The sequence below is a fragment of the Salinivibrio sp. VYel1 genome, assembly GCF_009377945.1.
Lineage (GTDB): Bacteria > Pseudomonadota > Gammaproteobacteria > Enterobacterales > Vibrionaceae > Salinivibrio > Salinivibrio siamensis.
Window position 1 is genome coordinate 1 of sequence record NZ_RSAM01000001.1, and the last position, 57,671, is coordinate 57,671.

48 protein-coding genes (1 of these 48 running past the window's edge) are annotated in these 57,671 nt (G+C 49.7%); 15 read left to right on the forward strand and 33 right to left on the reverse strand.

The window, feature by feature from the left end; translation table 11 throughout:
* Positions 1–98: 98 nt before the first annotated feature.
* From EHW58_RS00005 to EHW58_RS00025, 5 genes are all read right to left on the reverse strand, one after another.
* Complete coding sequence (locus tag EHW58_RS00005) at positions 99–7,727, reverse strand: VCBS domain-containing protein (RefSeq protein WP_194163190.1); 7,629 nt, start codon at positions 7,725–7,727, stop codon at positions 99–101.
* 254 nt (positions 7,728–7,981) lie between these two features.
* The gene (locus EHW58_RS00010) at positions 7,982–9,853 is read right to left on the reverse strand and encodes a PhoX family phosphatase (protein WP_370517120.1); all 1,872 of its coding nucleotides are present in this window, start codon (positions 9,851–9,853) and stop codon (positions 7,982–7,984) included.
* A 187-nt stretch (positions 9,854–10,040) separates the two neighbouring features.
* Positions 10,041–10,892 carry an Mbeg1-like protein gene (locus EHW58_RS00015; protein WP_077607039.1) on the reverse strand — a complete coding sequence of 284 codons (852 nt, stop codon included), beginning with the start codon at positions 10,890–10,892 and terminating at the stop codon, positions 10,041–10,043.
* Positions 10,893–11,011: 119 nt separating this feature from the next.
* Positions 11,012–11,512, reverse strand: a complete 501-nt coding sequence (locus tag EHW58_RS00020) for a hypothetical protein (RefSeq protein WP_046075991.1) — start codon at positions 11,510–11,512, stop codon at positions 11,012–11,014.
* A 97-nt stretch (positions 11,513–11,609) separates the two neighbouring features.
* On the reverse strand, positions 11,610–12,344 hold the full coding sequence (locus EHW58_RS00025) for an ABC transporter substrate-binding protein (RefSeq protein WP_227486441.1): 735 nt from the start codon (positions 12,342–12,344) through the stop codon (positions 11,610–11,612).
* 191 nt (positions 12,345–12,535) lie between these two features.
* Between EHW58_RS00025 and EHW58_RS00030 the strand changes: the two genes are divergently transcribed.
* Complete coding sequence (locus tag EHW58_RS00030) at positions 12,536–13,171, forward strand: TetR/AcrR family transcriptional regulator (RefSeq protein ID WP_152793861.1); 636 nt, start codon at positions 12,536–12,538, stop codon at positions 13,169–13,171.
* 34 nt (positions 13,172–13,205) lie between these two features.
* Here the strand turns inward: EHW58_RS00030 and EHW58_RS00035 are convergent, their stop codons facing one another.
* From EHW58_RS00035 to EHW58_RS00080, 10 genes are all read right to left on the reverse strand, one after another.
* A complete protein-coding gene (locus tag EHW58_RS00035; protein ID WP_046075989.1) occupies positions 13,206–13,925 on the reverse strand; it encodes a YebC/PmpR family DNA-binding transcriptional regulator in 720 nt (239 codons plus the stop codon).
* Positions 13,926–14,087: 162 nt separating this feature from the next.
* Positions 14,088–15,617 carry a bifunctional GNAT family N-acetyltransferase/carbon-nitrogen hydrolase family protein gene (locus tag EHW58_RS00040; RefSeq protein WP_152793863.1) on the reverse strand — a complete coding sequence of 510 codons (1,530 nt, stop codon included), beginning with the start codon at positions 15,615–15,617 and terminating at the stop codon, positions 14,088–14,090.
* A 32-nt stretch (positions 15,618–15,649) separates the two neighbouring features.
* Positions 15,650–16,912, reverse strand: a complete 1,263-nt coding sequence (locus EHW58_RS15965) for a GGDEF domain-containing protein (RefSeq protein ID WP_152793866.1) — start codon at positions 16,910–16,912, stop codon at positions 15,650–15,652.
* 158 nt (positions 16,913–17,070) lie between these two features.
* Entirely contained in the window at positions 17,071–17,703 is a 633-nt protein-coding gene (locus tag EHW58_RS00050) for a LysE family translocator (protein ID WP_152793868.1), read from the reverse strand.
* A 182-nt stretch (positions 17,704–17,885) separates the two neighbouring features.
* Positions 17,886–19,313, reverse strand: coding sequence for an aspartate kinase (locus EHW58_RS00055; RefSeq protein ID WP_046075985.1), 1,428 nt, complete (start codon positions 19,311–19,313; stop codon positions 17,886–17,888).
* 77 nt (positions 19,314–19,390) lie between these two features.
* Complete coding sequence (locus EHW58_RS00060; protein ID WP_046075984.1) at positions 19,391–19,780, reverse strand: ectoine synthase; 390 nt, start codon at positions 19,778–19,780, stop codon at positions 19,391–19,393.
* A 50-nt stretch (positions 19,781–19,830) separates the two neighbouring features.
* On the reverse strand, positions 19,831–21,108 hold the full coding sequence (gene ectB, locus EHW58_RS00065) for a diaminobutyrate--2-oxoglutarate transaminase (protein ID WP_077666906.1): 1,278 nt from the start codon (positions 21,106–21,108) through the stop codon (positions 19,831–19,833).
* Between the two features lie 11 nt (positions 21,109–21,119).
* Entirely contained in the window at positions 21,120–21,677 is a 558-nt protein-coding gene (gene ectA / locus EHW58_RS00070; RefSeq protein ID WP_077668604.1) for a diaminobutyrate acetyltransferase, read from the reverse strand.
* 279 nt (positions 21,678–21,956) lie between these two features.
* Positions 21,957–22,955, reverse strand: coding sequence for a bacteriohemerythrin (locus EHW58_RS00075; RefSeq protein ID WP_152793870.1), 999 nt, complete (start codon positions 22,953–22,955; stop codon positions 21,957–21,959).
* A gap of 185 nt (positions 22,956–23,140) precedes the next feature.
* On the reverse strand, positions 23,141–23,347 hold the full coding sequence (locus EHW58_RS00080) for a cold-shock protein (protein ID WP_025744354.1): 207 nt from the start codon (positions 23,345–23,347) through the stop codon (positions 23,141–23,143).
* Between the two features lie 581 nt (positions 23,348–23,928).
* Here EHW58_RS00080 and EHW58_RS00085 point away from each other — a divergent pair.
* Together EHW58_RS00085 and EHW58_RS00090 are read left to right on the forward strand one after the other, a co-directional pair.
* Positions 23,929–24,879, forward strand: a complete 951-nt coding sequence (locus EHW58_RS00085; protein WP_046075979.1) for a slipin family protein — start codon at positions 23,929–23,931, stop codon at positions 24,877–24,879.
* Positions 24,880–24,894: 15 nt separating this feature from the next.
* Positions 24,895–25,365: an NfeD family protein gene (locus EHW58_RS00090; RefSeq protein WP_370517119.1), complete on the forward strand. Its 471-nt coding sequence runs from the start codon at positions 24,895–24,897 to the stop codon at positions 25,363–25,365.
* A gap of 312 nt (positions 25,366–25,677) precedes the next feature.
* Here the strand turns inward: EHW58_RS00090 and EHW58_RS15620 are convergent, their stop codons facing one another.
* Entirely contained in the window at positions 25,678–25,851 is a 174-nt protein-coding gene (locus EHW58_RS15620; RefSeq protein WP_167369758.1) for a hypothetical protein, read from the reverse strand.
* 263 nt (positions 25,852–26,114) lie between these two features.
* Between EHW58_RS15620 and metC the strand changes: the two genes are divergently transcribed.
* On the forward strand, positions 26,115–27,308 hold the full coding sequence (metC, locus tag EHW58_RS00095) for a cystathionine beta-lyase (protein WP_046075977.1): 1,194 nt from the start codon (positions 26,115–26,117) through the stop codon (positions 27,306–27,308).
* 68 nt (positions 27,309–27,376) lie between these two features.
* Here the strand turns inward: metC and EHW58_RS00100 are convergent, their stop codons facing one another.
* The 5 genes from EHW58_RS00100 to EHW58_RS00120 all read right to left on the reverse strand — a co-directional run bounded on the left by EHW58_RS00100 (position 27,377) and on the right by EHW58_RS00120 (position 33,111).
* Positions 27,377–28,975, reverse strand: coding sequence for a methyl-accepting chemotaxis protein (locus EHW58_RS00100; protein WP_152793874.1), 1,599 nt, complete (start codon positions 28,973–28,975; stop codon positions 27,377–27,379).
* A 238-nt stretch (positions 28,976–29,213) separates the two neighbouring features.
* Positions 29,214–30,452 (reverse strand): glycine betaine/L-proline ABC transporter ATP-binding protein, encoded by a 1,239-nt coding sequence (locus tag EHW58_RS00105; RefSeq protein ID WP_077579277.1) that lies wholly within the window; start codon positions 30,450–30,452, stop codon positions 29,214–29,216.
* Complete coding sequence (locus tag EHW58_RS00110) at positions 30,445–31,341, reverse strand: proline/glycine betaine ABC transporter permease (RefSeq protein WP_046075974.1); 897 nt, start codon at positions 31,339–31,341, stop codon at positions 30,445–30,447. Before EHW58_RS00110 ends, EHW58_RS00105 begins: the two co-directional genes overlap by 8 nt.
* Before the next feature lie 67 nt (positions 31,342–31,408).
* Entirely contained in the window at positions 31,409–32,404 is a 996-nt protein-coding gene (locus tag EHW58_RS00115) for an ABC transporter substrate-binding protein (protein WP_077579279.1), read from the reverse strand.
* A gap of 167 nt (positions 32,405–32,571) precedes the next feature.
* Complete coding sequence (locus EHW58_RS00120; protein WP_152793876.1) at positions 32,572–33,111, reverse strand: isochorismatase family protein; 540 nt, start codon at positions 33,109–33,111, stop codon at positions 32,572–32,574.
* A gap of 159 nt (positions 33,112–33,270) precedes the next feature.
* On the opposite strand from EHW58_RS00120, the gene EHW58_RS00125 reads away from it, so the two are divergent.
* Entirely contained in the window at positions 33,271–34,140 is an 870-nt protein-coding gene (locus EHW58_RS00125; protein WP_152793878.1) for a DMT family transporter, read from the forward strand.
* A 23-nt stretch (positions 34,141–34,163) separates the two neighbouring features.
* On the opposite strand, the gene EHW58_RS00130 is transcribed toward EHW58_RS00125, so the two are convergent.
* Positions 34,164–35,147, reverse strand: a complete 984-nt coding sequence (locus EHW58_RS00130; protein ID WP_052708152.1) for a lipid A deacylase LpxR family protein — start codon at positions 35,145–35,147, stop codon at positions 34,164–34,166.
* A gap of 138 nt (positions 35,148–35,285) precedes the next feature.
* On the opposite strand from EHW58_RS00130, the gene EHW58_RS00135 reads away from it, so the two are divergent.
* The 3 genes from EHW58_RS00135 (at position 35,286) to viaA (ending at position 39,499) form a co-directional block, all read left to right on the forward strand.
* Positions 35,286–36,116: a rhodanese-like domain-containing protein gene (locus EHW58_RS00135; RefSeq protein WP_152793880.1), complete on the forward strand. Its 831-nt coding sequence runs from the start codon at positions 35,286–35,288 to the stop codon at positions 36,114–36,116.
* Between the two features lie 250 nt (positions 36,117–36,366).
* Entirely contained in the window at positions 36,367–38,034 is a 1,668-nt protein-coding gene (locus EHW58_RS00140) for an AAA family ATPase (RefSeq protein WP_227986254.1), read from the forward strand.
* Positions 38,021–39,499 (forward strand): ATPase RavA stimulator ViaA, encoded by a 1,479-nt coding sequence (gene viaA, locus EHW58_RS00145; RefSeq protein WP_152793882.1) that lies wholly within the window; start codon positions 38,021–38,023, stop codon positions 39,497–39,499. Before EHW58_RS00140 ends, viaA begins: the two co-directional genes overlap by 14 nt.
* Here the strand turns inward: viaA and EHW58_RS00150 are convergent.
* The 4 genes from EHW58_RS00150 to EHW58_RS00165 form a co-directional block, all read right to left on the reverse strand.
* A complete protein-coding gene (locus EHW58_RS00150) occupies positions 39,483–40,385 on the reverse strand; it encodes an EamA family transporter (RefSeq protein ID WP_152793884.1) in 903 nt (300 codons plus the stop codon). The two genes, viaA and EHW58_RS00150, sit on opposite strands and share 17 nt — an antisense overlap.
* A gap of 136 nt (positions 40,386–40,521) precedes the next feature.
* On the reverse strand, positions 40,522–41,316 hold the full coding sequence (locus EHW58_RS00155) for an ABC transporter ATP-binding protein (RefSeq protein WP_046075966.1): 795 nt from the start codon (positions 41,314–41,316) through the stop codon (positions 40,522–40,524).
* Positions 41,313–42,224 carry an ABC transporter permease gene (locus tag EHW58_RS00160; protein ID WP_152793885.1) on the reverse strand — a complete coding sequence of 304 codons (912 nt, stop codon included), beginning with the start codon at positions 42,222–42,224 and terminating at the stop codon, positions 41,313–41,315. Before EHW58_RS00160 ends, EHW58_RS00155 begins: the two co-directional genes overlap by 4 nt.
* 24 nt (positions 42,225–42,248) lie before the next feature.
* A complete protein-coding gene (locus EHW58_RS00165) occupies positions 42,249–43,217 on the reverse strand; it encodes an ABC transporter substrate binding protein (protein ID WP_046075964.1) in 969 nt (322 codons plus the stop codon).
* Between the two features lie 506 nt (positions 43,218–43,723).
* Here EHW58_RS00165 and nhaD point away from each other — a divergent pair.
* Entirely contained in the window at positions 43,724–45,154 is a 1,431-nt protein-coding gene (nhaD, locus tag EHW58_RS00170; RefSeq protein ID WP_077668577.1) for a sodium:proton antiporter NhaD, read from the forward strand.
* Between the two features lie 104 nt (positions 45,155–45,258).
* On the opposite strand, the gene EHW58_RS00175 is transcribed toward nhaD, so the two are convergent.
* The 4 genes from EHW58_RS00175 to dctP are packed head-to-tail and all read right to left on the reverse strand — an operon-like array spanning position 45,259 to position 48,678.
* Positions 45,259–45,699, reverse strand: coding sequence for a universal stress protein (locus tag EHW58_RS00175; protein WP_046075962.1), 441 nt, complete (start codon positions 45,697–45,699; stop codon positions 45,259–45,261).
* Positions 45,700–45,720: 21 nt separating this feature from the next.
* The gene (locus EHW58_RS00180) at positions 45,721–47,004 is read right to left on the reverse strand and encodes a TRAP transporter large permease (protein ID WP_077579285.1); all 1,284 of its coding nucleotides are present in this window, start codon (positions 47,002–47,004) and stop codon (positions 45,721–45,723) included.
* Positions 47,005–47,020: 16 nt separating this feature from the next.
* Positions 47,021–47,596 carry a TRAP transporter small permease gene (locus EHW58_RS00185; RefSeq protein ID WP_046075960.1) on the reverse strand — a complete coding sequence of 192 codons (576 nt, stop codon included), beginning with the start codon at positions 47,594–47,596 and terminating at the stop codon, positions 47,021–47,023.
* Positions 47,597–47,652: 56 nt separating this feature from the next.
* A complete protein-coding gene (dctP, locus tag EHW58_RS00190; RefSeq protein WP_227986255.1) occupies positions 47,653–48,678 on the reverse strand; it encodes a TRAP transporter substrate-binding protein DctP in 1,026 nt (341 codons plus the stop codon).
* Positions 48,679–49,268: 590 nt separating this feature from the next.
* Here dctP and ppiC point away from each other — a divergent pair.
* The 3 genes from ppiC to EHW58_RS00205 all read left to right on the forward strand — a co-directional run bounded on the left by ppiC (position 49,269) and on the right by EHW58_RS00205 (position 53,669).
* On the forward strand, positions 49,269–49,550 hold the full coding sequence (gene ppiC, locus EHW58_RS00195) for a peptidylprolyl isomerase PpiC (protein ID WP_046075958.1): 282 nt from the start codon (positions 49,269–49,271) through the stop codon (positions 49,548–49,550).
* 404 nt (positions 49,551–49,954) lie between these two features.
* On the forward strand, positions 49,955–51,331 hold the full coding sequence (locus EHW58_RS00200) for an alpha-amylase family protein (RefSeq protein WP_152793887.1): 1,377 nt from the start codon (positions 49,955–49,957) through the stop codon (positions 51,329–51,331).
* A 178-nt stretch (positions 51,332–51,509) separates the two neighbouring features.
* The gene (locus EHW58_RS00205) at positions 51,510–53,669 is read left to right on the forward strand and encodes a S9 family peptidase (RefSeq protein ID WP_152793889.1); all 2,160 of its coding nucleotides are present in this window, start codon (positions 51,510–51,512) and stop codon (positions 53,667–53,669) included.
* A gap of 108 nt (positions 53,670–53,777) precedes the next feature.
* Here the strand turns inward: EHW58_RS00205 and EHW58_RS00210 are convergent, their stop codons facing one another.
* Entirely contained in the window at positions 53,778–54,545 is a 768-nt protein-coding gene (locus EHW58_RS00210) for a siderophore-interacting protein (protein ID WP_077480470.1), read from the reverse strand.
* Positions 54,546–54,711: 166 nt separating this feature from the next.
* Here EHW58_RS00210 and EHW58_RS00215 point away from each other — a divergent pair, with 166 nt between their 5' ends.
* The 3 genes from EHW58_RS00215 to EHW58_RS00225 all read left to right on the forward strand — a co-directional run bounded on the left by EHW58_RS00215 (position 54,712) and on the right by EHW58_RS00225 (position 56,667).
* Positions 54,712–55,095, forward strand: coding sequence for a cytochrome b562 (locus tag EHW58_RS00215; protein ID WP_152793891.1), 384 nt, complete (start codon positions 54,712–54,714; stop codon positions 55,093–55,095).
* Between the two features lie 37 nt (positions 55,096–55,132).
* Positions 55,133–55,870, forward strand: coding sequence for a biotin/lipoate A/B protein ligase family protein (locus EHW58_RS00220; protein ID WP_370517815.1), 738 nt, complete (start codon positions 55,133–55,135; stop codon positions 55,868–55,870).
* A 65-nt stretch (positions 55,871–55,935) separates the two neighbouring features.
* Positions 55,936–56,667 carry a gamma-glutamyl-gamma-aminobutyrate hydrolase family protein gene (locus tag EHW58_RS00225; protein WP_152793896.1) on the forward strand — a complete coding sequence of 244 codons (732 nt, stop codon included), beginning with the start codon at positions 55,936–55,938 and terminating at the stop codon, positions 56,665–56,667.
* 92 nt (positions 56,668–56,759) lie between these two features.
* On the opposite strand, the gene pcp is transcribed toward EHW58_RS00225, so the two are convergent.
* On the reverse strand, positions 56,760–57,404 hold the full coding sequence (gene pcp / locus EHW58_RS00230; protein WP_152793898.1) for a pyroglutamyl-peptidase I: 645 nt from the start codon (positions 57,402–57,404) through the stop codon (positions 56,760–56,762).
* A gap of 74 nt (positions 57,405–57,478) precedes the next feature.
* A protein-coding gene (msrB, locus tag EHW58_RS00235; RefSeq protein ID WP_152793900.1) for a peptide-methionine (R)-S-oxide reductase MsrB crosses the window boundary here: on the reverse strand, positions 57,479–57,671 show its end. The gene runs 947 nt beyond the window's last position; only the last 193 of its 1,140 coding nucleotides appear in the window; the start codon falls outside the window, past its right edge — the gene reads right to left on this strand; its stop codon occupies positions 57,479–57,481.

The window sequence follows — 57,671 nt, forward strand, 5'->3', positions numbered from 1 at the left end:
ATTAGCCAACGTGAAAGTGATGAACAAAGTCATAAGACTTGGTATGCCTGTTAGCTATCGAGTTGATTGATGGGAGTAACCCCATTGGGATCAGTACGTTAGATGAATGATTTGATCAACAACGCCGTTTCAAAGGTCTGCTGCGCGCTGTCCGTGGCGGGATCATAGTTGTACGTTTGCCCATCTAGGGTGAGCGTGGAAACGTATCCACCGTCGGCGCCGAATAAGGAGACAGTATTACCCTCATCATCCATCAGAACCATGCCACCCGAAACTTGTCCGCTCTTGATGGTTTGTAGCAGTGAGTAAGCGAGTTCATTTTCATCGGTCACCAGCAACACATTGTCACTGCTATTACCTGAGCTACTTGCTGCTATAGGAGTCAGTGGCGATGTCGTAATGCCATCCCCGACCCCGACACTGAAGGACTCATCAATGCCTTGCGCGCTGATATAATTTTGCCATGCACTTTGCAGGCTGGTGTTATTTTCAAAGTCATCATTGGGTATCCCATCCGAGATAAAATAGGAGACGGTTTTATCTGCGGAGGTCCCAGAGGTATCGACAGTATTGATGATCTCGTTTAGCGCGTTATCGTAGCGGGTGGCACCGCCGGCATATAGGCCCTCGATTGCGTCTAATGCGCTGCTGACATCGTTAAGTATCCAACCTGAAGACTGGGCTTCACTCGAAAATGACACAACTTGGATGTTTAGATCGCCAAGCTTATCGTATTCCTCTACCATGGATTTTAGTGCGGCTTTGGTGACTTCCATCCGAGTGGGTGAATCCGGGTCACTCGGATCAACCGGATCGGCCATACTACCCGAAAGGTCAACGGTAAGAATCAGATTAAAGGTCGAGCTACTCTCTGCCGTCGCATATAAGGCACTTTCGATGTTGTCAGAGGTCGGCGTATCATCTTGCACATTGACAGTTAAAGCCGATGAGCGATAAGCGGTGGCCGCTGTTGGATCATAAGTCGTGTAGGTGAAGGCTTCACTCACGTTATCGCCGCTGGTGGCGCTGTTGAGTGTATAGGTATAGTCACCCGCGCGATAACCTTGGTTGTTGTCTTGGTTATAAACAGTCAAGGTGCCACTGGCGGTCGTGAGGGTTAAGACACCGTCACTGCCAAAACTTTGTCCATTAACTTGATCGAGAGCGACATTGGTACCAATCCCGGTGTCATTATCCAAAAGGTTGCCTTGGGTGGAATGACTATTATCGTTGCTCACTAACCCTTGCTCGCTGACTGAAGCGATATCGGCGTTTAACTGGGTATTATTGTCATGGCCGACTGTGAGCTGTGCCTGACTGATATCCCCATCGCTGTCGGTGAGGGTATAAGTGAATACCTCATCATCCAGGGTGCTGGCATCCGTCGCCGACGCGACTAATGATTGGTAAACATAGCTACCGTCAGACTGGATCGTTAATTGCCCTTGCGATGTGGCAATCACAGTACTGCCGTTAACCGCATAGGTGGTACCGTTGAAGCTAACCGCGGTCACCGTGGTGGTATCCGCCCCAAGGGTATCGGCGCCAGCGCCGGCAGTGATCACGTTTCCCCCTGTCGAGGCGGCAGAGGCCACGCTGTCGCTATCATCATGGGCGACAGGCGCGGAGTCGCTCACATCAAAGGTCACGGTTGTCCACTCGCCATTCTCGCTGCTTTGGTACGAGAAGCTATCATAGACTTGACCGCCGCCTGCATGATTCACTGCTGGTGCGGTGTAGGTGAAGCTGCCATCGGCACTGACCGTAATGCTGCCGCCCAGTGCGGTGGCGATGGTGGCAGGGCCGATCACAACTTCACTGTTGCCACTTTCTCCTTGGCTGGCATTGGTGGCAACGCGGGTGACCGTGGCCTGTGTGTCTGTATCGTTGCTAATCAGCCCATTGGCACTGGTAATGCTGGTGGTTTGTCCTTCGGTCAGCGCAAAGCTATCATTTTCTAGATTTAGCGTGGCCGTGGTCGATGTCTGATCCGTGCCGTCGGTACTGATAGCCGTAATGGATAGGGTGACGCCAGTCATATCGGCGGGAGAGGCGAGATTAAGATCACTCAATTGCGCGTCCGTGAGCAGCCAATCGCCGGTGCTTGCTTCTTTTGTCCCCGCTGATAATACCGCATCGTCCGGTAAGCCGCTGATTCGGTAAGTGAGTGTTTCGCCCGATTCATTGGCGGTGCCGGAGATTGTTAAGGGCGAAAGAATGGCACGTGATCCGCCCGCTCCAGGGTCAGTGGCGGAGATTTGTCCTGTGTTATCAATATAAGTCAGTGATTGATCGCCACGGCTGACTGTGAGGGTGGGGGCGGTAGCAACCCCTTCGACGTTGAAGGTGACATCGTGCGTGAGACTCGCATTTTGGGTATCGGTGGCGCGGAAGCTTACTGTCTCTGTCCCACTCCAATCGGCGACCGAAGAAATGGTCGCGATGCCATTCGCATCAATAGAAACGGAGACACCACTAGGCACATTCGCCACATCAAAGCTTAACGTATCGTTGCTATCGATATCCGAAAATACCGTATTCAGATCAATGGTGTAGCTAACAAAATCCTCTTGCAGAGTTTGTGTTGAAACGGCTTGAGTCAATATGGGGGCGTCATTAGTACCGGTAATGGTAATGGCAATGTCCTGTGGTACACCGTTAGTAGCGGTTAGTGTGATAGTGTCGGTAACTTGATCGCCGGCATCTAAATCCTGAACCGAGCTTTGATTGAGCGTGTAAGTCCAATTGCCGTTCACCAGCTCTAGCGAACCGTAAGTGCCTGCCTGTGTGACGTCGGCAAAGCTCGGTGCATCGTCACCGTCGATATCACTGATCGCAATGGTGCCGGTGGCGGTGACAGGCGCATCACCTTCGTTACCTTCGGTCACTGAGCCAACAAACTCTCCGCTGACTTCAGGGTCATCCTCGCTACCGGTAATAGTGATAACAATATCTTGCTGGGTGTTATCGCTTGCGGTGAGGGTGATGGTATCGGTCACCTGATCGCCGGCATCTAAATCCTGCACCGAGCTTTGATTGAGCGTGTAAGTCCAATTGCCGTTCACCAGCTCTAGCGAACCGTAAGTGCCTGCCTGTGTGACGTCGGCAAAACTCGGTGCATCGTCACCGTCGATATCACTGATCGCAATGGTGCCGGTGGCGGTGACAGGCGCATCGCCTACATCACCCTCGGTGACCGAGCCAACAAAGCTTCCAGTGACTTCAGGTGCATCGTCGGTCCCCGTAATGGTGATCACAATATCTTGTTGCGTGTTATCGCTTGCGGTGAGGGTGATGGTGTCGGTCACCTGATCGCCGGCATCCAAGTTCTGTACGGCAGACTGATCGAGGGTGTAAGTCCAGCTTCCATTGACCAGCTCTAGCGAGCCATAGGTACCGGTCTCTGTAGTATTGGCAAAGGTGGGATTATCGTCGCCATCAACGTCACTGATTGAAAGTGTGCCACTTGCAGTCACAGGCGCATCGCCCACATTGCCCTCGGTCACGGAACCGATAAAGCTACCGGTCACTTCTGGCGTATCCTCACTACCAGTAATGGTGATGACAATAGCTTGCTGGGTGCCATCAGAGGCGGTGAGAGTAATGGTGTCGGTCACTTGATCGCCAGCATCTAAATCCTGCACGCTGTCTTGATCAAGCGTATACGTCCAATCACCGTCTACTAGCTCCAACGAGCCGTAAGTGCCTGCCTGTGTGACGTCGGCAAACGTCGGATTGTCGTCGCCATCCACATCACTGATCGCAATGGTACCCGTGGCAGTTACTGCGGTATCGCCCACGTCACCTTCGGTCACTGAGCCGGTAAAGCTACCGGTGACTTCAGGTAAGTCGTCGGTGCCGGTAATGGTGATAACAATATCTTGCTGTGTGTTATCGCTTGCAGTGAGGGTGATGGTGTCGGTCACCTGATCGCCGGCATCCAAGTTCTGTACGGCAGACTGATCGAGGGTGTAAGTCCAATTGCCGTTAACTAGGTCTAGCGAGCCATAAGTCCCCGCTTCAGTGGTATCGGCAAAGGCCGGTGTATCGTCGCCGTCGACATCACTGATCGCAATGGTACCGGTGGCAGTGACCGCATCGCCTTCGTTGCCTTCGGTGACTGAGCCAACAAACTCACCACTCACTTCTGGCGCATCGTCGGTCCCCGTAATCGTGATGACAATATCTTGTTGTGTGTTATCGCTTGCGGTGAGGGTGATGGTGTCCGTCACTTGATCACCGGCATCTAAATCCTGCACGGCAGACTGATCGAGGGTGTAGGTCCAGTTCTCACCGACCAGCTCTAGCGAACCGTAAGTCCCGGTTTCTGTGGTATCGGCAAAGGTTGGCGCGTTGTCACTATCGACATCACTTATCGCAATGGTGCCGGAGGCAGTGACCGCATCGCCTTCGTCACCTTCGGTCACTGAGCCGGTAAAGCTACCGGTGACTTCAGATAAGTCGTCGGTGCCGGTAATGGTGATAACAATATCTTGTTGCGTGTTGTCGCTTGCGGTGAGCGTGATAGTGTCTGTCACCTCATCACCGGCATCCAAGTTCTGCACCGCAGACTGATCAAGGGTGTAGGTCCAAGCACCATCTACTAGCTCCAACGAGCCGTAAGTGCCTGCCTGTGTGACGTCGGCAAAGCTCGGTGCATCGTCACCGTCGATATCACTGATCGCAATGGTGCCGGTGGCGGTGACAGGCGCATCACCTTCGTTACCTTCGGTCACTGAGCCAACAAACTCTCCGCTGACTTCAGGGTCATCCTCGCTACCGGTAATAGTGATAACAATATCTTGCTGGGTGTTATCGCTTGCGGTGAGGGTGATGGTGTCGGTAATTTGATCGCCAGCGTCCAAGTTTTGTACAGCAGATTGATCGAGGGTGTAAGTCCAATTGCCATTGACCAGCTCCAGCGAGCCGTAAGTCCCCGCCTCTGTGGTATCGGCAAAGGTCGGGTTATCGTCACTATCGACATCGCTGATCGCGATGGTGCCCGTCGCAGTCACCGCGGCATCACCTTCGCTGCCTTCGGTGACTGATCCAGTAAAGCTACCGGTGACTTCAGGTAAGTCGTCGGTGCCGGTAATGGTGATAACAATATCTTGTTGGGTGTTATCGCTGGCAGTCAGGGTGATAGTATCTGTGACTTGATCGCCGCCATCTAAATTCTGCACGCTGGCTTGATTTAGGGTGTAAGTCCAATCACCGTTCACCAGCTCTAGCGAACCATAGGTGCCCGCTTCGGTGGTATCCGCAAAAGTCGGCGCATCGTCGCCATCCACATCATTGATTGAAAGTGTGCCACTTGCAGTCACGGCGGCATCACCCACGTCACCTTCGGTCACCGAGCCAACAAACTCTCCGCTGACTTCAGGGTCATCCTCGCTACCGGTAATGGTGATAACAATATCTTGTTGTGTGTTATCGCTTGCGGTGAGCGTGATAGTGTCGGTCACCTCATCACCGGTATCTAAATCCTGCACGGCAGATTGATCGAGGGTGTACGTCCAAGCGCCATCTACTAGCTCCAACGAGCCGTAAGTGCCTGCCTGTGTGACGTCGGCAAAGGTTGGCGCGTCGTCACTATCGACATCACTGATCGAAATGGTGCCGGTTGCAGTGACCGCATCGCCTTCGTTGCCTTCGGTCACTGAACCAGTAAAGCTACCGGTGACTTCAGGTAAGTCGTCGGTGCCGGTAATGGTGATGACAATATCTTGTTGTGTGTTATCGCTTGCGGTGAGCGTGATAGTGTCGGTCACCTCATCACCGGCATCCAAGTTCTGTACGGCAGACTGATCGAGGGTGTAGGTCCAGTTGCCGTTAACTAGGTCTAGCGAGCCATAAGTCCCCGCTTCAGTGGTATCGGCAAAAGCCGGTGTATCGTCGCCGTCGACATCACTGATCGCAATGGTGCCCGTCGCAGTCACCGCGGCATCGCCTTCGTCACCTTCGGTCACTGAGCCAGTAAAGCTACCGGTGACTTCAGGTAAGTCGTCGGTGCCGGTAATGGTGATAACAATATCTTGCTGTGTGTTATCGCTTGCAGTGAGGGTGATGGTGTCGGTCACCTGATCGCCGGCGTTTAAACCTTGAACAAGACTGCTGTTGTTATCCAGCGTATAAGTCCAAGTACCATTCATCAGTGATAACTCACCGTACTGACCGGACACATTGCCATCGGAAAAGCTCGGCGCATTGTTACCATCTGCATCCGAAATACTGAGAGATCCTGTCGTTTCTAAAATGCTGTCTTCGACAACATCGCCAAGGGTTTGGCCGCTAATCACAGGATCATCATTTGTACCTGTGATAGTTATCGCGATCACTTGGCTGCTGCCGTCTGATGCAGTCACAGTGAAGTTATCCGAAACCGCATCGCCCTCGCTAAGAGATTGCACAGCATCGCTATCTGCGGTGTAGGTCCAGTTGCCATTAGTGAAGACGAGCTCACCATACAGGCCGGATTGCGTGCTATCGATCCACGTTGGGCTATCGTCCGGATCGGTGATCGACAAGGTACCGGAAACCGAGTCTCTGGCTATCAAACTTCCATCAGAGCCATCGATTTCCCCCTCCGAGAGCGTGCCTGAGGTATCACCTGTGATGGATGCGGGATCGTCAATACGTTCCACTGCTGAGGTGAAGGTTTGAGAGGTGCTCGCTTCGCCGTCTGAGGCGGTGATTGTAAATGTCAGCGAGGCGATATCTAGTGCATCATTATTGATTGCATTTACGCCTGCCTGAGTGAGAACAACATTATTACCCTGCAACTCGACATAGTTTTGTCCACCGTCAGTCAACGATAGGGTGAGGACATCGTCTTCTATATCCGTCGCCGTTACAGTGCCGACGGTATCGCCGGCCGCGACCGCATCCTCAGTGACCGATATGGCAGAAAATTGCAGCGTCGGAGCATCGTTGACGGGATTCACGGTGACCGTGATATCGGACGGGGTTTCTGCTTGGCCATCGGAAACAATGACTGTGAGATCAAGATCGCCATTGAAATTGGGCGGTGGTGTGATGACGATATTACCAGACTCATCCTCGTCGATTTCGACATCTGGATTGCCACTGTTGATGGAAACAATGGTGAGGGTATCGCCGTCTGGATCGTTGATTTGCTGCAGTATTTGATTGGGCGTCAGCACCAGGGGTTGATCTTCGTCGGTACTGAAGGTGAGCGATTCGGCGCTCGGCGCTTCATTGGTATCTGCGGCAGGGAATACGGCGTCAGCACTTGCCAATCTTAGTGCGGTTAGAGCAAAAAGCTGTTCGTCGGTAATGCCACCATCGGGGTTGGTAATGCCCTCAGTTTGGAAACCCGCAATGATCTCGCCAATACGGCCGTTCGCTTCAATGATTGCCATGGCCGTGATCGCAGAACCTGAAGCCGCCGCACCGGCTGCGGTGGCGGCATCTTCAATCGCATTGGGATCTTCACCGCGTTGGATGGCTTCAATGATTTCAAGCACATCCTCAGGTAAATCTTGTACCAGCGTATCGTCTTCATCTTCGCCGACAAGCAAGGCAGATAAGGCGAGGTTGGTATCGACACCATTCTCAAGGCGCACTGAGGCAGGCTCGTTGCCCACCGCGGTGACGAGCTCTCCCGTTGAAACCGTTTGATTTGCCTCTATCTGACGCACTTGGCCATCAGGTTGAACGGCAGCAACCGTTCCTTGCGTCTCGGTGACTTGTGTCTCTGTCGCCATGCTGTCGGCTCTCCTCGGCAACTGCATCACGCCAACGTTTTGATTTATATTCAATTACGTCACTTTATCAACGCGCTGGACACAGTTTGGTGCACGATCGTTACATATTCCCTCTATAAATATAGTTAATAGTTGGCAGTGGCGTATAAAAATTGAGCGACTCAATTGAGAGGTAAGGAGAGAAAAAGCCCTTGCGTTGGCAAGGGCTGGGCTGTTTTAACAAAGTAAGGCTTAGATCATTGGACGATGAAGGGTTAAGTACCGATTACGCCACCGTCTTCTTTGGTGATCATGATGACCGAAGAGCGAGGAATGGCGTCACCGCCTGCAGGGAAATGGGCGCCTGGGTGTTGTACACCCACAAACATAGTGCGTGAGTCAGGCGTAAAGGTCAGTCCCGTGATCTCACACGATGTTGGCCCGGTAAGGAAGCGACGAATTTCCCCCGTTTGCGTGTCGGCACACAGCATTTGGTTATTGCCCATGCCAGCGAAGTCTCCCTCGTTGGAGTAATCACCGTCGGTTTGAATCCAAAGACGACCGGCACGATCAAAGCCGATACCATCTGGGCTGTTAAACATGTTGTCTCTATTGATGTTATCGGTACCCGCCATTAATCCAGATTGCTTTTCAGGATGGCCGGCCATCACGAAAATGTCCCACTCAAAAGTAGGCTGAGTATGATCGCCTTGGGTCGGTGCCCAGCGAATAATATGGCCATACGGGTTTTTGGTGCGTGGGTTGGCCGCATTTAATGGTTGGCTGTCTTTCACGCCACGGTACTTGTTATTGGTGAGGGTGCAGAAGACATGCTTGTTGTCGGCGTGCACGGCGACCCACTCAGGACGATCCATGGTGGTTGCACCCACTTGCGTCGCGGCTTCGCGGGCAAAAATGAGCACGCTGGCTTGGTCGGGAAAGCCATTTTCTGGGGTCAGGCCATTTTTACCAAAGGTGAGCTCTAACCACTCCCCTTGACCTTTGAGCTCGTCGTCGCTGCCGGTAAATTTGGCGACATATAAGGTACCGTTCTCGAGCAAATCGCGATTAGCGCTACCTTTACTCGGATCGTATTTTCCCTCAGAGACAAATTTATATAGGTGCTCGCCACGTTCATCATCGCCCATATACACGACAACATGCCCATCATCATTGACCGTTAGCGCGGCATTTTCGTGCTTAAAGCGACCCAGTGCACTGCGCTTTTTCGGGGTCGAATTGGGGTCCATAGGGTCAATTTCGACCACCCAGCCGAAGCGGTGGGGCTCATTGGGGTGCTTGGCGACATCAAAGCGCTCGTCGTGCTTGTACCAATCGTATCCCCAATCGGTATCGCTGATGCCATAGCGCTGATAGGTTTTGCCCAAGGTGACGGTTTTTTCGCTAGCAAAATAGCCATTAAAGTTTTCTTCACAGGTCAGATAGGTGCCCCAAGGCGTTTCGCCGTTGGCACAATTGTTAAAAGTGCCGAGGATCATTTTACCCGACGGATCAGCCGCGGTTTTGAGCAGTGAATGGCCGGCGGCGGGACCTGTCATTGCCATTTCTGTATAAGCGGTAATACGACGGTTTAAGCGACCTTGCGGATTGATTGTCCAGCGACCATCGACTTTTTTGAGTTCGACCAAAGAGACGCCATGCGCCGCTTGCGATTTGCGCGCATCATCGGCTGAGATGTTTTCTCCACCGTGCGTAAACAAATACTCATCGTTGATATACTCGTTATTGACCGCGAGCAGGGCGCGATCATTGGCGAGCGGGAAAAATGTCATGCCATCGTTGTTGTCGCCAAACTGCTGAGCTTGCGCATCGGCATTGTTTTGTTGCGAAAAAGCAGGCGCATTAGTAAAGATAGGATCGCCCCAAGACACCAGTACGTCTGCCTTATAGCCAGCAGGTACCTTGACTGTATCAGCGGTTGAGGTCGGGATTGCGTCAAAGCCTATCAGTTCACTTTTGCTCATGCTGCCAGCCACTGCTTTGGCAACAGGGTTAGCGGCAAAAAAAGCGACCGTACTAGCGGCGCCCGCGCCTTGTAAAAAGCGGCGACGACTTACGGCGGCATCAATAAAGCGATTGAATTCGGGTTCTGCGTCCAGCGGACGTTGGTCAATATGCTTGCTCACGACAATTATTCCTTTCTGTTCGTTATCGTATTTATGATTTAGGTGATAGCGATGCGCCAAAAAGTACATCGCAAAGCCGGTCGAAAGTGTGGCGAGGCAATATGAAAACGGGGTGACTGCTGGGTGACAGTCTTGGGACAGTGAAGGAAGCTGGTATCAAGATCACGTATTGGTTGATACAGGCCAATTAGTGTTGGTCAAAGTAATCTTTGCGTCGGATGTATTTATCCATGTAATGATACGCGATGGGGCGTGCGAGCCAGCTAAATAAAACCCTGAGCACGCGAATCAGTGACGACGTGTCGGTATAAATTTTGTTCTCATGTAGCCATAGAAGCCGACCGACATGCCAATACAGAAAAGGAATCCCGGGTAAGAAGGTAATGATGTCGACATCACAACAGATACGATAAGTTTTGGTATGAAAGGGATAATGCCGCTTAAAACGCCACATACCAGCGGCAGGCTGACCAAAGGTGACGATGCGTTTAATAGCACTGCCCATTTGTGGTTGAAGCATCGCCGCGGCAATAACTGCCATCGCGCCGCCTGACGAATGACCAATAAAAGAGACTTTTTTGTTGGCCTGAACCAAAGGCGACAGGGCGGAGCAGAGTTTATCGAGCACCGTATCGCCGTCTAAGGAAGCCATATCCGCCGCTTGTGCGACATCAGCAAACTGGCTCGTGGTCATAGCTTGGTAACGACGCTTGTGCTGTTGCCAGGGTAAACTTTTTTGTGTCAGTAAGTAGTGAAATCCCCAGTGTACGTAACAATAAGTGTTAGCCATGCGAATACGCTTAGGACCACAGGCACAATTTACTAGCCAGTCCCACAAGGTTTGCGAGCCACGAAATACCACCACCACATCGTCATCATCTCGCCAGAGTACACGAATAATACAGCGCCCCCAGCGGTCGTAAATATCACGTCGTCCACTCGGACTGAAGCCGTATTGCGTGTGATTAAAAAAGGTAGGATAAGAGGCGCGGCATAAAATGGCATACCGCTCGTATTGATACCGCTTTAATCGCTTCATGGTGAACCTTGTGTCATCGTCATGGGCCTAGGCTAGCGAATAAACGTGACGAAATAGCGAAAGCAGTGTGGGATGCTCAATCAATAGACAAACTCGGATCTCGGCGCGTGCCTGGATGATTAATAATTGGTGAGAAAAGGCTCGAGGTGTGTATCGTAAGTCAGGGCTTGGATAGGGCCTCGGTGTGTGATCAAAAATTCAGCATTGGTACAGTTCCCGACACCGATAATGACTTGTACCAGCAAACGTAAATCCTTTAACCAACGTTGAGACTGTTCTTGGCTCCAATCGTCACGATACAGACTCATATGATATTCCACCCACCAGTAGGCGCCACGAATAAAGGCTTTCATCACTGATTCGGCAGCCAATATTTGCTCGGCGGTACCAGAGAAATCAAAATCAGGCGAAATGGGCTTGCCTTGTGTAAAAGCCACATAGTTACGGCAATGACGGAATAATGCGAGCTGAAGCCCTGCAGCGGAGTCGTAATGGGTAAGCGCCAAAGTGGTTACAGGGAGGTGTTTAATTGACCGACGGAATAACGCGGCAGTACGCTTTCCGGGCATAAGGTGCTCAATGGCATAAAACAAATCTAAACTGATAAGCTGATTACGCAAAGCAACTCTTCTCTCTCTGATTCAACCGCATCATCCTGCCTGAAATGGCGTGTCGAGTATACAGCACTGTGGACTGAAATGAAGAAATAAACCTCAATCACTCAAGCCCATAACGTGCTTTTAGTTCAGTAATCTTGGCTTGGTTATCGGCTAAAAATTGGTTAAATTCTTTAATCAGTTTTGGATAGTGAATTGTTGAAAGGTGACGAGTTCCTTTCACATGTGGGAGGGTATCATCAAACTTTACCGAGCCTTTTTTGAGGCCCTTTTGGTCAAGATAAAACTGTGCGACGTCAATATTGGCGTAGCCGCCATCAACGCGACCACTGATTACCTTCATTAACAGCGAATCATATTGATAGCTTTCATCGACACGTATTTTTCCGGCGCTGATACGTGATTGATAAGGGTGGGGAGTGAATCCGGCTACCACGCCGAGAAAACGGAATTCATCCAAAGGCCGGCCATAGTGTTGGTCAATAACCATGACGCCATCCGTGTAGCTCACCACAGGATCACTGTATGTCACACTGACCTTTTTTTTAATGTCTGGGCTCCAATCTGGACTGTCTGGATATTTCAGATCGACAGCGCCCTCGACAAAGCGGTGGTAAAGGCGTCTTAGGGGAAGCGCTTTGTAGACGAAACGGTAGTGGTATTCATTGGCAAACATATCCAACAGCTCTCGGTTAAAGCCAGAATAGTTACGGTTAGAGTAGGCTGAATACGGGTAATACTGTGAAAAACTCTGTACGCCAACCACATACGTGGTCTTAGCGCTCACCGGCCATGCAACCGCTAGTGTTAACAGCAACGCCCACACTCTTTTCATCACTTACTTAACCTCTTATCAGTTCTGCCTCTATTCATTGTAGCCATTGCGTTTGAACCTGTCTTTGAGCCTTGTTCTGTTATTTTACAACACCCACTTTCATCCTCTTTTTTCTTCCGACGCTTCCGTGTTGAGAAATCATTCGGTTATCGGTCACATTTTGCCCGAAAAAAATTGAATGAACATTCGGTATGTTTTATTTTTTCATCTGGACTTTCACTTTTGATCAAAAAACGATGAACAAAAACGAAATTGCGTCGCGTGCTATGCGCCAACACATTCTTTCGACAACGCTAGAAATCGTTGGAAATGAGGGGCTTGCTGCATTAACGGCAACAAAATTAGGGAAGAAAGCCGGAATCAGCAAAGGGGCGCTGTATCATCATTTTGACAACCTTGATGCCGTCAAATATGCAGCGGTTGATGAATTAATCTCTATGTTTCTTGCTGTGGCCGAGCCTGCAAATTTTGATGATTTTGAGAGTTATCTCGAAGTGACAGGGGATACCTTGTACCTCACCATGCAATGTGAGCCTTATGCGATGAAAGCGATGTATAGCTTTACAACCCAAGCCTTATTTGATGAACAGTTCAGGGTGGCTATTCAGCGCTTTTCTCAACATGGTTTAACGGAATACACGCGTGCGATTGAGTATTTTTATCAGGGGAAGATTCCGCAGCATCAGATTGATACGGCAATTCGTGTCGTGGATGCCTTTTTCCTTGGTGTGGGTTTGCAAAGTTATGTACTGCAGGGGGATGATAGATTTCGTCAAAACTGGGCGTTATTTTCGCAAATGCTACTCACGCAACTGGGTGAGCGATAAGGCGCCATGATGACATGGCGCTTAGTCATTGTGCTTAGATTAGCTCTGCGTTGTGGTAGACATTTTGGACGTCGTCGCAGTCGTTAAGCATATCGAGGAACTTTTCAAAACGTTCAACATCCTCGCCGCTGACCTGAGTGTCGATTTGAGGCACAAAGGTGATCTCTTCAAGATCAATCGGCGTGTCGCCAAGATAGTCACTTAGCGCATTTTTCACTTTGAAAAACTCTGTGTGAGGGGCAAAAATTGTAATGATACCCTCGTCTGCTTCGATGTCTGACACATCCACATCAGCCATGACCAAGGCTTCAAGCGTGCCTTCCTCATCATCTCCTTTAAACTGGAAAACAGCTTGGTGCTCAAACATATGAGACACCGCACCGGGCGTGCCAATTTTCGCATCGTTTTTCACAAAGCACTGGCGCACGTCCATATAAGTACGGCTGTTATTATCCGTTAAGCAATCAACAATCACCGCGCAGCTGCCAGGCCCAAAGCCTTCATAACGCGCCACTTCATAGTTTTCGCCACCTGTGCCATTGGCTTTATCAAGCGCTTTGTCGATCACATGACCTGGAACCTGATCTTTTTTCGCTTTCTCAATCAAACGACGCAGTGATAGATTGCTCTCAGGATCCGAGCCGCCATTTTTAGCACATACGTAAATCTCTTTACCGTACTTTGAATAAACCTTAATTTTCGCGCCCTGGGTTTTCGCCATTGACGCTTTACGAACTTCAAAACTTCGTCCCATTCGGAATCTCTCTTAATAACGCTTACGCAGAAACGGGTTGATTCTACCAAGAGAGTGATCCTTTACACCAGTAAATGCACTGACCTTGAACAAAGTCAGTGCGATGCGCACAAATCACTCTCGGGGTCTTAATGATTCCCACCTGGATCACTGCGTTTTTGCTTAGCCTTGGCTTAAATGGCTGGCATAGAGCTTGGGCCTGCGGTGTTTCAAATTCGTTACCGAACCTCGTTCATGCAGCATTTTGAGCTTGTCCAAATCGACGTCTGCGAAAATCATCATCTCGGTATTGGCATTGGCTTCCGCGAGTGTCGCATCGTGCGGAAAATAGACATCCGAGGGTGAAAATACCGCAGACTCAGCGTATTGGATGTCCACATTATCTACCCGAGGAAGGTTGCCCACGCTGCCGCCGATCGCGACATAACACTCGTTTTCAATCGCTCGTGCTTGAGCACAAAGGCGCACGCGTAAATAACCGTTCTTGGTATCGGTCCAAAAGGGCACGAATAGGATCTGTACACCTTGCTCAGCAAGAATACGCCCCAACTCAGGAAACTCGGCGTCATAGCAGGTGAGAATACCCACCCGGCCCGCGTCGGTTTCAATGACTTTGACCGTATCCCCGCCATCGATCACCCAGTCACGTTGTTCGTGCGGCGTAATATGGATTTTGTATTGCTCATCAATGCTACCGTCGCGGTGCATTAAATAGGAGACGTTATACAGTTTGCTATTTTCCAACACGGGCATACTGCCAGCGATAATATTGATGTTGTAGGTGACGGCCAATTGCGAAAAACGTTGCTTAATCGCCTGGGTAAACTCACTGAGAAAGCGAATTGCCTCGACGGAGCGCTTATCAGGTGCAAGCCCCATCAATGGTGCACAGAAAAACTCGGGAAAGAGCGCGAAATCTGACTGGTAGTTGGCTAAGGATGAGACAAAGAATTCGGCCTGATTCAAAAGATCATCCACTGAGAGCACATGACGCATCTGCCATTGCACGACCCCGAGGCGGACGATGGTTTTTTCAATATCATGCACGGAGGATGCATCTTCTTCATAGAAGAAGTTATCCCACTCCAACAGTGTGGCATAGCCCGCCGACTTATCGTCTTCGGGCAAATAGCGATTCATCAAACGCTTAACATCAAAGTCATTAGATAGCTGGAAAGAAAGGATCGGGTCGTGAATCTCTTTTCTTCTGACTTTATTAATATAATCCGTCACCGAAACATCATTGTGTTTGTGATAACCAGGTATACGGCCGCCGGCGAGGATCGCTTTTAGGTTCAGCGCCTGACACAGATCTTTTCTCGCTTCGTAAAGTCGACGGCCAAGGCGATGGCCACGATAATCAGGGTGTACAAACACGTCGAGGCCATACAGTGCATCCCCTTTTGAGTCGTGGAATACCACACCGTCATCCGTGATAATGTCGGCATAGGTATGCGGCAGTGAAAAGCGGTTGTAGGATACTTTTAGCGTTAACGCGGCGGCGACGATTTTTCCATTATCTTCAATGCATATCTGGCCATCCGGGAAAGCGGTGACCAGTTGCATGATCGTGCTCTTAGGCCAAGCACCGCCGACATCCGGGAAGACGAGATCCATCAACTCTGCTAAGGGTTGATAGTCGCTGACTTCAATGACACGCAGATTCAGTAGCGTGGCGGTGTTCTCATCCATTACACGTTCTCCTATTACGGGCTGAACGCCTATTATGACAAAGATTGACGCTCGAGATAACGTTTAGGCAGAGAAGGATTATCAGTTTCTTGGCTGATGGGCGACTGGTTGGATGTTGGTGATACACTGGAGGGCGCATCACGATGTTCAGTTAACGCAAATTCTACACGGTTTCGCCCGCGGGCCTTGGCTTCATATAAAGCCGTATCTGCGCACTCAAATAACTGATTCATCGCAACATATTGCATTTGGCGCTTGATGCCGACGCCGATACTCACCGTAAACTGGATGTGATGGCCATGTTCGGTCGTCACCTGGCATGCCTCGATTTGTCGCTTCAGCTGTAGCGCTATTTCTTGTACGCGACGCACAGACTGGCCACTGAGTAGCAAAATAAATTCTTCACCTCCCGTTCTGGCGCAAAACGCCCCTTCTTGTTGGGTGATCCGTTCTAAGTGTTGGCTGAAAGCGACCAATACCTGATCGCCAGCAAGGTGACCATATACATCATTAATACTTTTGAAATTATCCAAATCAGCAAGGATAAGGGCATTCGGCTGGTTAGAAAGGAGACACTGTGCGGATTGCGTCATAAAGGCGCGTCGATTCGGAAGCTGTGTCAGAGTGTCACGGAGCGCAAGTTGACAAAGTGTGTACTCCAGTCGCTCAAAACAAAGGTAAATGAAGGTCATAAACTTGACGAACTCGGCCATTAAGATCAAGTAATACACGGCGATATAACGTTGAGATAGGCCGGTGTTTTCCATCGGTGTGTCAAAGGCGAAGTAGGCACGAAGTCCATAAAGTATCAGTAAGAGGAGGAGCACGGACGCATAGAGAGTAAAACCTATCCGCTTCCTCTCTGGACTCTCAACAATGAGTTTTAAAACCGCAAGGTGCATTGCCACGTAGAACGCACAGTACCAAGTAATACGGAGCGCAAGCGGAATATGATTGGCAAGAATCAGTGTATAAACCCCTACACCCAAGAGTGCTGCCAGCGAAGCCGTCCGCCACGACGAGGACGTGCCCACGAAGGATTGCGTGCCTAACCACACCAGAATATGAGAGCAGATCGCGGCTGTGGTGCCAATCCAGACGAGCCCCGACGTTTCGGTGACATTGCCAATGTTATACACCGACGTGCCCGTTGAGATCAGCAGACAAGCCAGTCCCCAAAGCTTGATATCTTTGTGCTGATTAAACTGCCACCCAATCAACAAAACGCCAATGGTGAGTAGCCAGAACACACTGATGTAAGCCAGAGTCAGTGTGGGAAGGTGAAGATTAAACACGTGACCGAATCCATCCGATAAAGGCAAGGGCGTTAGACGCCACCAACGAACCAAAGTCAGTTATACGACTGACAGCGGTATAATATATCAGACAACTGTCTGACTTTTTATCGCTCAACGTCTGGTTCGTCGGTTTTTTACCCAGCTAAGTGGATGGATTACAACGACTGTTGGGTAAACAGCCAGACCGCGAGTGCCGCAAAAACCAATGCCATGATTTTATGCTGATACATTTGGACACGGGTATTGGTGAGCATTGCACTGCCAAGCTTGCCGACTATTGCCACTAAAAGCAGATTAAACGCGAGCCCTAATAGGTTGAGGAGGAGACCAAGCGTTAGTAATTGCGTGCTGGACGAGGCTTGAATTTGCTGCGAAATAAACTGCGGTAAAAACAACACAAAGAACAGTAGTGCCTTTGGGTTCAATAGGTTGGTCATCACCGCGCGTTTATAGAGATATTTGCCCATGCCTTGATGATGCGCGAGCTCGGCGCTGTCTGTTGGAGAGGCACGCCACATATCTATACTCATTTTGAGCAAATACGCGGCTCCCACGTACTGCAGAATGGTGAGGGCCGTTGGCGACATCGCAATCATGGCTGATACGCCGGTTGCGGCTAACCCGGTCAGGATCAATCCTGATGTTGCATTACCCAAGCTTGCGGCCATACCAACCCGTCTGCCATAGCTAAGACTGGCGCTCACGATTAGCAACATATCCGGTCCGGGCACCAGCAAAAGTGCGACAACCGCGGTTAAATAAACGGGGAGCATATTGGGATCGATCATAAAGGCACTACAGCTATCAAGATAAAGTGCGGAATTTTACCGTTTAGTTAGACTTTATCAACATTGAGAGGTGATTAAGTTGGTTTTTAATCGCAAGGAGGGGGTTTAGGCTAGCTTATAAAACTGAAAAACCCCCTTAGGTAAGGGGGTATGGTTTTTCGCTTGTCATATGCACCAGGGTCTTAAGCGGCCCGAATGGTTGGCTTAGGCGTAGGCTCTTCGATAAAACAAGCGTGTAGGGCGCAGATCGACGCGTGGTAGAACTTATCAAGTACTACGTATTGCACGTCCACATCGCGCATCGATGAGTGAGCTGCTTTAGGGTTTATTTCTGCGTCAAGCAACGCCAGCATACCCTTGCTCATGGTTTGGTTTGAGTCGATACGACTACCAATGACAGAAATCAGTGCGACCATTTCACCCGTAATCTTCGCTTTCGGGTAGAGCTTCTCAACACGATTAATCACCTTATCTTGACTGGCTGTCTTGCCGTCTAAGTAGTAGGTAATTGAGTTGGCATTCATCTCTTTACTGATGAGCTGCACGTTCTCTTCGCGAATGATTTCCATCACGTCATAGCTGACCTGATCAACATGCCCAACCATTGATTGGTCAAAGATGTGGAGAGCTAGCACCTTATCTCGACCGGCGATGATCTCGATCTCTTTGTCTTTTGGACGATATTTGTGAGAGATCACCGTACCCGCGTGCTCAGGCTCGAAGGTGTTTTTCACGACCAATTCGATACCCACAGCGCGCATACCAGAGGCTGCATTCGGGTGGATGGCTTCCATCCCTAAGTTAGCAAGCTGGTCAGCCACATCGTAGTTACTGAGGCCCATTGGCTGTACACGCTCTGGACCTACAATGCGAGGGTCGGCACTGCTTAGGTGATATTCTTTGTGGATCACCGCGCTACTTGCTTTGGTTAACACGGCAATCCGGCTGAATGTCATTTCACTGTAACCACGGTCATAGGTCTTCATCAGACCTTCATCACAATAGACGTAGCCGGTAACGATGGGCAGCTCAGTACTGAAGTCAATGTCTTCCATAGCATTGGCGATCACCGTGTTGAGGTCGCCTTTGCCTTCATCGGGGTTATCCCAACCAGAGAGGTCAACAAATCGTGAGTTAATTCCCACACTTTCGAGCAGTAGCGTTGAGTTGTGCGCACTGTGCGCCTCGCCGATAGAGGAGAGGAACTCACGAATTTGTGGTAGATAGCTTTCCAGAGAAAACTGCCCATAGTTACAGGTTTCGAGTATACCTTCGATACAGCTATGTGCTTTTTCCATGCGTTGGCGGATAAAGTTATCAGCACGCTCACGGTATACAGGATCGGGGAACATATTGCTGTTAATGAGCAGCATACGTTGCTCTAACTCGTCCATCGCATCACGCCATTTAGGGTTATTTGCCGCGAGAAGGCGATAAATGCCGGGCTTACCCGAACGCTTACACTCCAGCAATGCATCCGTGATGCCAGCGTAAGCAGAAACGACAAAAATGCGGTTGTACGGGTTTGACGGGTACAAAAAGATATTATCCATGACAGCGTCGTAGGCTGACATCGACGTACCGCCGATCTTTTCAACGGTATGATTCATGTGAGCTCCTTGTGGGCTTTTATGAATTAGGGAGTCGATTGGGTTTACAGGGGCAGCATCCGGCTGCCCCATGACGGTTAATCGACTAATGGATAAACACCGTTCTCATCGTGCGTTTCCTGCCCAGTAATAGGTGGGTTGAACACACAGGCCATGACCATATCAACACCTTTGTTAGCACGAAGCTGGTGTTCGTCATGTTTGTCTAGGATATACAGTGTGCCAGGTTTAATAGGATAAACCTTGCCGTCATCCGTGGTTTCAATTTCACCTTCACCCGACATGCAATACACAGACTCTAAGTGGTTCTGGTAGTGAATGTGCGTGTCAGTGTTGGCATAGATGGTGGTAATATGGAAAGAAAATCCCATATTATCATCGCGTAGCAGCATGCGTACGCTTTCCCAGTTTTCAGCCACTACACGGCGTTCAGTTTTCTGGCATTCTTCTAATGTACGAACAATCATGTTTATTCCTTCAACGTCTCTTCGTTAAGCGGGGATCGCCGTCTTCGCGATTACGATGCTTTCTTGAGCTTCTGTTTTTTATACTGCTCAACAGACTTAACGAAGATCTGCAGGCCTTTTTCCATCTCTGCTTCACTGACTGTCAGTGGCGAGAAGAATTTGATGACTTCATCATCTGGACCCGCGGTCTCGATAATCATGCCATTGTCAAAACACAGGCTGGAGATCTCATCTGAAATATCACCATTTTGGCACGCAATGCCTTGCATCAAACCGCGGCCTTTGATGGTCTCAAAAAGATCACCGTGCTTGTTAAGCATCTCTTGCAACACTTTGTTCAATTGATCGGCACGTTCTTGAATATGCGTTTGGAATTGATCATCACGCCAGTATGTGTCAATCGCTTCCGCGGCAGTCACAAACGCGTGGTTGTTACCACGGAATGTACCGTTGTGCTCACCCGGTGCCCATTGATCCAGCTCAGGTTTTAGTAGGACCACAGCCATTGGCAAGCCATAGCCACCAATTGATTTGGACAGCGTCACAATATCGGGCTTAATGCCTGACGGCTCAAAGCTGAAGAACGTACCCGTACGGCCACAACCAGCCTGGATGTCATCTACGATCATCAAGATATCGTGTGCCTTACAAATGTCTTGCAGGCGCTGCAACCACTCATTAGAGGCTGCGTTTAGGCCACCTTCGCCTTGGACGACTTCAAGAAGCACGGCAGCAGGTTTATCACCGCCTGTTAGACCACTTGATGCGTCATTCAGCATGGTTTCGAACAAAGTTAAACCATCAACGTCTGCATAGCCATCATACGGAAGACGTGTCACGGCGTTGTTGACAGGGATGCCGCCACCACCGCGGTGATGATGATTACCCGTCACTGCCAATGCACCATATGTACAGCCGTGGAAGCCGTTGGTGAAAGACACAATGTTTGCGCGGCCTGTAACTTTACGGGCAAGCTTCATTGCCGCTTCAACTGCGTTGGTGCCTGTTGGGCCAGTGAATTGGAACTTATAGTCCAACTCACGCGGTGCCAAGATGTGCTCTTTAAATACTTCGAGAAAGCGTGCTTTTGCACCTGTGTACATATCCAGGCCGTGTGTAATGCCATCTTTCTCGATGTACTCGATCAGTGCTTTTTTCAACGTTGGGTTGTTATGCCCGTAGTTGAGCGAGCCGGCGCCAGCAAGAAAATCGAGGTAGCGCTTGCCGTCTACGCCCGTGATCCAGCAACCCTTAGCGCTTTCAAACACAACGGGGAAGTTGTTGGCGTAACATTGAACATTTGACTCCTGCGATTTAAAGATATCCATAACTCATCCTGTTATTTTTTGAGTGGAATTCGGAAAAGGTATTCGGTGTCATGTTCACCGTTGAAATGCTCCTGTTCGTCGAGGAACACGGAGCGCTGACCACCTGTACCGTAGAGGCGGTCTACCTTTTTAAACAGCGCCCAAGATCCGGCGTTGTCTTCTGTGATTGTGGTTTCGATGAAGCGAATATTGCTTGAGACTTTACGTGCCATCAGCGCTTCGATCATCGAGAGGGCAAGCCCTTCACCACGTGCTTTGGGTGACACTGCAACCTGCCAGACAAAAAACGTGTCTGGCTGCTCAGGGCGAATGTAGCCCGAGATAAAGCCTTGTACATCACCCTCTCGCTCTGCAACGACACAGGTCTCTTTAAAGTGTGTCGCCTGTAGGAAGTTGCAATAAGCGGAGTTCACATCCAACGGTGGGCACTGCGTGATTAATCGATAGATGTTGCCGCCATCCTTGATGGCTGGCTTACGAAACACAAACTTCGTGTTGGTCTGGGTCTGTTTACGGTCACGTACCTCGGATTCAAGTACTGCCGTGTCTGTCGTTTTTGATCGCCACATAATTGTTTTGTGCTCTAACGAATTCGTTTTATATAATAGGCGATGAATTTGGTTTATCAACCCCAGATTTTAGTGTTGGATTTGTCATCTATAATTAAGTTTATGAAATATATGAATTTGTTTATTGTTAAATTTTTTGTGAAAGTAAGTGTTTTGAGAAGTAACATTTACTGGCCTAAAGGTGTGGGCAGGTTCCCACATCGAGGGGATGGGCGGAAGGTATGCCTGACGGCCCTAGAAAGGCCGTCTTGGAAGACAATGTAGGTACACTCTCACGTATTAAGGACCTTGCAGTAAAAAATCGCGATACTGAGTATCTTCACGAACGACATGGTGCATCCACCAATAACGCAAAAACTTAAAGAATTCAGAGCGGTATAGTTCTGGGTCGGCTTGGCACTGTAGCAGCACATATTGCGCTTGCCGGGCGAGGCGTTGATGAATCGCAGCATGCTCTTTGTATTTGGGGTAGGCGCGTGCTTCGAGAATATCTTCCTCTAGCTGAAAGTGAGTGTCGATGTAGTCACGAAAGCGTTGCGCGAGGGCCTCAAAATCCGTCTTAGTCTCGTCCTCATGGTGATAGGCAATGGCCTCATACGTATCGTTGATGATAGAGAGCAGTTGCTTGTTACTCTCATCCAATGATGGATCCCCCACTGTATACTTTTCTTGCCAACGTATAAACTTGCGCTCTCGTTTAATGGGGGCCGATACTTGTGGCTCTTTTTCTGAAGAGCCTTCAGGAGGCAATGGTGTATCAATGACAGGCTCTGTGATGCACTCTATCTGGTATTGCTCTTCCTCAGTAAAAACAATCGCGCCGTTGTGCTCAAACTCCGTTGATTTGGCAGGATCTGACTGGTACATCTCAAAGTAGAATGTGGGGGGCTTTTTAGCTTTGGTCTGTTTAGAGAGCTGCTTGACACGGTTTTCTAGATCTTGTTTTTTCACCGGTTTAACCATAAAAGCATCGACGTCATAGCGAATGCACTCGCTGATCACTGCCTGAGATGCGTTAGCGGTTAAAATGATAATGGGCGTGTCATGACGCAAATGATAGCGGCCGCTTCGCATGAGGCGTAACATTTCCAACCCGTCAATGGGATCCATTTGTAAGTCGGTAATGATCAGATTGGGCTCTTCATGGTACGCCTTTGATATCGCTTCGGCACCATCTGCTGCCGTGATCACCGACTTAATACCAAGCGCTTGGGCCATCAATCCAATGGTGTCACGAATCATTTCATGATCGTCAACAATTAAACACGGAGATAGCATACGTCCTCCTGACAATGTCTATGTTTTCAGCCTAGTGGATGGTGGCGAGAGCGTCTATAGCGAGTGTGAAAGGAATGCGACCTTGATGAGGTTTCGTTTAAAAAATGATGGGGTAGACTAAAGCACAAATGATAGCGACAAAAAAGGCGCCCAACTGGGCGCCTTTCTCTTAAATTTGGTTTGGCTTACAGACGAACGACGTTCGCAGCCTGTGGGCCTTTCTGACCTTGCTCGATATCGAACTCAACCTGTTGGCCTTCTGCTAGTGTGCGGAAGCCTTCACCAACGATAGCACGGAAGTGAACGAATACGTCTGGACCGTTCTCTTGCTGGATAAAACCGAAACCTTTCTCTTCGTTAAACCACTTAACGGAACCATTAGCTTTGGACATGGTGTCTCCTGAATATATTAACTAGGTGTTGCAGTGACGCGAGTGCCGTTAATCGACTCTATGGGCAAATGTAGCGAATATCTTCAGGACAACTAACTTTCCAGCCTAGCGGTAGGGTGTTTCGATGTATCTATATTCAATTGCTGCATAAATTTCCGATTATCGAAGCTGCCAAGCAGCTTCAACAGGACCACGCGTTATTTGCGCGTCAGTTTACTATTGGTTGCAACATGGTGTGTCTACGACCAATAGTTCGTCAACCAACACGGTTGAACATTATCGAGAATACACCCAAAAGAGTGTGAGGTAAATCTATTTTGCGGATGAAAGAGGCAACTTTGTGTGAGCTTGTTGTGAAAATGAGAGCATGGCCTGATAACTGTGTTGTATCGACGCAAAGAGCCTCATAGAAAAGCGATCTAGATTGCGAGGAGTGTCAAATTAACCGTTGGATGATGTCTTTTTATGCTGACAATAACGTATCATAAAACGCGATGAGTAACGCCGTAAACACTTGTGTGCGCGCGTTTGTGTTTGTTTATACGAGTCATGATTGTGACCCGCAGTGATAGGGCTTCTCCATGGATACGATTTTTTTAGAAACGTCGAGTTTTATTGGCGTCTGGGTGGTGCTGGCGGTCTTAGTGATCGTGGTACTACGCGGTGCGATTAAGTTTGTGCCACAAAACACGGCTTATGTTGTAGAGCGATTTGGTAAGTATTACAAGACGATGGAAGCGGGTCTCAATTTCATCGTGCCATTTATCGATCGTATTGGTTATACCAGAACATTAAAAGAACAAGCATATGATGTACCCAGTCAATCCGCGATCACGCGAGATAACATTTCGCTCGTTGTTGACGGTGTCTTGTACATCAAGGTATTGGATCCGTATAAAGCGTGCTATGGCGTCGATGATTATGTGTACTCCGTGACTCAGCTTGCGCAAACTACCATGCGTAGTGAAGTGGGTAAAATGGAGCTGGATAAAACGTTTGAAGAGCGCGAAAGCTTAAACACCGCGATTGTCTCTGCCATCAATGAGGCCGCTCAGCCATGGGGCGTTCAGGTGCTGCGTTACGAAATCAAGGATATCGATCCACCTCGCTCTGTTCTCGATGCCATGGAACGTCAAATGAAGGCTGAACGAGAGAAGCGTGCGGTTATTCTTGAGTCAGAAGGGGCGCGTCAGTCGGATATCAACGTTGCTGAAGGTCAAAAGCAGGCCCGAGTCTTAGCGGCGGAAGCAGAGAAATCTGAGCAAATCTTGCAAGCGGAAGGTGAGGCGCAAGCCATAATCGCGGTTGCCGAGGCGCAAGCCGAAGCACTTGAAATCGTAGGGACACGAGCAATAACAGAGGAAGGCCAAAAAGCCATCCAGTTGGAGCTGGCAGAAAAAGCGATCAAGGCGAAACAGGCGATTGCCAAAGAGTCCTCAGTCGTACTGTTACCTGATTCTGGAACGGGTGCAGCGAATGTGGTTGCAGAAGCGATGACAATTATTGATACACTCAATAAGAGCAAAGCGTAAAACAGGATGTTTAGTGTGAGTATCTACCTCGCAGAATTAACCGTGATTGTGGGCTTGTTGCTGTTAGCCGTCGAAGTGTGGCTGCTTGGCTTATCGACCATTGTTTTATTAGCAACCGGTGTTGCTGCCATTTTAGTGGGACTGTTGGCGATGGTCGGTGTTGTGCCAGAAACCGTTACGGCGTTATTTAGCAGTACTGGGATCGGTGCAGGCTTGTTAACTGCCATGCTGTGGCGCCCACTTAAACAGCTACAACGCGGCGGACGACGTCCGGATAATCGTCATAGTGATTTTATCGGGTTGATATTGACGCTCAATGAGCCGTTGAGCCGAGAGCAGCCTTCGACGATTAAATACTCAGGCGTCACTTGGCAACTGCGACTCAGCTCGGCCGCCGGTGATTGTACATTGCTGGCTGGCGAACAGGTCAAGGTCGTGGGTGTTGATGTTGGACGATTTACGGTCGAGCCCATATTGTCGGAGTAAGAGACACTTTCTGTATCTCGTCATGACAAATAGACGTTGATGACACAAAAATAAAAAGCTCGGTCGCAATGCCGAGCTTTTTTATTGCGTATCAGCCTGTGATTTAGGCTTTTTTTAGTTGCTTTTTGAGCTTCTTCAGCTTGCTTTCCTGTTTTGCAACTTTCGCTTTTGCTTTCTTAATCGATTTTTTCAAATCTTTTTTTGACGCTTTTGCCATGGTTTCTCTCCTTATTGATGATTTGCCGAAGCGTTTGCCACTGCAATACAGCTTCAATGCTGTGGACGGGGCCGGCATGTCCACCCCAAGTGTGATCACGATGATTTATTCGTTTCGTGGTCTTTTAAAAACTGTTTAATAAATCGGCGTATTTCCCGTGCTGCGGACGTATCCAGTTCGTCACAGGCCTCTAAGAATGCATCCCGTTGCTCACTATTGATTCTTATCAGTAACTGGCTATCTTTCTTTGTTTTTTCTTTTTTCGCCATGCTAATGCGCCTATCTTTTAGATATACAATGTATATACGTTTTTATGGTAGTGCTAGGAGAGAATGGTGAAATTGTGATCTACTTAGTACTGTAAACAATAGTCAACACGGGTATCAATAGGCGGAACGAGTTAGTGCTGAGCGCTATGACATATAGCCAAATCGATGTCATAAAATTTAATTTGGCCATCTAAATGTCTTTACTGCCTTTATGTAAATCCGTAGGCTATTAGTCAGTCAACCTAGGATGAGTGAAGTGAACGATGGAAAAGAAACACAGTCGTACGCAGCTAATACATGCCGGACGCCGTAAAGCCTATACCCTTGGTGGGGTCAACCCAGTCGTACAGCGCGCCTCTTCAATTGTTTTTGATACATTAGCCGAGAAAAAGCACGCGATTGCCAACCGTCACCAGCAAACCTTGTTCTATGGCAGACGCGGAACCACTACCCATTTTGCGCTTCAAGATGCCATGACCGAGCTTGAGCAAGGAACGGGGTGTGCACTCTTTCCCTGTGGTGCGGCAGCCATTGCAAACAGTATTCTCGCGTTTGTAAAAACAGGTGACCACATTTTGGTCTCAGGATCGGCGTATGAGCCAACTCAAGATTTTTGTCAGAAAATTCTCGCCGATATGCAGGTGTCGACCGAGTATTTTGATCCTCTCGAGGGTGCGGAGATTGGTCAACGTATTACGTCAAATACACGCGTTGTGTTTCTAGAGTCACCAGGTTCTTACACCATGGAAGTGCACGATACGCCGGCAATCGTTCAAGCGGTAAGAGAAAGAGCGCCAGATGCGATTATCATGATGGATAACACGTGGGCAGCAGGTCGCTTGTATCAACCGTTAACGCAAGGCGTGGATATTTCGATCCAATCTGGGACCAAGTATATTATTGGTCATTCGGATAATATGCTAGGTACCGCTGTTGCCAATGCGCGCTGCTGGCCGACCTTGCGCGAGCGCGCCTATTTAATGGGACAAACGGTCGATCCTGATACCGCTTACCAAGCCGCTCGCGGATTGAGAACCTTGGATGTACGCCTTGCCCAGCATCAGGATAATGCGTTACAGGTAGCCAATTGGCTGAACGAGCAAACCGAAGTAGCCAGTGTGCTCCATCCTGCATTTGCAGATTGTCCTGGGCACCGCTATTTCGCGCGAGATTTTACAGGCAGCAATGGGCTCTTTTCGTTTGTGTTTGATCAGCGTTTGTCTGATGCGCAATTGGACGCTTTCTGTGATCATTTGCAGCATTTCAGTATGGCTTACTCATGGGGCGGCTTTGAGTCGTTGTTGTTGGCCAATCAGCCAGAGCAACTCAATCGCATCCGGCCTGTGGGTAAGGTGGATTTTTCCGGCACACTCGTCAGGCTACATATCGGATTAGAGGACGTTGACGATCTGATTGCCGATCTGGCGGCCGGTTTCGCACGCATTAATAATGTCTAAGCCACATAGCCCCTGTGAAAAAGGGGCGTCCTCGATACGCCGCGAAGCGCCCTTATCACATCAAGCTATTAGGTTTGAAATTGGTCAGTTAATTGCGTCAACGCGCTGGATTGGTGGCTTAACTGACTACTGACATTACTGGTGGTATCGATTGCCTCGGTGAGTGATTGGCTACCTTGTTTGAGCGCGCGACGCTGCTGGGTGAGGTGAGCAATTTCTTTATGCTGAGAGCCCAGGGCTGCTTCAACTTCCGCGCTGAGTTGTTCAAGCCCTTGGAAAGTGGTATGCATCTCGCCTAAATAGCCCTGTAGTCGGACACTGGCTTGCTGATTGTCGGCACTGGCTGACTGTGTTTCCGTTAGTAGATTATTGGCGGTATCAACTTGGCCGAGTAAGTCATTGATCCAGTTTCGAATATCGCCAGTTGATTGTGCTGTGCGTTGAGACAAACTTCTCACTTCATCAGCGACGACGGCAAAGCCTCGCCCATGCTCACCAGCGCGTGCCGCTTCAATCGCGGCATTGAGGGCCAGCAAATTAGTTTGCTCTGCAATGCCCTCAATCACATCCATGACGCCGGCAATTTGGTTACTGGTTTGTTTCAAGGTTGCCATGGTACTCGACACGTTTTCCACCACCTTGACGCTATGGGCAATTGAGGCTTCTGTCGCACTCATTTGCGTTTGAATTTCATCATTGTCCTGAGAGACTTTGCCGATGTACTCACGGGTATCATGAATGGCGTTGGCGATTTCTGTGGTTGCGCTTTCCATAACGGTCAGGGATTGCGCGACATCGTTAACGTTTTGCCGTGTTTGCTCGTTAATCGTCGCCACTTGCGTGCTTTGTTGGTCTAAGGTATCTGACTGTTGATCAAGCGCTGATGTCCGCGATTGTATATCGGTGACAAAGTGACTGAACTTATCGAGCAGGTTATTAGATGCCTGAGCGACGGCACTGACTTCATCCTGATACTTATCGAATAAACGCACGGAGAGATCGGAGCGCTTATCGATATCCGTCAGGGACGTGGCAATATGATTCAGGCGCACCACCACGGTTTTTCGTAGCCAAGTCATCAGTACTAAGGCCAGCAATAGTGTGATCCCACAACCGACATAGACGATGTTCGATTGCTGGTGCAAAAAGGTAATAAGCGCGCCGGCAGAGTCTTTCGCGTTATCTTGACGCTCGGTCAGCTTTTCGTTGATGGCCGCTAACATGGGGTCAACGGCAGGGTAGAGGTCAAAGTCCACGAGACGCCCAGCATCGTAAAAGCTTTTACTGTCGACCGTTTTAGCAAGCTTGGTGAGGTATTGGTCGAACTGCTTTTTACCTTCTAGCTGTTCGGCACGCCAGTCCGACAAAGACGGATACTGTGACAACGCTTGCCAGCTCTGTTGATAGCGTTGTTGAAGCTTTTCAAACTCAGGGGTGATCTCGTTCCAGAATAAGACTTGTGCTTTGATTTTTTGCGACAGATTGACGAGGTCGCGGTGATCACGCTCAAGAGCTAAAAGCGCCCATACTTCGGGAAGTTGATGATTTACATATTCGGCTGAGGCATCCGCGGAGCGAGCCGATATCCAAAGTGCGAGACTACCGAGTCCGATGGTCGAGGCGATAAAGAGGGTGAAGGCGATCAATAACCGCTGTCTTACGCTCATGGTACTTCCTGTCAACTGTCTAATCTATATACGCGCCGCAGCTTAAGGAGCCACTGTTTCAGTAGAATGACAGGTGTCTCAGTAATGTGATTTGCGAGTGAAATCACTGTTCATTTTTATGAACATGACGCGGATAGCGTCAGTGACGAGGCTGAAAAATGGTGCAGAAAAGCGCGACAACAAAAAAGCGCCCCGCCTGAGCGGGACGCGTTCACAGTCAGCGAGAGTGCGTTATTGGCTAACTGGCTTTTTTCGTTGAGTCTTTGTCGTCAGGTGCGGCTGCGTGTTTGTGGCCACTTTCACTGAGAATACTGGCCACTGTTTGCCGTGAGAGGTGCCCAATTAGCTCGCCTTGATTATCAAAGACGGGTAGTGGCCATTTTGACTCCAACGTATCTGGGATGACGGTTTCCAATAACGAGTCTTGCTCAATGGCAGGCACGTCTTCGAGAAGACTTGCCTCGATATCACCGCTTGGATCTTTGTCACTGAGGTTTTTTTGACTCAGGGTGCCTTGATAGCCTTCTTCTGTGATGTAATAGCCATAGTTGGCCTTTTGCTGACGCATCTGCTGAATTGCATCGCCAATCGTGTTGGCACTGATACGACAGATTTGTGGCTGCATCACGGTTTCGACCGTTAATGCGCGAGCACGGTTGACGTCTTTCACGAAAGCCTCGACATAGTCATCGGCCGGTTGGAGCAATATATCGACAGGCTCTCCGACTTGTACGAGCTTACCATCACGTAAAATGGCAATACGGTCACCAAGCCTCAATGCCTCGTCCAGATCGTGAGTGATAAAAATGATGGTTTTATGTAATTTTTCCTGTAATTCAATCAGTTGGTCTTGCATCTCACTGCGAATGAGGGGGTCAAGGGCAGAAAATGCTTCGTCCATCAGCAAAATTTCTGCATCCGTGCAGAGGGCGCGCGCGAGACCGACACGTTGTTGTTGCCCGCCAGATAATTGTGCCGGATATTGATCGGCGTAGCCGTCAAGACCCACAGTCGACAACCATTGTTCCGCTTTTTGATCGCGTTGCGCTTTTCCCTCTCCTTGGATTCGTAAACCAAACCCAACATTTTCTCTCACTGTACGGTGCGGGAGTAGACCAAAACGTTGAAACACCATGGACATCTTATGGCGTCGAAACGCCTGCAACTCTTTTTGCGAGTGCTTCATGATATCGGTGCCTTCGACGCGGATTTCACCCTCGGTGGGATCAATCAAGCGATTGAAATGACGAATTAAGGTCGATTTTCCAGAGCCCGACAGGCCCATGATCACAAAGACCTCACCGCGACGAATGGATAGATTAATATCACTGAGTCCAATGGTATGCCCTGTTTCTTGTAATAAGGCATCTTTACTTTTTCCTGCTTTGACCGCAGGCATTACCTTTTGCGGGTGGTCGCCAAACACTTTATATAGGCCTTGGATCTCAATTAAGGTGTCCTGGACTGGCTTAGTCATGATCGCCTCCTTTGAGATGCTGCTGGGAACGTTTGGCGTAGCTTTGAGACACACGATCGAAAATAATCGCAATCACCACAATGGCGAGACCATTGAGAAGGCCCAAGGTAAAGTATTGGTTAGTAATCGATTTAAGTACAGGCTGTCCAAGGCCCGAAACACCAATCATCGAGGCAATGACCACCATCGCCAGTGCCATCATAATGGTTTGGTTAATGCCTGCCATAATGGTTGGCATTGCTAGGGGGAGCTGGATCTGGAATAAACGCTGAAAACCATTGGCGCCGTAGGCTGTGGCTGCCTCTAACACATCTTTGTCAACTAACCGGATCCCCAGGTTTGTCAAACGAATCACCGGAGGAATCGCATAGATAACCACCGCGATCACCCCGGGGATCTTGCCAATACCCAGCAACATCACCACTGGGATGAGATACACGAAGGCGGGCATGGTTTGCATAATATCCAGTAACGGTGTGACCACGGCTTGGGTACGATTGGACTTGGACATGGCAATGCCTATCGGCACACCCACGCCAATAGCGACCAGTGTACACACCAAAATGATACTCATGGTGCTCATGGTATCTTCCCACATGCCCAAATAGGCAATCAGGGTGAAAGAAACAACCACAGCCGTGGGGAGCTTCCAAGAGCGACTGGCGAGGTATGCAATACCGGCAAGTACGGCAATCACCAGCCACCAAGGTGTGGCGAGGAGTAAGTCTTCGAACCAAACGAGAAAGTGGAGGAGGGGGTCAAAGAAGGCTTCAATACCTTCACCATATTCGCGGGAGAAGTCGCGATACGCGCCGTCGAGTGTTTGTCGAATAGCGAGCAGATCACGCCTGCTCATTTCTGGCACTTCCGTTAGCCATGAATCAGCCATTGTTATTGTTCCTATACTGCTTAAGGAGAGCCAGCGCAGCGGCAGCTCTGCGCTGGCTGTTTCAACGTTACAGGGCGTCTTTTACTTTTTCAGCGACGTCACTGGGTACCCACTGGGTCCAAATGTCTTCATGATTGATGAGGAAATTGGTCATCGCGTATTCCCCATCGGCCTGGTTTTCTTCCATCCAGGCAAGTAAGCCATTCATTTGATCGTTGGTGAAGCCACGCTCTTTCAAGTAAGTCAGCGCTTCGGGGGCGCGAGTGGCAAAGCGTTCTGTTACCACGGTATCAACGTCAGCCGCCGGATACATGGTTGCTTGCGGGTTCATACAATCGTTTGAGGTAATACAGTCTTTGTAGTGCTGTACGTCTGTTCCTGTCTCAAAGTCCACTTTTACCATGTCATATTTGCCCAACACAGCAGTGGGTGCCCAATAATAGCCAAACCACGCTTCTTCTCGTTCGTAGGCTTTGGCGATTGAACCTGCAAGGCCTGCACCAGAGCCCGGATCGACAATTTCGAAGCCGCTGTCAGCCAACTCTAAAGCTTCAAACTGGTTTTCTGAGGTAATTTGGCAGTTCCAGCCCGCGGGGCAGCCATAAAAAGCGGATTTGGAGGCATCTTCTGGATGAGGAAATAAATCAGCATTCGCTTTGATCCCTGAAATGGTCTTCAACTCAGGATGTTTTTCGACCATATAGCGTGGAACCCAAAACCCTTCTTCGCCGCCTTCAACAAATGCACTACCGGCGTAGCGAACTCGGCCCTCGTCGATACCGCGCTGCAGGCCTTCACGCATCGAGTTACTCCAAAACTCGGGGGCAATGTCGGGTTCACCTTTTTCAATCATCGAGGTGCCCGTTGGCATGGTATCACCAGGGACAAGCTCGGCATCGCAGCCGTAGCCATGCTCTAAAATAAACTGATCGATGTTGGCAATCAGGCTAGCAGAATTCCAATTCATATCGGCGATAGTGACTTTGCCACAGTGGTGGTCATCTGCGCTGGCCGGTAACGCCGATAGCGAGAGAATAGCGGCTGAGAGTAGTCGTTTGTACATATGCTTCCTTTCCTTTTCAAACATGCGTCCTAAATAATATTAGACCACTAATTAAATTGTTAGGAGGCAAAATGAGGCATACGTCTCACTTTGCCGTTTGCAAATCCGAAATTTGCGCATTATGACCACCACTACGTGATATCAATCATTAGAGATCTACTGAGTGCTTACTTGATGAGTGACAAAAACGCTTTAAAGTCCGACCCTCCTGCATGTTGTTGCCACTCAAACAACAAGGCTTCGACCACGGTGATCCAAGCACCATGCTGCTGCATCATAGCGATGCCACTTTGATGGTGTACAGGGTGACAGGATGACATCCCGTCCGTGACAAGATGCACATGGTAGTGATGGCGAAGCAGATCACAGGCGGTTTGATACACACAAATATGTGTTTCAATGCCGCAAAGAATCACCTGTTTACGGTTCAGTGAACGCAATGTCTGCGCTACACGAGGCTCGGCAAAGGCACTAAAGGTGTGTTTGGCAATGGGCGTGTTGTTTGGCATGAGGTCGGCGAGCGCCGACGTTGTTGCACCAAGCTTTTCAGGCAGTTGTTCTACCCAAACGACAGGCACATCGAAGTGTTTGCAACCGCGCACTAATTGGGCCACTTTTTGGTGTAATTCCTCGCTACCCACCACTTTTTGCGCCAGCTTACCTTGTATATCAATCAACAAAACGACGGCATTTTCGGTATTAATCATTCTAGTATCCCCCTGTTTTACCAATAAATAAGCATAGCAGCTCCACTTCATTGCGCTGGCGAAGTTCGCCCTCAACTATTTATCTTTCAATAAAGATACTTGATGTTGATCAATGTGTTGGCTAATCTATCTTCACATAAAGATAAATGGAGACAGGTTATGCATTATTTCATCGCGATTCTCGCCCCCATTTTTTGGGGAAGTACTTATTCGGCGGTTGCATTGTACTTGGGGGATCTTTCCCCTTACTGGATGGCGGTCTGGCGGGCGCTGCCTGCAGGGATCTTAATGCTGTTGATCAGTCGCCGTGGTTTACCCTTGAGTTTGCCGAGAATGCTCGCAGTGAGCTTTTTCAATATTGCTGCTTTCTTTTTACTGCTATTTATCGCGGCATATCGACTACCGGGCGCGGTGGCGGGGACGTTAGGAGCCACCTTACCGCTCGTTCTGATGCTGTTGCAGTGGTTAACCGAAGGAAAACGGCCAGAGCCTAAGCTGCTTAGCTTGGCACTACTCGGGCTATTGGGAGTGGGATTGTTGCTGAATCCATCCACAGACATCGATTGGGTGGGAGCGGGCGCCATGCTATTAGCAACCTTCTTTGTCGCGCAGTCAACATTGTGGATGAAGCGATGGGAAGCGAAAGATATTTTTGGTCTGACCGCATGGCAGTTGGTTCTTGGTGGTGTGATGCTCGTGCCGTTTGCATGGGGCTTGGCTGGGCCGCCGCAAGCGCCAACACTTGACGCTTTACCAGGTCTAGCGTGGATAATCGTACTGAATACCGCCGTTGGCTATTGGGCTTACATTCGCTCAATTACCGTGCTGGGGCCCAATCGTCAGTCGATCATCATGTTCTTCAATCCGCTTACGGCCGTGACCCTGGGGGTACTTTGGATTGATGAGACGCTACAACCGCTGCAATGGTTGGGTATTGCGATGATTCTCGCGTCTTTGTTGTGGATGAAATTCTCCGATAAATTGGCGCTACCGCGCAGTGCGAAAACGGCGGCGGCTCCCTCAAGATAATGGAAAAGGGAATGACACTATCGCTAATAGCGATAGTGCACGGTCCAAGACACGTAACTGTAGGTGTTATCGATCGCTTGTTCATAATCTTTGGTATGCAGTACGACACTGATATCCGTGCCCCAGCGAGGTTGATAAAACGCTACCCCAGCTGCGGCACTGGCTTGCCAATGCGTCATATCGATGTCTGCATTTTCTGGCGGCTTATCGCCATTGATGGTGATGTCATTGGCACGGTAGCGACCTTGGATAGCCGTATACAAGAAGGCACCTTGTTCACTGGCCTCAAATAAGCGGCTATCGAGGTGCCGGCCGGGCTCATAACTGATTCCTCCATACGTGTTGGCGAGATCCAGCCCCACTCGGTAGCTAAGGCCTGCTGACAGCTCACTACGGAAGTTGCCAATATCCGCACGTCCAGTCACTCCCCATTCTTGATGCTCGCTACGGTGTAAAAGCTGGTGCCGCTCATAGGCAAGCTGTGCCACTGGGGTATTTTCCACTTGATAGTCCCAGCCTTTAGGATCGGGAGAGTCAATGACATCATGCACATAAGACTGCCCTTCTTCCGTTTGTGACGCGGGACCAACCATACCAAGCATCAGTGACCACTTATCGACCCGTTCTGGCGTCTGCTGGTAGATACCGGGCTCGATAAATATCAACCCTGCATAAGGGCGTTCCTCGGGTTGAGGTGTGGTATAGGTAATATCATTGGGCGTCCACATCATTTGCCCAATATCCACACTCCAGCCTTGCCTTGCCGACTCGTTGAGCGGAAGTTGCTCGGCAAACCAACGAATAGGCGTGACAGACGCACGAGTGAGATCATCTGACCAATCCGCATGCCAATGCGCATAAACACCACTGGTGTATTGGTTGTCGACCCCTAATGGGCTGTCGTTTTCAATCGTTAACCCAAAGCCAGCCGCCAAGGCCGTGCTAGGCGCGAGTAGCAAAGTGGGAAACAGTAAAATAGTGCCACTGATCACGCGAGACGGTGTCATTCACATCCTCATTTAGTTGCATCTTCAATGCGAGGCTCTCAGTATGAGTAAAAACGCAGGCTGACACCAGATGAGAAAGGTCAATATCTTGTGAAAGAGTGGTAAGCCGTCAATCAACGATGAAAAGGAACCGTCAAAATGTCAGTGTTTGTAACCGCCGAATGGCTGGCTCAGCGCCTCGATACCGTGATCCCTGTCGACGCCAGTTGGTTTATGCCTGATGTGTCGAGGGATAGCGTTCAAGAGTGGCAACAACGTCGGATTCCGGGGGCCGTTTTTTTTGACTTCGACAGTCGTATCAAAGACCCCACGTCTAGCTTGCCCCATATGTTGCCTGATGAAGAGCGCTTCGCCCAGCATATGGGCGCATTAGGCATTGCGTCGCAAGATACCCTGGTGGTGTATGACACCCAAGGATTGTTTTCAGCGGCGCGTGCTTGGTGGATGTGTAAAGTGATGGGTCATCAAAATGTGTTTATCCTGGATGGTGGGTTACCTGCATGGATGGCTTCAGAAGAGCTGATTGATAATACCCCGCCGCAGCCACGTGTCGAAGCGACCTATCAGACGCAGTTTAAACCGTACCGCTATATGGATGGTGCCACCTTGGCAGACAAACTCGCCGTGATGAATGTGATTGATGTTCGTCCTGAAACACGCTTTTATGGCGACGCCCCTGAACCGAGAGAGGGGATTCGTAGTGGCCATATGCCTGGCGCCACGAATCTTCCCTTTGCCACGTTGACTGACCCACGAGGCTTTGTGATCAGTGAGCGTGAAGCGCGATCGACCGTATTACCTCACTTAAGTGATACGCGGGTTAACGTAGTAAGTTGTGGCTCGGGGGTTACCGCGTGCATTTTGGCTGCTGTGGCTGAGCACTACTTCGCCTACCCTGTGGCGGTTTACGATGGGTCATGGACTGAGTGGGGTGGCCACTCACACTGGCCCGTAGTGAAAGCAGGTTAATTATCAAGCAATGACAAGAGGGGGTGTCGCAAGATTGACTTGAGAGTGATCTATGTCACTATCTGACAAGTGCGCTAATGATATATCGACATATTAATTAATATTAGTTTACATAATAGTGTGTTTTTTGTGCAGTTGGTCAGCTGGTTAATGGCAAATAGCGCTTGGCTTGCCATGATTAAATCAACAAGCGCTTCGTGGTTATCAAGCACAAAAATACCCTGTATAGCGATGAAAATCGGAGTATCACTTGTCTCAAAATCTTGCCACCGTCAGTCAACGTGCTTTGCTACCTGAGCGTATAGCCAGCCTCATCAATGCGCTTTCCAGTGGGGTGTACGAGCGCGAACATACCATCAAGATGTGTCTACTGGCCGCGCTTGCCGGTGAAAGTATCTTCTTACTTGGCCCGCCCGGGATTGCGAAAAGTTATATCGCTAAACGATTGATCGAGGCGTTTGATAACAGCCAGTTTTTTGAGTATTTGATGACCCGGTTTTCTACGCCGGAAGAAGTATTTGGCCCGCTCTCGATTCAGGCGCTGAAAGATGAGGGCAAATATGTACGCTTGACCGATGGCTATTTGCCTAACGCCGACGTTGTCTTCTTGGACGAAATATGGAAAGCAGGGCCGGCTATCCTCAATACCTTGCTGACCGTGGTCAATGAGCGCACCTTTAAAAATGGCGAGCATGTTTATCCTGTTCCTATGCGTTTATTGGTGACAGCGTCCAACGAATTACCCGAGCCGGACAGTGGGCTCGATGCCTTGTACGATCGCATGTTGCTACGAGTGTTCGTCAATCGGATCCAAGAGAAGAAAAACTTCAAACTGATGCTTACCGAGCCCAGCCAATATGAGGCAACGGTGGCCGATAAGTTGAAAATTAGCCATCAAGAATATCAGCATTGGCAGACCATTATTCCCACACTGGATCTGCCCGATGCGATATTCGAAAAACTCTACACCCTAAAACAACGGGTAGAAAATGCCGGCAGTGAGCAATCACAGTTCGATCCAAGTGAGCTTTATGTTTCGGATCGCCGGTGGAAAAAAGCAGTGCGTTTGCTAAAAGCGGCCGCTTTTTTCAATGGTCGTGACGAAGTTGCTCCACTGGACTTATTGTTACTGGAAGACTGTCTATGGCATAGCCCAGAATCGCGCGATGTAGTGCAAACCGTAATGCAGGCATTTGCCAAAGAGGTGCTGTTCGATCAACAAGAAGTACTCGCTTTGATCGATGACGTCAAAGTGGCGTTAGAAGAGATTGAGCAAGATACGGCTGAGGCGCTGACCTATAGACAAGAGACGGCCACCGCTGGACTCACGCGCAAAGCAATGATTGACGTGAGTCAGTCGCCTCGCTTCACGGTCAACCAAAGTCGAGACTTGGTGCGTTTTGTCCTACTTAGGGCCAACCCATCGGTGTCAGAGCAAGAAAAAGGTGACAGTCGCTGGGTGTATCTCGATGCGGCCGACATTGAGAAAAAGTTGAAAACAGGCAGCACAGACTTGTATGGCTATGTGAATAAAAACAATCATCTGTGCCGGCTCACGTTAGAGTGGGATGCGCAGCACGCCTTGGTCATTAAAGATATCGCTAATCGACCTGTACCTATGGCTTTGGTGGGGGTTAACGATCCGAGCGAATCGCAGCTAGCAGATTGGAAGCAACAAACCGATCATGCGCTTGAACAATTGCAGCATGCGCAGTTTTTAATTCGTCGCGCGCGCAGTCAACTCAATGCCGGATTACCGCATTTATTTGCGCAACCGGATCTGCTGGAAATCGCATCAGCGAGTTTGGTGGATGTGGAACATGAGGTAAAAACGCAGATTGATAACCTAGAGCGTCAAGTTAATCGTTTAGCGCGCTTAGGTGAGTTCTTCTCAGGAGCGAGCCATGCTGAGTGCTGAGAGCTTGAACATGGGGTTGATGCTCGCGGAGTCTGGGTTACTGGATGCGGCGATGACAGAGTTGATGTCTCACCCCCAGTTACTCGTGTTGACGGAACGAAGCCCAGCGATTAAGCGAGCCGTAAAAAAACAGCTTCAGCGCTGGCGAGGGCAAACGAAACGCAAGCTGGTGCAGCAAGGGCTGTCAGCTTCCTTGAAGCAAGAAATTCAATACTACGAGCAGGCCACCGAAAAAACCGCGCGCGCGTTTGAAAAAGAGATTGATACTTTACTGAGCCAATTAAAATCGGTTTCTTCGTTCTATCCGCAGGCGGAAAAGCTCGCCGCCCATCAAGCTCAGCACGCCGATCCCATGTTTCAGTCGTACTTTTGCAATAAATGGCACGCGCATTTAAAAGCCGAAATACAAAAAAATCAGTCCGACAGTGTTGAGGCGCAAAAACAAAAGCTCTTGGAAGATTTGTACCGCCGGATTGCAACCTATCAGCAAATGGATGGCGTTGACCAGTCGGGCGATATCAGCAAAGTGGGGCGGCTGTGGGATATGGCGGCAAGCTCTCTTTCTCAGCAAGACGTCACCTTGCTTAAACGGTTTATTGCGTTTCTAGAGAAAAACCCGGAGCTTCAAGCTATTGCGGAACAACTTGGGCGCATGGCCAATCAGGTGAATCTTTCTGGGCCCAGCCAACAGCCCAATGAAACCCTGAAAACCAAACCAGAGCGCCAGGTGGATGTGCCGGACGATATCACGGGGATTTGTCAAAGTGATCGGGTTGATCGCTTGTTGCCCAATGAAGCAGTGTTGCTCGCGGATCCGGCGCTTGAAGTGGTGTTTTACAAGCAACTGGTCGACAAACAGCTCCTTAATTATCAGTTTTCCGGTAAGGCCTATCGTCGTAAAAAAGTCGAGACACAGGCGCCGAGTCAATCTAAGCCGGAACAAAAGAAAGGGCCGTTTATCATTGCCGTGGATGCCTCAGGCTCCATGAGCGGTTTTCCAGAGCAGTGTGCTAAAGCCCTCGCGTACGTGCTGATGCGAATTGCCGCCACCGAGCACCGAGACTGCTACGTGATGCTGTTTTCCACTGACCATATTAGCTACGAGTTAACCGGTGAGCGCGGTTTGCAAGAGGCGATGAGCTTTCTCTCCTACCGTTTTCATGGCGGCACAGATATGACGCCAGTCATTGATAAAGCGCTCAATCTGATGGAAAGCGATCGCTATCAAAACGCCGATCTAGTGGTGGTGTCAGATTTTATCGCGCCTAAGCAATCGGATGCGATGATCAACAAGGTTGAGACTCTGAAAGCCAACCACAATCGCTTTCATGCCGTCAGCCTGTCCAAATATGGCAATCCCAGCCTAATGGCTATGTTTGATTATTGCTGGCGGTATCAGCCGTCGTTGGGTGGCAGGTTGCTTAATCAGTGGTGGCCGAGTAAATCACTTACAGCGCAGAAGTAGGTCTGGCACGGGTTTTTAGTCCCAACCAGCGGCCAATGCGCCGACCTAATACTGACAGGCTCAAGCCAGTAACAATCAAGGCCGCCCCAATCCACTCAATCAGCGATAAGGATTCTCCCAACCCGATCGATGCGGCCGCCATACCGACAATCGGGATTAATAGCGCAAACGGGGTGACCGAGGCCGAGGTGTGCTGGTTGAGCAACCACCCCCAGATAGCGAATGCAACTAACGTCGACAAGTAACCCACGTAGGCAACAGAGACCCAACCTGATAACGGTGTGGCTTGCAACAAGGCAATAGGCTGGTGGGTCTCAAACCAATACGAGAGGGCAAACAGTGGTAGCGGTGGGATTAAGCTCACCCAAACCATAAAATGCATCAGGTTAACGCCTGGCATTTGTTTCATCACCATGTTGGCGACTGCCCAGAAAAAGCCAGCGGCAACAATCATCGCCACGCCCGTGAGTGTCGCGCTTCCCGTAGAGGCAACAAAAAATAGCCCAAACCCGGAAAAAGCCACGATAAGTCCGATGCGTTGCGGCAAGGTAATATGTTCTTTAAGGAACAGGGCGCTTAACGCAATGGTAAAAATCACTTGTGATTGTAATAGCAACGAGGCGATACCCGCTGAGGCATCGTCCTGCATGGCAATAAACAACAAACTAAATTTAATGACGCCTAGGCTCAGTCCCACGGCGAATAGTTGCCACAGTTTTACCTTAGGACGCGGAATAAAAAATACCGCCGGCAAGGCGACGATAAAAAATCGTAACCCTGAAAACAAAATGGGTGGCAAGGTTTCCAGCCCAACTTTAATGACGGAAAAGTTGACGCCCCAGATCAGTACGACCAATAAAGCGAGCAGAACGCTTTGGATGTTCATAGTCAGTCCCTTACTAAGATACCGCTACCCTAGCATGGAAGACTGGCTATCACGAAAAATCTGGCAACAAGAATAGAAAATTGGGCGCTTATTCGAAAATAAGCGCCGTCTGTTTTCCTTGATGTGAAAGGCTGAGTTAGCCGAGCAGCAAACTGTCGTCGGCAAGGGTTTCGCCACGGACTTTATTGAACATTTCCAGCAGATGCGGGACATCCATATTCTTGCGTTCATCACCGTGCACATCGAGAACAATATTGCCTTGGTGTAACATCACGGTGCGATCGCCACAGGCCAAGGCATCTTTCATTGAGTGAGTGACCATCATCGCCGTGAGGTTAAACTCATTGACGATGGTTTTGGTCAAATCAATCACGAATGCGGCCATACGTGGATCCAGCGCTGCGGTGTGTTCATCAAGCAGTAAGAGCTTACTGTCTGACAGTGTTGCCATGACCAAACTTACCGCCTGGCGTTGGCCCCCTGAAAGCAGGCCGATGCTGTCACCGAGCCTATCTTCTAACCCTAACCCCAAAATCGCAATGCGCTCTTGGAATAATTGACGCCGTTTACTGCCAAGCGCACGTGTCCAGCCCCGGCCTTTTCCACGCCGATAGGCTAGGGCTAAGTTTTCCTCAATGGTTAACGAGGCACACGTACCCGCAAGTGGATCTTGAAACACACGAGCGGCGAGGGTGGCTCGTTGGTGAACGGCTTTTTTCGTCACATCGATGTCGTCAATCATGACCTGACCACCAATCATCGGGGTTTCACCTGTCACTGCACCCAACAAGGTCGACTTCCCCGCGCCATTGGAGCCAATGATGGTGACGAACTCTTTTTCAGGAATCGTGAGATTAACGCCTCGTAACGCGCGGTTCTCCAGCACGGTCCCAGGATTAAAGGTGACTTGAATGTTGTTAAGCGAGATCATCCTGACACCTCCGCCTGTTTCGCACGTTTTGACTTTTGATATTGCTGGCGCATTTTAGGCGCAATGAGCGCAACGGCAACCAGTACCGCGGTCACCAAGTTGAGATCAGAGGCTTGCAAGCCAAACATACCACTCGACAGCGCGAATGCGACGGCGAGACGATAGAGGATAGAGCCTAAAATAACCGCGACAACGGCTACCCAGACTTTACGCCCAGGGATGAGCGTTTGCCCCAATATCACCGCGGCGAGCCCCACCACAATGGTGCCGACGCCAGAGGTTACATCCGCAAAGCTATTGGTTTGCGCAAATAATGCCCCCGCAAAGCCGACAAAGGCGTTGGATAGCGCAAGACCAAAGTAGGTATACATCGCGGTACTCCCACCTTGGGCTTTCACCATCCGTGCGTTGACCCCGGTGGCACGTAGCCCAAGACCGAAGTCACTGGCCAATAAGCGGATGACGAGGAGGCCACTAATAATCACTAATACGCCCACCACTAAGGGGCGAAGATAGGCTGGGGCAATCCCGAGTGATTCGAACGGGGTGAGAATGGTTTCTTCCCCGAGCAAAGCGATATTGGGGCGCCCCATGATACGGATGTTGATAGAGAAAGCGGCAATCATGGTCAAAATACTCGAGAGTAAATTGAGGATGCCGCATTTTACGGTCAAAAAGGCGGTGACGAGCCCGGTGATCCCCCCGGCCAAAATAGCCACTGCCGTCGCTAGCCATGGGTTATAGCCAGCGACGATCATGGTTGCTGCGACGGCAGCACCCATTGGGAAGCTGCCGTCAACGGTCAGATCAGGAAAATCCAAAACACGGAATGTTAGATAGACCCCGAGAGCGACCAAGCCATAGATCAGCCCAACCTCTAAGGTGCCGAAGAACGCAATTGCAGTCATTTACTACTCCAAGACTGATACAAACTAGTCTACGATGCGTGAGGCGCGATCTAAGATAGACGCAGGCACCTCGAGGCCGAGTTTCTTAGCCGCTGCGCGATTGACAGCAAGGTCTGACCCTTCCGCCACTTTAGCTGGCAATGATGAAATCGGTTTGCCTTCCAGCACTGCGGCAACATAATCTGCGGTTTGTACGCCAACCGAGTAGTAATCAAAGCCTAATGCCACCACGGCACCATTAGGGGTATAAGAGGTGGAGCCGCCGATGACGGGTTTGCCAGCTGAATTGGCCGCTGCCACTAAGCCGTCAATGGCACTGGCGACTGTATTGTCTGTTGGGGCATAAATCACATCAGACTGTGTCGCAACGACTTGTGCGGCAGACTGGACGTCGGCACTTTTTAGTGCTGTCCCTTCGACCACTTTAATCCCATGCTGCTGCGCCGCTTCTTTGAGAAGTTCGACTAAGGTCACTGCGTTTGCTTCGCCCGGGTTGTACACCACGCCAATAGAGGAAAGATTGGGTAAAAGTTCTTTGGCCAGTGCGACGTGTTGGGCCACAGGGGAAAGATCAGACAGGCCTGTGACATTGCCGCTCGGGGCATCCATGTTTTTGACCAGCTTAGCGCCGACAGGGTCGGTTACGGCGGTGAAAATCACTGGCACATCACGGGTAGCGGCCGCGAGTGCTTGTGCAGAGGGCGTCGCAATCCCGACAAGTACATCCGGTTGTTCGCCGACATACTGGCGAGCGATTTGTACCGCGATAGCGGGGTTACCTTGTGCAGTTTGATATTTAAAATCGAGATTCTCGCCCTGGGTATAACCCTTGGCAATTAGCCCATCCAATAGACCATTGCGGGCGGCGTCAAGTGCCGGGTGCTCCACAATCTGAGAGACGGCGACACGCGCCGTTTCAGCCAGGGCGGAGGTGGTCGTTCCCACTGACAGCGCAGCCGCGCAGACGATGGCCGCGAGTTTAGGTGCTTTCATAGTGACTCCCTTCTTCGAACTATGCATCCCAGCAAGATAGCAATGATGCGTTTGCGATGTTGTGTAAGTGTTATTTTTTGGTTTTTTCAATGAGGATGACTAAAATCATTCACTTTTTATTTAAATCTAGTCGATTTTTGCTGACTATGACAGCGATTATCAACTAGTAAGTTGATATTATTAATCTTGACAGTAACCCATGTCACCTCTTTTTTGCGGTTGAAACGTGCTTAGTAATAGACGTTAACGCCATATTTGTTAATATTATGTTCGCTTTTGTTCTGCGGTGACCTATCCGTGCAAAATAAACAATTGATACATTGCACGATTGCCACAGAGCACGCTTTTTAAACTGTCTTTTAATGGTGAGAAATGTGTCACCACGCCGAGGCGACGCGATTTGTCTCTATGGCGGGTGGTCGGTCAATAAACAGTCGGAAACAGGCTGATTAACACGACGTAATTGTCATATCAGAAGTAAGGAAACAAAATTTGGAGGCTCAAGGATGAAGCGTTTGGTTGCGGCGTTGGCAATGGTATCGCCAACGGCTTTTGCCGCTACGACAGGAGAAGGACTGGATTTAACTCAGTCTTGGGTGGGCTATGCGTCTTTGGCAATCTTTGCGGTTGCTTACAGCTTAGTGATGCTAGAAGAAAAGCTTCACTTGCGAAAATCGAAGCCTGTTTTGCTGGCGGCTGGCTTGATTTGGCTACTCATTGGTTTTGCTTACTCTCAATGGGGCAATATGGCACCGGCGCATGCCGCGCTGGAGCACAATCTATTGGAGTACGCCGAGCTATTGCTGTTCTTGTTGGTGGCCATGACCTATATCTCGGCGATGGAAGAACGGCGTTTATTCGATGGCTTGAAAGCGTGGATTTTGAGTAAAGGCTACGATTTGAGAAGCCTGTTTTGGATTACTGGGATCCTATCTTTCTTTATCTCGCCAGTGGCGGATAACCTTACCACTGCACTGTTAATGTGTACCATTGTGCTAAAAATTGGCGGTGATAACCCTCGGTTTATTAATCTGGCTTGTATCAACATTGTTGTGGCGGCAAACGCCGGCGGTGCATTTAGTCCCTTTGGCGACATCACCACCTTGATGGTGTGGCAGGCGGGTAAAGTGACCTTTGCCGAATTTGGGGCCTTGTTTATTCCGTCTGTGGTCAATTACGTGATCCCCGCCTTTATCATGTCGCTATTTATCCCACGTACACAACCGGATGTGATGCAAGAGCATGTCGAGCTTAAACGTGGCGCGCGTCGTATTATGGTGTTGTTTTTACTCACCATTGCCACTGCGGTTGCGTTCCATGGCTTTATTCACTTCCCACCGGTGATGGGTATGATGATGGGCCTCGCGTACTTGCAGTTCTTCGGCTTTTACTTGCGTCGTACCCTGCCGCGCTCATTGGCACGTAAGCGTGCGATTGCGGAGGCGAAGAATGACGAAGCGGCATTACGTCGCCTAGGCTCAGTGGTGCCTTTTGATGTGTTTCGTCGCATCTCGCACGCGGAGTGGGATACCTTGCTTTTCTTCTATGGGGTCGTGATGTGTGTTGGCGGCCTTAGCTTGATTGGTTACTTATCGCTCGTCTCGAATGTGATGTATCTCGAGTGGAATCCTATTTGGGCGAATACACTGGTTGGGATTTTATCTGCGGTGGTGGATAACATTCCGGTCATGTTTGCGGTATTAACCATGAGCCCTGAGATGTCGCACGGTAACTGGCTATTGGTGACGTTAACGGCGGGTGTTGGTGGTAGCTTGTTGTCGTTAGGCTCAGCGGCCGGGGTGGCCTTGATGGGACAAGCCCACGGCAAATACACCTTTTTTGGCCACCTAAAATGGGCACCGGTGATCATGCTCGGTTACCTTGCCTCTATCGGTGTTCATCTGGTACTAAATAGTCATTATTTCCACCTACAATAAAAGCGCTGCAAACAGTGATAAAAAAGGCCAGCATCTTTCGATACTGGCCTTTTTCTTGTTGTGATGAGAGTGCGTTACAACGCGGAAAACGCCATCACGGGTGATTAAACCACCATAGTGGGACAATGTGCCCGCCCTGCCACACGATGGGAGACACTGCCGAGAAACATACCGTCTTTGTCTGAGTGGGTGCCATGCGCGCCCATCACAATCAAATCCACCTCTTTGCTTTTCGCAAACTTGATGATGGTTTTGGAAGGGCGCCCGCCTTTGACAAATCCGCGCACACTCTCGCCACCGTTTTCGACTGCATGTTGTTTGGCTTGCTCAACAATATTGCGGGCGTATTCGCTCAGGGTCTGGTCTGGGATCTGCAACCGATCGGGGCGAACCATCGATAGTGATGCCTCAAACAAACTGTGATGTTTAAACACACACAATAAGTAGAGCTCAGCATGGGTGAGTTGTTGCAACTCAATCGCTTTATCTAACGCATTTAACGCAGAATATGAGCCATCGACGGCAACTAGTATTCGTTTAAACATCCAATCACTCCTGTTGTTTAGTTACCCAAACGCAATATCACGCAGGAATAACGCAATCTGAGGGAACATCACCAGTAATGCCGCTGACAGAAGCAGCATTGCAATAAATGGCCCCGTTCCACGGATAACTTCCCAATAGGGTTTTTTGAAAATCGCAATAGCGGTGAAAATATCACAGCCAAACGGAGGCGTTGCTGAGCCGATCGCCACTTGCAAGGTGATCACAATCCCGACGTGTACAGGATCAAGACTAGTGGCTTCTATCGCAGGTGCAAATATAGGCGTGAGCACCAAGATAACCACAATCGGGTCAACGAACATACAGGCGACAAAAAAGGCAATTGAAATGGAGGCCAATACGCCCATCGGGCCCATTTCACTTATCCCCACTGCCTCGAGAATGGTTTGCGGAATTTGCGCGAAAGAAATGATCCAAGAGAAGCCATTCCCGACACCGACCAGAATGAAGACCACAGCGGTAATTAAGCCAGTTGAACGCGCGATCGTGAACACATCTTTGCTGTTTAGTGAACGAAAGACACCAAATTCCAAGATCATCGCATAAAGCACACACACCGCGGCCGCTTCTGTGGGACTAAAGACACCGCCATAAATCCCACCCACGATAATCAGTGGGAACATCAGTGGCCATAACGCTTTTCGTGTAGCGGTAATCCGTTCACTCCAGCTCGCTTTAGGCTCTGTCGGCACTTTGTGGACAGTGGCGTAATACAAGCAGTAGAGCGAGAAAAAGGTCAGAATCATTAACCCAGGACCAATCCCGGCAATAAATAGCTCGGCAATGGAGGTTTCTGAGATCACCCCGTAAATGATCATCCCGATGCTGGGTGGGATCAAAAAGGCGATATCACTGGAGTTGATGATCAACGCGAGCGAAAAAGAGTCGCTGTAGCCTGCGCGAAGCAGCTTTGGACGCAATGCCGAGCCAACCGCTACCACGGTTGCCTGCGTTGAACCAGACACGGCACCAAACAGAGTACAAGAGGTGGCGGTACTGATCGCCAACCCGCCGCGGATATGACCAATAAAGGTCATGACCATATCAATCAAGCGGTTAGCAGATTGCCCCCGCGTCATAATATCGGCGGCGAGAATAAACATAGGAACAGCAATCAGTGAGGCAGGACGGATCCCTCCCAGCACTTGCTGAATAAAAGTATCCATTTGACCAACGCCGCCAAACATCATGTAAAAACCGGTTAGCGCGGCAGCAATCAAAGGGACCATCATTGGAAAGCCAAGCACGAGCAAGACAATCATGATGAGCATTAACGTCATGGCCATAGTGGTAGGTGCCTATTTAAACTTCACTTTCTGTCTCAGCGTAACCATCGAGGACGCCAGCGGAGAGGTAAACATCGGGCGAGGTGAGATTTTTATAGACAGTCAACCAGTACTGAATGCCGGTGACGATAAAGCCGAGTGGTACCCAGATATAAATCCACCAAATCTCGAAGCCAAGTGCTGGCAAGATACGACCGCGGTCATAAACGGAGACAATATATTGATAAGAAAAATACGCCAACACCAGCATGATAAGGCCTGTGATCAGCGCAATGCTTGTCATTAAAATTTTTCTACCTTTGAAAGGCAGGGTGTCATACAGGGCAGACATACGGATGTGGCGACCATGACGCGCCGCGTAGCCAATCCCTGCAAAGGTGATTAAAACAATTAAAATGCGATTGATTTCGCCAGAAAAAAACAAGCCCTGCCCAAAGCCAAAGCGAGCAATGACATTGACACAGGTATTAAGGGCCATTAGGAGCACACCTGCGGCCAACATAAAGGACTCGATTTTACAAATCAGGGTATCCAGTTTGCCAAGGAGGCCGGGAAGCTCGGAGTGGTACGTGAGAGAGTCGGAATCGGTCATTACGTATTCCTCGAGTAAACAGGCACCGCATGACACGGTGCCTGAGTGATTAGCGACTAGTTAGTAACAGCGTCCAAGTCTTTCTTAAACTGGTTAAGAAGTGCTTTACCGCTTTCACCGGTCATTTCGTAGAAGGTTTTCTCTACCTGTGGCGCACGTGCTTTAAACTTCTCAATTTGCTCATCAGTCAAGCGTGTCACAGTGACTTCATCACTCGATGATTTGATTTTCTCGAGCGATTTTTCAGCCAAGCCGCGAATGTGTTCAACCGTTTCGTTAAACGCATAGTCAGCGGCATCGCGGATCATCGCTTGCTCGTCGGATGACAAGCCGTCAAAGAAGTCTTTATTTGCCATTGAGGCGGTGGTAAACCAGCCGTGGTGCGTAAAGATCAGGTTAGGTGACACTTCGTACAAACCGCCTGACTCAATCCAGAAAATCGGGTTTTCTTGACCTTGAATCATATTGGTTTGAAGTGCGCCGTATACTTCACCCCATGGCAATGGCGTTGGCGTCGCACCAAAGGCTTCATACGTTGATGAAAGCAGTGGGTTAGTCATGACGCGAATTTTCTTACCTTGAAGATCGGCAGGCTCAGTCACAGGCTCGTCCGCCGTCATCACCATTTCGCCTTCAGGATACATTTTGAGCAGCTCAAGGCCTTGCTCTTCATACAGCTCGGGGAAGTCTTCATTCACCGCTTTACTCTGACGGAAGAACTCAATCACAGTTTCCATATCCGTCGGCATCAGGTAAGGGATAAAAAAGATTTGTGCTTCTGGGATCAACGAACCGGTAAAGCCAGGTGATTGGTTTACAAACTGAAGGATACCTGCCTGCGTTTGTTCCATGATGTCGTCGGATTCACCGAGTTCACCGAAACGATAAATTTGCAGTGTGTGCTCAGAGTTCTCCTCAATATATTCTTTGAACTTATGTGCATAGACGTCTTGCACGTCACCTTCGTACTCCTCGTGGGCATAACGCCAAGTGTCGGCATTGGCCATGGCTGAGAAGCCTAACGCGGCGGCAACGCATGAAATTGCAGTCAATTGCTTAAGGTGGCTGTAAATGGACATCATGTCCCTCCGATATGTGGATTAGCTTTCACTCGTGGTTAACGAGAGTGTGATTGAGATCGGTTTCTCATCGAGTGAGGTGGCAGCAAGTGCCTGTCTCTCCTATACCCGTAAAAGCATCTGCCGATGTTTCTGAACAAATAGCAGATAATACAGACAGCTTAACCATCAGAGGTGTAAACATTAAAGTCAGATGAATATCAACGTGCCAGCAGTGTGATTTAGATCTCTTTTTGATACTTTTTATGACGATAAACGCGGTACTCCATAACGTGTTCTTTTGCATCAAAATGCGATCAAATCAGCATTTTAAGGGGGGCTGTTGCAATAGCGACGGATAGAAATCAAACGTGATTGAGCATGAGTAAACTCAATAGAGCTGGCATTAAAAAGGCTGGGGTAAGCCGCTTTTTTCTAGTTTATGCTTCCACCTCTAAGTAATATGTGCTTGTTTTTCGCGCTAACCGTCATACTCGCCGACATCATTGCTTAGACTCCCTTCGCGCGCTTCGGCGCTGGTCGACGCACAATTCTTGTTATTCAGTTAAAGAAATCCGGTATACTGAGCGGCTTTAATTTCATGAGGCATCCCGATGGCCAAGAAAGCAGCAGCCCTTCACATACTGGTGAACGATAAGTCGCAAGCAACCTCTTTGCTTGATCAGCTTAAAAAAGGTGCAAACTTCCAAACGCTCGCGAAGAAGTACTCGCAATGCCCCTCGGGTAAGCGAGGCGGGGATTTAGGCGAATTTCGTCGCGGTGACATGGCACCCCCTTTCGATAAAGCCGTATTCAGTGGTGAGTTATTGCGCCCGCTTGGGCCGATAAAAACCAAATTCGGCTGGCACATTATCAAGGTCTTGTATCGCAACTAATCCTATCGCTCACGATCTATGGATAGCATCGGCGCGAGGACGCTGAAACTGTCATAATTGATTGCTTGTTGGCGCAAGCGGATGATGCCCTTTATTGTGCCAAGCATGAAGGGAAAAACACATTTAAAGAGTACACTCCTACACGCCATTCCTTGAGCAAAGCTGGTTACGAACCAGCTTGAAGAGCCAAACCTATTTCGTCCCTCACTGTTTTGGCATCCGTTATACAGGCCAACGAGGGTTTCTTAATCCTCAGCGAAACACTGACTACGCCTTGCTTATCATCCTCATACAAGTGGCCAAAGGAGGAGGGCGGCATGCGTATAGCGCTTATAATTTTGACTTATTGAATAAGCCCCATAACGGCAACACACTCGATGCGCGAACGCGATGAGGAGAAAGACATGAACGGCTTGCAAGATCCCCAATCATCAGGAGCCAACGTTATCTTACATGCTTTTGATTGGAAGTATGCGGATGTTGCCCAACGTGCCGCGGAGATCAGGGCGTTAGGGTATGGCTCGGTGCTCGTATCTCCCCCGATGAAAAGTGCGCAAGACGAACGCTGGTGGCTGAGATATCAACCTCAAGACTATCGTGTGATTGAAAATGCACTCGGTAACACCACGGACTTTAAAGCAATGGTTGAAGCGTTAAACCGTGTTGGTGTGCTTACTTACGTCGATGTGGTCTTCAATCATATGGCCAATGAAGCGCATGTTCGCAGCGACTTAAATTATCCTAGCCAAGCGGTGAGGGCGGCCTATCACGCGCACGAAGACCACTATCGTACACTGACCTTGTTTGGTGATTTATCCGAGCCACTCTTTACTGAGCATGACTTCGTCGACGCATTTGGGATACAAGATTGGAAAGATCGGTGGCAAGTACAAAACGGGCGTATTAGCGGCGGGGCGAGCGATCCGGGATTGCCAACACTGCGTGTATGTGATCATGTGATAGCGCAGCAACGCGCCTATCTTAAGGCGTTAAAAGCCATTGGCGTAAAAGGGTTTCGGATTGATGCGGCTAAGCACATGACACTAGAGCACCTCAAGCGCGTATGGACCGATGACATCACCCATGATGCGCATATTTTTGGAGAAATCATCACCGACGGTGGCGCGAGCAAAGCAGAGTATGAATTGTTTCTTGCTCCCTATTTACAACAGACGTGTTTGGGCGCTTATGATTTTCCGCTTTTCTCAACGCTCTACCATGTTTTTTCCAACCAGGGCAGCCTTAAATCATTGATTGACCCTTATTGCTTCGGGCAAGCCTTATCGAAAGGGCGTGCAATCACTTTTGCCATTACCCATGACATTCCCAACAATGATGTATTCTTGGATTTGGTGATGGACGAAGCGAGCGAGTGGCTTGCTTACGCGTATATCTTGGGGCGTGATGGTGGCGTTCCCCTGATTTATACCGATCTTGATACTAGTGGTATCAAAGGAGTGAACGGCCAACCACGGTGGTTAAATGCGTGGCACGATCCAAAGATGGTGACAATGATTGCCTTTCATAATTTAACCCATGGTGAGCCCATGAGCGTCTTGGAAGCGACCGATGATTGGCTGGTGATTCAACGGGGCGAGGCAGGCATATTGGTGTTAAATAAATCCCTGGAGCCGCAATCACTCTCAGTGACGCTGGAAAATGATTGGCGCGATATGCTATCGGGCGTCACGGTGTCGAGCGGGCAACATATTGATGTCGCCGCCCAATCGGCGATGATGCTCGTACCGGCGATTAACCCCCAGGTGGCTAAAACGCGGTAATTTGCCGTTTAAAGCTAAATACAATGATGTTTGCACCCTGGACACATAAGAATGAGAGTCATTTGACGAACGATAAAAAGAAGATTGTTTATTGGAACTTGCTTGATGCCCTCAGGTCAGTAAAGTAATGCTTGTTTGTTAAATTACTGTTATGGCTAAATAAACCTGAAGGAAAAGTATGTCCCGACACATTTTACTCACCGGAGCACTGGCGGTGTCTTTGCTCTCAGGGTGCAGTTTTCAAGGAGAGTCACACGTGAAAGCTTCCAGCCCAGGCGAACTGAGTGCGCCTGTCGCAAAAAAAATCCCTCATGAAATGACCATTCACGGCGACACGCGCGTGGATAACTACTATTGGATGCGTGATGATGCACGCCAAGATCCTGACGTGATCGCCCATCTTAATCAAGAAAACGCCTATGCCGATCAGGTGCTCGCGCACACTGAGCCAATGCAGGCCAAGCTATTCGATGAAATCAAGGGGCGTATCGTCAAAGACGATGCCTCGGTCCCGGTTAAAAAGGGCAGTTATTTCTATTCCAGTGAAGTGGAAGGCGATAATGAATATCGCACTTACGTGCGTGCGAAAGACTTTGCCGGCACCGACAAAACGGTAATTTTGGATGTCAATGCGCTCGCGAAAGGGCATGAGTTTTACAGCATTGGCCAGCTCAGCGTCAGCCCAAACGAAAACCTATTAGCCTATGGGGAAGATACCCTCAGCCGCCGCGTTTATACTATTCAAGTCAAAGACCTCACCACCGGTGAGTACCTCGATGATAAGATTGAAGGCGCCTCGAGCAGTATTGTGTGGCAGAACGATAACCAAGCCTTCTACTATATCAAAAAAGACCCGCAAACCTTGCTGGGGTATCAGGTGTATCGCCACCGTTTGGGCACCCCGCAATCCGATGATGCGTTAATTTACGAAGAAACGGATACCAGCTACTACACCGGCTTGAGTAAAAGCAAAGACGGTGAGCAGATCTTTATTTGGCACTCCAGCACTGAAACCAGCGGCGTATCGCTCGTGGATGCCAATGATCCGAGTGCTACCGCCGAAGCGTTTTATCCGCGAGAAACTGGCATCGAATATGAAGTGGCAAAGCGTGGTGAGTGGTATTACATCTATACCAACTATCAAGCGGTGAACTTCCGCTTGATGAAGGTACACCAAAGCGAGCGTGACGATCGCAGCCAATGGCAAGATGTAATCGCACCAAACGATAAGGTGCAGTTAGTTGATTTTACGCTATTTGATAACCACTTGGTCTACGAACAGCGCGAAAATGGCTTGCCGCGTACCACGGTGCGTAACCTCACCACTGGGGAGGAATATCAGCTGAGGTTTAACGACTCGGCTTATGCGTCTTACCTGACCGGCAATGCAGAAATGGACAACTCTGCGGTACGTGTGTATTACACCAGCTTGACCACACCGGGCACGTATTATGAGTTTGACTTGGCGTCGGGCGAGCGTGAAATGCTCAAACAAAACCAAGTGCTGGGCGATTTCAACCCGGACAACTACCAATCCGAGCGGTTGATGATCACCGCACGCGATGGCGCGCAAGTGCCTGTGTCTTTGGTGTACCGTAAAGATCGCTTCAAAAAAGATGGCACCAACCCGCTCTATCAATACGGCTATGGCTCCTACGGCGCGACCATGGATCCCATGTTCTCCACCACGCGTTTAAGCCTGTTAGATCGTGGCTTTGTCTTTGCTATTGCTCATATTCGCGGCTCTGAAATGCTGGGACGCCCTTGGTATGACGATGGCAAAAAACTCAACAAAAAGAATACCTTTAACGACTTTATTGATGTGACCAAAGCGCTGACTGCGCAAGGCTATGGCGATAAAGACAAGGTGTTTGCCGTCGGCGGCTCAGCTGGTGGTCTGTTAATGGGGGCAATCATCAACCAAGCGCCAGAGCTTTATTTAGGGGTGGCCGCGCATGTGCCGTTTGTCGATATCGTCACTACCATGTTGGATGAGTCGATTCCACTGACCACCAACGAGTATGACGAGTGGGGCAATCCGAATGACAAAACCTACTATGAATACATGCTCAGCTATTCACCGTACGACAACGTCAGCGCGCAAGATTACCCTAACTTGTTGGTCACCACAGGCCTGCATGACTCACAAGTGCAGTACTTTGAGCCAATGAAATGGGTCGCGAAACTACGTGAGTTCAAAACCGACAACCATACGTTGGTGTTTAAAACCGACATGGAAGCCGGCCACGGCGGCGCATCGGGACGCTTTAAGCGCATTAAAGAAGACGCACTGGAATATGCCTTCTTCTTAGACTTACTCGACAAGCAGGGTAAGTAATCAAAGGGTATCCCTCTGAAACGAGAAAAGCGCCGTTATCGGCGCTTTTTTATACGGGTAGAGACGCGATAAGCACGCTCAATATCGATAAAAACGAGGTGCTCAGGCTCACTGATTGTTCTCAGCATCTTCACGCTTGATCACTTTGTGGCCTTCTTCGGTCACGCCATTTTTCCAATAGCTGCTGATGTAGATAAACTCACGCTCAACATCACGATCGTTACGGAAGTATTGGCGCAGTGCGCGCATGCTTTCAAATTCACAGGCACACCACACGGACACTTGCCCTGCTAACCAAGGCTGTGCTTTTACCGTTTCGGCCAATGTCGGTGTGGTCAGCCAAATAATCTCCATCCCCGCCGGGGCGTCGAGTGGTTGAGCATCCTCTGCGGTATCGAGCTGGATCACTGCATAACCTTTGGCATCGCGAGGCAAGGTTTTGATCTTGGCTGATAGCGCGGGTAATGCAGTCATGTCGGCCGCCATAAAGAACCAATCCGCGTCGCGATTAATCGGCGCAATCGTCCCTGGGCCGGCAATATTAATGGTATCACCTACTTGGGCATTCAGTGCCCAACGCGCGGCAAAGCCACAATCGGCTTGCTCGATTTGATGGCGAACCATATCTACTTCAATTTGCTGCTGGTCAGGCATAAAACGGCGAATGGTGTAGGTGCGCATCACAGGGCGCTCGCCTTCTGCTAATCCGCTCAGATCCGTGCTTCCCGCTTTATCAAACAGAAGCTTGATATAGCCGCCTTCACACTCCGTTGGGAAATCCGCGAAAGCGTCGCTTTGTAAGGTCAAGCGTTGCATATTAGGTGTGACGGTTTGGGTATCAATAACGTGAGTGAGGTGATAGTTCGGCTGTTTCATATTATCTAACTTAAAATCATTATCATTTACAATTAATCATACCATCCAGATTCGGGATGTGTAAGTGCTTTACATTGTTTTACGCTTCTACGCTAGGCAATACTCCGAGAAGTGAGTAAGATAGAGACGCATTATTATTACTAAAAAACAATCACATGGAGCAAAAATGAAGAAAGTCATACTCACGGGCGCGGTGGCGGTCCTGCTGTCGTTGAACGTCTCGGCCTCTGAACTCAAGCCGATCATGAAAGAAATGAAAATGACCTTTAAAGAGGCGGCGAGCGCACAAAGTATCGAAGCCATGCAAGCACCAGTTGCGAAATTAGAAACCCTGATCGCGCAAGCTAAAGCGGGTAGCTATCCACCGGAAAAAGCAGAGACCTTCATGGAAGGGTTCGATAAACTGGCGGTGACGGTAGAGGAAATTGATGCCGCGCTCAGCGAAGGCGACCTCGATAAGGCGCAACAAGGTTTGCGCCAAATTGATGCCTTGCGTGAAGAGTACCACGACAAACGCAACCCAAGCATTTGGCAGCGCTTATTCGGTTAATTGCGCAATCAGTGAACGTGACGATAGCGAGGGCATGATGGCGACTCAAAAAACGATTTTGCGTTATCCCTCGTTGTCGGTGGCGTCTGCATTTGAGAAAGAGCAGGCGCTGATCCAACGAGTAGAGCAGGGCGAACTTAACGAGGCATTACTGCTTTGGCAGCCAGATGCGCAAACCTTGGTACTGCCGGCGGGCCAAAAATGGCCACAAACCCCTGAGTTGCGCCGCGCTCTATCAGCTTTAGGTTGGCAAGTACAGAGCCGCCGAACAGGCGGGGCGCCGGTGCCGCAATTGCCCGGCGTGATCAACGTGTCTTACCTGACGGTGTGGCCGAATAACACCCCTTATCATATCCAAACGGCGTACCAGTATTTTTGCACCATTTTGCAGTCTTTTTTCCATCAGTTAGGCATTACGACCACGATAGGCGACACGCCCGGATCGTATTGTGATGGTGACTACAACCTCAATATTGCCGGCAAAAAAGTGGTGGGAACCGCCCAGCGTATTCTGCATTTAGGCACGGGAGCAGGCTCAGCCAAACAAACCGTAATGCTGGCGCAAGCGTGTTTGCTGATTGATGCGGATTGCCAACATATTGTTGCCCCTGTATCGCTGTGTAATCAGCTTTGTGGTCACCCTGATCGCATTGAGGCTAAGGTGCATACTCCATTAGCCGCGCACCTAGATGAACTGCCGGCAACCGAACAGCTGTTTCAGTTGCTAACTCAAGCGTTTATAGCAAGGCCGCCACTCGTGGTGGGCAAGGCTTGAGGCCGCGGCTCAATATAGTATGCTTTAGCACAATCGTGCGTAAAACAAATCCCAAGGAGAGAGGAATGCGCGTCCATCTTGTTATTCACGAGGCGTTTGAAGGCCCAGGTGCCATTTTAGATTGGTGTGACGAGCGTGCCTATCATGTGACCACCAGTCATTTGTATCGGGGCGAGCCGTTGCCAGAAAGCGCTGAAGGCATTGACCTGCTGGTGGTACTCGGCGGGCCGCAAAGTCCAGATACGCCACAATCTGAATGCCCGCACTTTGATAGCCAGCGCGAGCAAGCGCTGATTAAGCAGTGTATCGAACAAGGCAGTGCGGTATTAGGCATTTGCCTTGGGGCGCAACTGATTGGTGAAGCCTTGGGCGCACCGTATCAAAAAAGTCCTGAGCCCGAGATTGGCTACTTCCCCATCCAGCTAAGCGAAGATGGCCACATCGACGAGCACATTCCGCACTTCGCGCCGCAAGAAATTGTGGGCCATTGGCACAATGATATGCCAGGGCTGACACCAAATAGTCGTGTATTGGCTAGCAGCGAAGGCTGTCCGCGACAGATCGTGAAGTACGGACCACGGGTGTATGGCTTTCAATGCCACCTTGAGTTGACGCCTCTGGCGGTTGAAGGCTTACTGCACGCCGCCTATCCAGAGGGTGAGGCCGCTAACAAGCGCTTTATTCAAGACCCTGCCTCCATTCGCGCCTTTGATACGGCTCCGATGAATGCGCACTTGTTTGCCTTTCTCGATAGCGTGCTGACTGACAACGATCTCGTCACTGAGTGGCTGTTCTAAGCAATTAGGTTAGGAGCACGGTATCCTCAACTGTGCTCCGCTGCTAGGCGTCATTGTTTGAGCTTCATCGTCTGAGCGCCATCTACCGCGCGTTAGTGCAACATTCCTTCACACACGGCGGTGACATCATCATCCAATAAACTCAACTCGATGGCTATCTTCATCGCTGCCACCACATCACTTACCGGCATGCTCGGGGCGCGGTGCTTACACGCTTGTGCTGGGCTGTAAGGAATATGAATAAAGCCGGCGCGTACCTCAGTATGATGAGCCAGCGCATGCATCAAGCCATAAAACACGTGATTACACACAAAGGTGCCCGCGGTGTAAGAAATACTGGCAGGATGATGGGCTTCGTTTAACGCGTTTACTAAACGGTTGAGCGGCAAGGTAGAAAAATAGGCATTGGGCCCAGATGACACCACCGGCGTGCCATGAGGCTGCTTGCCGGCGTTGTCGGGAATGGGCGCGTCCTGATAATTGATCGCTACTTTCTCCAAGCTTAGCTCAGCGCGACCACCGGCTTGGCCAAGGGCGATCACCATCACCGGACTGAGCGATTCCAACGCGCTGTGTAACGTCGATAAGCTGTCGTCAAAGGTGCAGGGCAGCCGCACGGCTTTAACGATGCACTCCTCATTAGGCTGCCAGCCTTCTAATGCTTTTGCCACTTGCCAAGACGGGTTATCGCTCTCGCCGCCGAAGGGTTCAAATCCAGTGATCAATATCGTGTGCATCCAATGCCTCGCGTAAAAAAGCGGTAGAGCTTTACTCTACCGCAGGTTTACAAGCCAATCACGCACTGGTTGCGTTATTCAAACAGATAAAGATAATCCTCATAACCCGCCTCGGCCATTTTATCGACCGGCACAAAGCGCATCGCGGCTGAGTTCATGCAATAGCGCAAGCCTGTGGGGGCGGGGCCATCTTCAAACACATGGCCAAGGTGCGAATCGGCAACCTTGCTACGGACCTCGGTGCGCGTGTAGAACAGGGAGTTATCC

What these genes read in the sequence shown, in the direction of transcription:
- EHW58_RS00015 (WP_077607039.1), bottom strand. Translation starts at nt 10,892, where the DNA reads ATGAAGCGATTAAAGCGGTATCAATACGAGCGGTATGCCATTTTATGC.
- EHW58_RS00075 (WP_152793870.1), bottom strand. Translation starts at nt 22,955, where the DNA reads ATGCTATCTCCGTGTTTAATTGTTGACGATCATGAAATGATTCGTGAC.
- EHW58_RS00130 (WP_052708152.1), bottom strand. Translation starts at nt 35,147, where the DNA reads ATGACACCGTCTCGCGTGATCAGTGGCACTATTTTACTGTTTCCCACT.
- EHW58_RS00055 (WP_046075985.1), bottom strand. Translation starts at nt 19,313, where the DNA reads ATGAATCATACCGTTGAAAAGATCGGCGGTACGTCGATGTCAGCCTAC.
- EHW58_RS00085 (WP_046075979.1), top strand. Translation starts at nt 23,929, where the DNA reads ATGGATACGATTTTTTTAGAAACGTCGAGTTTTATTGGCGTCTGGGTG.
- EHW58_RS00210 (WP_077480470.1), bottom strand. Translation starts at nt 54,545, where the DNA reads ATGAAACAGCCGAACTATCACCTCACTCACGTTATTGATACCCAAACC.
- EHW58_RS00135 (WP_152793880.1), top strand. Translation starts at nt 35,286, where the DNA reads ATGTCAGTGTTTGTAACCGCCGAATGGCTGGCTCAGCGCCTCGATACC.
- EHW58_RS00200 (WP_152793887.1), top strand. Translation starts at nt 49,955, where the DNA reads ATGAACGGCTTGCAAGATCCCCAATCATCAGGAGCCAACGTTATCTTA.
- EHW58_RS00035 (WP_046075989.1), bottom strand. Translation starts at nt 13,925, where the DNA reads ATGGGACGAAGTTTTGAAGTTCGTAAAGCGTCAATGGCGAAAACCCAG.
- EHW58_RS00080 (WP_025744354.1), bottom strand. Translation starts at nt 23,347, where the DNA reads ATGTCCAAAGCTAATGGTTCCGTTAAGTGGTTTAACGAAGAGAAAGGT.
- metC (WP_046075977.1), top strand. Translation starts at nt 26,115, where the DNA reads ATGGAAAAGAAACACAGTCGTACGCAGCTAATACATGCCGGACGCCGT.
- EHW58_RS00150 (WP_152793884.1), bottom strand. Translation starts at nt 40,385, where the DNA reads ATGAACATCCAAAGCGTTCTGCTCGCTTTATTGGTCGTACTGATCTGG.
- nhaD (WP_077668577.1), top strand. Translation starts at nt 43,724, where the DNA reads ATGAAGCGTTTGGTTGCGGCGTTGGCAATGGTATCGCCAACGGCTTTT.
- EHW58_RS00040 (WP_152793863.1), bottom strand. Translation starts at nt 15,617, where the DNA reads ATGGATGAGAACACCGCCACGCTACTGAATCTGCGTGTCATTGAAGTC.
- EHW58_RS00110 (WP_046075974.1), bottom strand. Translation starts at nt 31,341, where the DNA reads ATGGCTGATTCATGGCTAACGGAAGTGCCAGAAATGAGCAGGCGTGAT.
- EHW58_RS00030 (WP_152793861.1), top strand. Translation starts at nt 12,536, where the DNA reads ATGTTTTATTTTTTCATCTGGACTTTCACTTTTGATCAAAAAACGATG.
- EHW58_RS00125 (WP_152793878.1), top strand. Translation starts at nt 33,271, where the DNA reads ATGCATTATTTCATCGCGATTCTCGCCCCCATTTTTTGGGGAAGTACT.
- EHW58_RS00060 (WP_046075984.1), bottom strand. Translation starts at nt 19,780, where the DNA reads ATGATTGTTCGTACATTAGAAGAATGCCAGAAAACTGAACGCCGTGTA.
- ectA (WP_077668604.1), bottom strand. Translation starts at nt 21,677, where the DNA reads ATGTGGCGATCAAAAACGACAGACACGGCAGTACTTGAATCCGAGGTA.
- EHW58_RS00120 (WP_152793876.1), bottom strand. Translation starts at nt 33,111, where the DNA reads ATGATTAATACCGAAAATGCCGTCGTTTTGTTGATTGATATACAAGGT.
- ppiC (WP_046075958.1), top strand. Translation starts at nt 49,269, where the DNA reads ATGGCCAAGAAAGCAGCAGCCCTTCACATACTGGTGAACGATAAGTCG.
- EHW58_RS00005 (WP_194163190.1), bottom strand. Translation starts at nt 7,727, where the DNA reads ATGGCGACAGAGACACAAGTCACCGAGACGCAAGGAACGGTTGCTGCC.
- EHW58_RS00155 (WP_046075966.1), bottom strand. Translation starts at nt 41,316, where the DNA reads ATGATCTCGCTTAACAACATTCAAGTCACCTTTAATCCTGGGACCGTG.
- ectB (WP_077666906.1), bottom strand. Translation starts at nt 21,108, where the DNA reads ATGGATATCTTTAAATCGCAGGAGTCAAATGTTCAATGTTACGCCAAC.
- EHW58_RS00175 (WP_046075962.1), bottom strand. Translation starts at nt 45,699, where the DNA reads ATGTTTAAACGAATACTAGTTGCCGTCGATGGCTCATATTCTGCGTTA.
- dctP (WP_227986255.1), bottom strand. Translation starts at nt 48,678, where the DNA reads ATGATGTCCATTTACAGCCACCTTAAGCAATTGACTGCAATTTCATGC.
- EHW58_RS00165 (WP_046075964.1), bottom strand. Translation starts at nt 43,217, where the DNA reads ATGAAAGCACCTAAACTCGCGGCCATCGTCTGCGCGGCTGCGCTGTCA.
- EHW58_RS00050 (WP_152793868.1), bottom strand. Translation starts at nt 17,703, where the DNA reads ATGATCGATCCCAATATGCTCCCCGTTTATTTAACCGCGGTTGTCGCA.
- EHW58_RS00025 (WP_227486441.1), bottom strand. Translation starts at nt 12,344, where the DNA reads ATGAAAAGAGTGTGGGCGTTGCTGTTAACACTAGCGGTTGCATGGCCG.
- EHW58_RS00205 (WP_152793889.1), top strand. Translation starts at nt 51,510, where the DNA reads ATGTCCCGACACATTTTACTCACCGGAGCACTGGCGGTGTCTTTGCTC.
- EHW58_RS00225 (WP_152793896.1), top strand. Translation starts at nt 55,936, where the DNA reads ATGCGCGTCCATCTTGTTATTCACGAGGCGTTTGAAGGCCCAGGTGCC.
- EHW58_RS00215 (WP_152793891.1), top strand. Translation starts at nt 54,712, where the DNA reads ATGAAGAAAGTCATACTCACGGGCGCGGTGGCGGTCCTGCTGTCGTTG.
- EHW58_RS00105 (WP_077579277.1), bottom strand. Translation starts at nt 30,452, where the DNA reads ATGACTAAGCCAGTCCAGGACACCTTAATTGAGATCCAAGGCCTATAT.
- EHW58_RS15620 (WP_167369758.1), bottom strand. Translation starts at nt 25,851, where the DNA reads ATGGCGAAAAAAGAAAAAACAAAGAAAGATAGCCAGTTACTGATAAGA.
- EHW58_RS00185 (WP_046075960.1), bottom strand. Translation starts at nt 47,596, where the DNA reads ATGACCGATTCCGACTCTCTCACGTACCACTCCGAGCTTCCCGGCCTC.
- EHW58_RS00115 (WP_077579279.1), bottom strand. Translation starts at nt 32,404, where the DNA reads ATGTACAAACGACTACTCTCAGCCGCTATTCTCTCGCTATCGGCGTTA.
- EHW58_RS00180 (WP_077579285.1), bottom strand. Translation starts at nt 47,004, where the DNA reads ATGGCCATGACGTTAATGCTCATCATGATTGTCTTGCTCGTGCTTGGC.
- EHW58_RS00220 (WP_370517815.1), top strand. Translation starts at nt 55,133, where the DNA reads ATGGCGACTCAAAAAACGATTTTGCGTTATCCCTCGTTGTCGGTGGCG.
- viaA (WP_152793882.1), top strand. Translation starts at nt 38,021, where the DNA reads ATGCTGAGTGCTGAGAGCTTGAACATGGGGTTGATGCTCGCGGAGTCT.
- pcp (WP_152793898.1), bottom strand. Translation starts at nt 57,404, where the DNA reads ATGCACACGATATTGATCACTGGATTTGAACCCTTCGGCGGCGAGAGC.
- EHW58_RS00160 (WP_152793885.1), bottom strand. Translation starts at nt 42,224, where the DNA reads ATGACTGCAATTGCGTTCTTCGGCACCTTAGAGGTTGGGCTGATCTAT.
- EHW58_RS00100 (WP_152793874.1), bottom strand. Translation starts at nt 28,975, where the DNA reads ATGAGCGTAAGACAGCGGTTATTGATCGCCTTCACCCTCTTTATCGCC.